The sequence below is a fragment of the Tenacibaculum sp. MAR_2010_89 genome, from assembly GCF_900105985.1.
GTDB lineage: Bacteria > Bacteroidota > Bacteroidia > Flavobacteriales > Flavobacteriaceae > Polaribacter > Polaribacter halocynthiae.
On the sequence record NZ_FNUB01000005.1, the window covers coordinates 115,343 to 173,013 of the forward strand.

Here is a 57,671-nt window from a genome sequence, read left to right on the forward strand (position 1 = left end):
AACTATTACAATCGATGGGGGCAAAGAGTCAATAAAGATGGGAAAATAATTAATGGTGAGAGAACAAAATCTAATAACGTCATAAAAGGACAAAATATTAGCAAGGTTTATAAAGATGATAAAGTTGTTGTTGAATTTCAAAACACTAATTTATCAAACATTCCACCACCTCCACCACCAATGTCTCCTTTAGAATTTATAAAAAAACATAAAGGAAAAAATGTAAGTTACTTTTATAATAATAAAAAAATTAACTATAGAAAGGCTATTAAATTACTGAAGAAAAATCAATCATTAAACATTGATGCTAGAAAGATTGATGGAAAACACGTGATTAAAATTTCACAAGAGCCAATTACAATTGATAAAATCAGTTCATTAACTAATGAGCAAATAATTAAGCTATCTAAAAACAAAGATGTAAAGGCCACCTATTATTTGGATGGTAAAGTCATAACCAAAAATAAATTTGATAAAATTAACCAAGAAAATGTCAAAACAATATATATAAAGAAAAATAAAGATGGTTCAAACTCAATATACATTACCAGTAAATAAAAAATAATTTATTTTTTCTGTTAAAAGCCTCATAAATGAGGCTTTTTTTGTAACATTTTATAAAAAAAATCGTTTTACTAATATGTTAAAGCAATTTTTCCTCATTTGCTCTGGTGTAGACTTACATTTAATAAATAATTGTTCTAATGGAGAACAAAATAAATATGTAGGCATTGGTGCAACAGTTTTTTTTACAGCACTTATGGCAACCATAGCTTCTAGCTATGCACTTTTCACTGTTTTTGATAATATATTTACCGCTATCTTTTTTGGTTGTGTATGGGGATTGTTAATTTTTAACCTAGACAGGTTTATTGTTTCCACCATCAGAAAAAAAGAAAAGTTTAGTTCTGAATTTTTACAAGCCTTACCTCGCTTAATTTTAGCTATGATTATTGCTATTGTTATCTCAAAACCCTTAGAATTAAAAATTTTTGAAAAGGAAATCAACCAAGTGCTATTAGAAGAAAAAAATCAAATGACACTTAACAATAAACAACAAATAGCTCAACAATTTACTCCTGAAATAGAAAAAACTCAATCAGAAATTAATAAATTAAAAGAAGAAATTAATACTAAAGAGAATGAAGTAAACAACCTATATAACACTTATATAGCTGAAGCAGAAGGACGAAAAGGTACTAAACGTGTAGGTAAAGGCCCTGTATATAAAGAAAAAAGAAAGAAACACGATAAAGCACTTGCTGATTTAAATTCACTTAAAGAAGAAAATTCAAAAAAAATAACTCAAAAAGAAGAAGCAATAAACACTCTTTTAAACCAACAAAAGAACATTGAAACATCAACTCAACCCATAATTAGTAATGTTGACGGTTTAATGGCAAGAATTAATGCATTGAATAAATTACCTTGGCTTCCTTCATTTTTTATTTTTCTATTATTTTTAGCTATAGAAACCTCTCCAATTTTCTCAAAGTTAATTAGTTCTAAAGGAGAATATGATTACAAGTTTGAAAACCAAGAATCTATTGTTAAAACATGGATACAACAACAAACACATCAAAGAAATATTCTTCTAAAAACTGACACAGATTTAAACGACAAGGTGTATTCAGATATAAAAGACGAAGAAGAATTATATAAATACAAACAAAAAATAGCTCGTGACTTATTAAAGCTTCAAGCAGACACTTTTTATAAAAATCAACAAAAAATATTATAAATTTACTCACTAATATCTAATACTTATATTTTTATAAGCCATTTTTTTATAGATTTGCAGTCTATTTAAATTTAAAAATTGCATGAAAAATTTAAGTCGCACATTTGCTATAGTTGCACTTTTTTTTTCACTAAGTACTTTTTCACAAGAATTAACAGATTTCTCTTCTCTTCTAATTTCTAAAGAGTTGAAGGAGAATGCTAATGCTATTGTGAGGCTAAGTGAAAAAACAATTGAAATTAAAAACGTTGATAAACTCATTGTAAAAGAAAAAAGAATAGTTACTGTTTTTAATGAGTTAGGAAAAAAACACATTAAAGCATATCAACACTACAACAACGACACTCGAATCACCAAATTAACTGCTACTATTTTTGATGTTTTTGGTAAAAAAACAAAGAAATATACTAAAAGTGATTTTGAAGATGTAAGTGCTGTTAGCAGCGGAACATTGTATTCTGATGCTAGGTTAGTATACCTTGAACACACCCCATCTTCATACCCATATACAGTTGTTTTTGAGTCAGAATACAAGAATAATACTACAGCTTTTATTCCACAATGGTTCCCTATGGAAGGTTATAATGTATCTGTTGAAAAAAGCACCTATACCTTAATTAATCCTTTAAACATTGAGTATAGAAAAAGGGAACAAAATTTTGAAGGGTATTTAATTGAACAATCTATAATTAACTCAGGTTTGATTTATCAGTTAACAAATCAACCAGCAATTAAATACGAAAGTAATACCATACGTTTTAATCAATTTACTCCTAACCTATCAATTGCTTTAAATTTATTTGCGTACAAAGGTATTAAAGGAGCTGCAAAAGACTGGAAAGAACTAGGCATATGGGAGTATAATACATTTTATAAAAATACTGATCAAATATCAGAATCCACTAAATCTAAAATACTAACATTAACAAAAGGAATTAATGACCCAAAAGAAAAAATAAAAGTTATTTATGAATTTGTTCAAAATAAAACTAGGTATATAAATGTAAGTATAGGTATAGGTGGTTTACGACCTATGAAAGCTAGTTATGTTGACAAGGTTGGCTATGGAGATTGTAAAGGTCTAACTAATTATACAAGATCCTTATTAAAAGTAGTAGGAATTGATTCATACTTTACTGAATTATTTGCAGGAAAACAAAAAGAAAACATGGGTTATAGTTTTCCTAAAATAGAAGGTAATCATGTTATTTTAAATATTCCTAATAATGGGAAAGATATTTGGTTAGAATGTACAAGCCAAGCAAGTCCTACTGGTTTTTTAGGAAATTTTACAGATGACAGAGATGTATTAGTTATTACTCCAAAAGGAGGTATCCTTAAAAGAACTCCTAGCTATAAAGCTACAAGTTTACAAATAATAAAGGCTAATATTGACCTAAAAGTAGATGGATCACTGAATGCTTCTTTATCAAGAAAATCATACGGTATTCAGTATGACAATAAATTCCATATTGAAAATTACACTCCTAAAGAACTAGAAAAATATTACAAATCTTATGTATGGGATTATAACAATAACTTAGAACTTAATAAAACATCAATAATCAATAATAAAGATGACGTAGAGTTTACTGAAAAAATAGAGTTATCTGTAAATGAGTTTGCTACTGTTAATAATACTAATTATTTATTTAGAGTAAATTTATTAAACAGAACAACACATATTCCTAAGCGTTATAGAAAAAGGAAAAGACCTTTAAAAATTCATCGTAGTTTTATAGATAAAGATGAATACACCATAAAATTACCAACTGGTTATAACATAAGTACCCTACCTAATAAAAAAGAAATCAAAACTAAATTTGGAATCTATAAAGTAACTATTCAAAAAATAAATGATAGGTCTATTATTTACAAAAGAGAGTTTTCTTTACAAGAAGGTGTTTACCCAAAAGAAGACTATAAACCTTATAGAAAATTTATAAAATCAATTGCTAAATACGACAACCTAAGAATAGAACTAATCAAACAGTAAAAACTAATTATGAAAAAGTTAATCATCATCCCTTTTTTATTTCTAAGTATCGTTTTAAACTCTCAAGAAATAAAGTTTGGTAAAGTATTAAAAGAAGAATTAACAGAGAAAACACACCCTATTGATTCAACAGCTGAAGCTGCATATTTATATAAAAAAAGAAGAACCTTTTTTGAATACGATTCTAATAATGGATTTATTATTGTCACTGAAATTCATGATAGAATTAAAGTTTACACTAAAGAAGGTTTTAAATATGCTGTTAAAAAAATAAATTATTACAAACCTGATTCTGGAGATCAAGAAAAAGTAACCAATCTAAAAGCATACACATTTAATATTGAAGATGGTAAAATAGTAAAACAAAAAGTCTCGAGAAAAAACATCTTTGATGAAAAGTTAAGTAAATATAGAAGTCAAAAAAAAATAACATTCCCAAAGATAAAGGAAGGATCTATTATTGATCTTAAGTACAAAATAATTTCACCTTCACGTTCTATTAAAACATTAAACTTCCAATATAACATACCTGTTAAACAATTATATTGTAAGGTAGAAATTCCTGAGTACTATATTTACAATAAAAGAAACAAAGGATATTATGCTATTCCTTTTAAAGAAACATTTGCTTCTAAATCTATTAGACTTACAAACAAAAGAGAGGTTAGAAGTACAGGTACCACTAGTTCAAATTTTTCAACGAATAGAGTAGATTATAGATCTAGCATTTACACATTTACTAAAACTGACATTCCTGCAATAAAAGATAATGAACCCTATGTAAATAATATTGAAAATTACCGTGGAGGTATGGAATTTGAATTGTCTGGAACAAGGTTTCCAAACTCTCGTTATAAAAATTTCTCTACAAGTTGGGAAGATGTATCAAAAAGAATTTACAAATCAACAAGTTTTGGTGATCAAATAGAAAAAGATCGATATTTCAAAGATGACTTAACTATGATTTTAAAAGATGCTAAAAACGACACTGATAAAATAACTTTAATTTTCAACCACGTTAAAAACAAGGTAAAATGGAATGATTATTACGGAAAGTATACAGAAAAAGGCGTTAAAAAAGCATATAAAGACGGTACAGGAAATGTTGCTGAAATTAATTTAATGCTAACTGGAATGCTACGATCAATTGGTTTTGATGCAAACCCAGTTTTAGTAAGTACTAGGTTTAACGGAACTCCTTTATTTCCTACTTTTAAGGGCTTTAACTATGTAATTAGCAAAATAAATTTCCCTGATCAATCATATATACTACTAGACGCTTCTGAAAAATACTCAACCCCAAACACATTACCTATAAGATGCCTAAATTGGAATGGAAGGGAAATACATAAAAACGGAACCTCAAACTGGGTTAGTTTAATTCCAAAAAAGCATGCAAAAGAAACAAATACGTTGCATATAAAAATAAATGACGATTTCTCTATTAATGGAATGTTAAGAACTGTTTACACAGATCATGTTGCGATGTTGTATCGAGATAAAAACAACATTAAGAAAGAAGAAGATGTAATTACAGCCCTTGAAGACAAACACACTATTGAAATTGAAGATTTTAAGAGTCTTAATAAAACTGCTCTTTCAAAAAATATTGTTCAATCTTTTAAATTTGAAGGAGATGATTTTGTAGAAGGTATAAATGAAAAAATATACATTACTCCATTATTTTTCTTAACCCAAAAAGAAAACCCATTTAAATCAAATGAACGTAATTTCCCAGTTGATTTTGGATTGCCTTGGCAAGACAAACATACAGTATCTATAAATATTCCTGAAGGATATATTATGCAATCTATTCCAGAACCTTTAGCTATAGGTTTGCCTGAAAACTTAGGTGTTTTCAAATTTCAAGTAATGCATAAAGGCAACAAGATTAAAGTAATGTCAGTTTCGCAGATTAATTCAAATATAATCTCTCCACAATACTATTCAATTTTAAAAGATTTTTATAAGCAACTTGTTTCGAAACAAAACGAAAAAATTGTTCTCATAAAAAAATAAAACATAGTAAAAACAATGTTTGCATTAATCTTCGAAAGCTATAGCTTTCGAAGATTTTTTGTGTAATTTCATTTGATTTAAAGCTTCTTATAGAACACAAATAGAATATTTTAACATTTCATATTATAAAAATTCTATATTTACATTTCTTATGAAATCTATAACTAACAAATATTCAATACTTTACTTCATAGCTTCGCTATTATCCCTATTTTTTATTGATAATGATGCTATGATAGAATTAGTTTTAAAACTACTTTCTTTGATTTTCTTATCTTTTTTATACTTAAGCACTTCTAGAGAAATAAACTATTGGTATGTATTAGTGCTTCTTTGTTCAATAGCTTCAGATGCTTCTTTAATATTTGACAGTGATTTATTAATGCTTGGCACTGGACTTTTAATAGCAAATAGAGTTTTATATATCATTATATCAAGAAGGGCTCTATTTAGAACTAACCTAAAAACACTTGTTTTTTACTTTACGGTTTGCTTACTTGTTTTTGTAGTTATTTATGTTGTTTTAAAACCTTATTTACAAGAAATTTCATACATATTTATATCACTAGGAATAACATCAGCTATTATGATATTATTCGCTTTTCTTAACTACTTAAATAAAATGAATACCCAAAACAAACTCTTTCTTTTTGGGTTGTTCTTAATAATTACAGGAGATATATTAATGGCTTTTAATAAGTTTTTAGATTATAACATGGCTTATGTACTAATTTATACGATAATTTATTACATAGCTCGTTACCTTATTTGTGAATCTATGATTGTTAATAAATTAAAAAAATAGCCAATATTAATAAACAATCCTTTATTTTCTCATAGGCCTCATTAACCCTTCTTGAGCCACAGAAGCAACCAAAACACCATCTCTTGTGTAAATATTACCACAGGCAAAACCACGAGCTCCAAAAGAATTTGGGCTTTCAACAGAAAACAGCATCCAATCGCTAAAATCAAAATCACGATAAAACCACATTGAATGATCTAAACTAGCCATTTGTGTATTTCCAAAATGAGCTTTACTCGCATTTGGATACAAACAAGCTGTTAAAATATTATAATCAGAAATATAGGTTAAAATTTGTTGCTTTACTGCTAATTCTAAATCTTCGACCTCTCCTTTTAGCTTAAACCAAACATCAACAATAGGAGGTAAATCTTTTTGATCTAACGGATTTACAATTTGTACAGGTTTAAAGTCTATAGGACGTTCAATACTTAAAAAAGATTTCATTTTCTTTGGTAAGAATGCTCCAAACTGATCTAACATATCATTCCAACTTAACAATTCTTCAGGTTGTTTTATATCTTTTTTAATTGGCATTTGATGCTCATGACCTTCTTCTACCTTATGAAAAGAGCAGGCCAATATAAAAATAGTTTTATCATTTTGATGAGCAGTCACACGCCTAGTAGAAAAACTTCCTCCATCACGAATTGTTTGTACATTATAGGTAATTGGAACTTCTAAATTTCCCGCTTCCAAAAAATAAGAATGTAACGAATGTAAAATACGTTCTTTAGGAGTAGTTCTATAAGCTGCATTTAATGCCTGAGCTAATACTTGCCCTCCAAAAACATTAGGACTTCCAATATCTTTACTTATTCCATTAAAGTTTCCTTCTCCTACATCTTCTAATATTAATATATTTAATAACTCCTGAGTATCTTTCATCTTTTTATTCTACTTTTCTATCAACGTTTTATCTTTGAACGGGTGTTTTTGCTTAAACTCTGTTGGTTTTATTTTATTTAAAAACAAACTTAATATTTTATTAGGTATTGTTTTTTTATGACGTAAATAAATTGTCATTTCTTGAGGAACGGCACCTACTGAACTTTTAATTTCACTTGCAGTTCTACCAAAGTTTAAAGTAGTTAGTTTTTTAGTAATTGCCATAGAAACATAATCATACAACATTCTTTGATAAACAGCATATTGTCTATTCAAACTATAATCTATACCCACAAAATGAGCATCTAATGAATTTTGATTAACAATTCCTGATAAAAATCCAACTAATTTATTTTCTAACCAATATCCTTTTAAAATGTAATTATCTCCTAAATTTTCTTTGAGAACTTTATATGTATTTAAATTAAAATCTCCCAAATTAAAACTAGCACTACTTGACACTTTTTTATATAATTTCGTCATCTCAGGTAGTAAGCTATCTATATTACTTTCAGAAATATCTTTCACTTTTAAAGCATTACTTTGCTTTAATGCTTTCTTCGCCTTAACCCTAAACTTTGTTCTCATTGAAGCTAAATAGTCTTCAAAAAGCACCCAATCTTTATCTAGTTCCAATACCATATTGGGTTCTACTTTAAAAGAATAATAGCCTTCATTATGTAAATCATCAGTAATAACAAGTGACTCTTTAATGAAATCTTTTATCATAAAAGCGTCAATATCATTTTTTAATGATGTGTTTTGGTTTACAAAATGTAATAATGCTTTCACAAACTGTTGTAAAACATCCTTTTTATTTTGATTTGGGTGAATAAAAATACCATGCTCTCCAGTTACAAATGTATTTCCACAAGTAAGTATTTTAAATAGTTTTTCAGAAGATAAAACTTTTAATTTTCTACCCATACATTTTACCCACTCAACAATTGACTGCATTTCATTTTGAACACTATCTAAATAAAAATCTATAATTTGTATGGTAGAAAACCCTATTGCTTTTTTATCATCATCCAATAAAACAATATAAAAAAACTGAATTTGTGTATTGCTTTTCTCTAAAGCTTCTAAATATTTGGGATTAAAATATAGGTTATCTAAGCACTGTAGCTCTTTATAAATTTCATCAGGAATTTTATTTATTGATGAAAAATAACGAGCATTAGGGGCATTATTATTACAAGATAAAATGTTCACTAATATTTTATAATTTGAGTGTAAAATACTAAAAGTTTAGCATATATACCATCTTTAATGTATTATACAACTCCTGCATTCCAAACAGGAACATTTAACAATTTACTTATTTTAATCATATCACTCAATAAGTATTGTTTATCCCCATGATTTAACAAATTAAACCTATCTCCTTTATTCGTTACTAAATTTAACTCATAAGAAAAGTAACTTCCTGAAGAACTGCTGCCTTCTGTGAATTTCTGCAGCACTTGCAAGGCATACACTTGCTGGAAAGGCAGAATTTCGCCACCTACAATAATTTTTCTTTTACGCGTATGAATATGCACTTTAGGTGAAAAAAGTAATGCTAAAAAACAGCCTATCAATAAAAATGGCCCTCCAGAAGTAAAAAAGAGCTTACCTCCCTTCATAAAGGTAAGTGGACTAGTATTAAACTGATAATATTCATAAAAAGAAAAAACTACATAATTTAAACCTATTAATAAAAAACTCCATGCAAATATCTTTGTAAATGAACTAGACGTTATTTTATACCCTTTTGGAGTTTTCTTAAATGTTTCACTTGCAAAATTACTACCAGAACTTTCTACAGCTTCCCATGAAATTTGCTCGCCTATAACATCATTTGTATAATCATCAAAAGTAAAGTTTACTTGCTTGTTTTTAGAGGAAGTTTTATTTCTATTAGAAATATAACTTGTTGTAACCATCCCAATACCCATAAATGCTAAAACAAGTAACATTCCACCAGTTTTAAAATAGAGAAACTTTTCTTTCCCATATACTTTTGTGTGTATTGGAACCGTAATTTCTAGCTTTTTTAGCAGATGTTTATCTTTAGAAGTAGGATGTTGCAACTGCCTTAAAGAGTCTAACTTATAAATATCTTTTTGAAGTGTTAATTGTTTTTCTGCATACTTTTTATATTTACCTTCAAACTCAGGTACAAGTACAAAAAAAACAATACCTAAAGGTATTAATAAAAACAGCCAAGAGCTTTTATAGGACAACTTTTTCATAGAATATTTTTTGTGCAAATTTGAGAATATTTTTAGTTTTAATCACAAAAAAACACCTTAGTTTAATTAAATAAACCAAGGTGTTTTACTACTTTGTAGTTCAGTGTTTTACTATCCTACTATATTAATAATTTTTCCAGGCACAATAATTACTTTCTTAGGAGTGCGTCCTTGTAATTGAGCTTGCGTTTTTTCATACGCCATTACAGTTTTCTCTATCTCTTCTTTAGACATATCTAAAGGTAACTCTAACGTAAAACGCATTTTTCCATTAAATGAAACTGGGTAATTTTTAGAACTCTCAACTAAATGAGAAGCTTCAAATTTTGGAAAGTTAACTGTTGAAATAGATTCAGCATGTCCTAATTTACTCCATAATTCTTCTGAAATATGAGGTGCATACGGAGAAATTAATGTTAGCAACGGCTCTAAAATAGCACGTTTATTACATTTTAATGCAGTTAATTCATTCACAGCAATCATAAAGGTAGAAACTGAAGTATTAAATGAGAAATTCTCAATATCTTCTTCTACTTTTTTAATTGTTTTATGTAACGTTTTTAACTCATCTTTTGTTGGTTCATCATCAGAAATAGTGATTCCATTTTCACCAACATATAATTTCCATAATTTTTTTAAGAAAGAATATACCCCTGAAATACCCGAAGTTTTCCAAGGTTTTGTTTGCTCTAAAGGACCTAAAAACATTTCAAATAAACGTAGTGCATCTGCTCCGTATTCTTCGCAAATGTCATCCGGGTTTACAACATTAAACCAACGTTTAGACATTTTTTCAACTTCCCTTCCAACTACATATTTATCCCCTTCTAAAATAAACTCAGCATTTTCAAATTGAGGTTGCCATTTCTTAAGAGCATCTAAATTTAATTCATCAGAAGTGTTTATTAACTTAACATCAACTCTTATTTCATCAGTATCATATTCTTCTTTTAATCCTTTTGAAACGTATTTATCGGAACCTTTTACTCTATAAACTATAGCACTCGTTCCCAAGATCATTCCTTGGTTAATTAGTTTTTTTGCAAACTCATCAACAGGTAGAAGTCCTTTATCAAACAAGAATTTTTGCCAAAAACGTGCATATAATAAATGCCCTGTAGCATGTTCAGAACCACCAATATATAAATCAACCTCTTTCCAGTAATCAACCGCTTCTTTGCTTACAAATTCTCCATCATTCGTAGAATCCATATAACGGTTAAAATACCAAGAACTTCCTGCCCAACCTGGCATTGTATTTAACTCAAGTGGAAACACAGTTTCGTTATTAATTAAATCATTACTAACAACCTTTGCGTTTTCGCAGTCCCATGCCCAAACCTCAGCATTTCCTAGAGGTGGTTTTCCATCTTCTGTAGGTAAATATTTTTCAACTTCTGGTAAAACGATTGGCAAATGTTTTGTGTCAATCATTTGAGGCATTTCATTTTTATAATATACTGGAAATGGTTCACCCCAATAACGTTGACGGCTAAATACAGCATCACGTAAACGGTAATTTATTTTTCCATACCCAAAACCGCGTTTCTCTAATTCATAGATTACGGTTTTCATTCCTTTTTTATAATTTAAGCCATCTAAGAAATCAGAATTCGCTAATTTAATTCCGTCTTTAGCATCATTTGCTTTTTCAGAAATATCAACATTTGCAAAAATATTTGGAATTTGTAATCCAAAATGATTTGCAAAATCATAATCACGCTGATCACCACATGGAACAGCCATAACAGCACCAGTTCCATAACTTGCCAATACATAATCACCAATCCAAATAGGCACTTGTTTACCAGTAAATGGATGCAAAGCATATGCACCAGTAAATACCCCAGATATTGTTTTAACATCTGCCATACGATCACGTTCAGAACGTTTAGCTGTTGCTTCTATATAAGTATCAACTGCCTTTTTTTGTTCAGCTGTTGTAATTTTTGCTACTAAATCATGTTCAGGAGCCAATGTCATAAAAGACACTCCAAAGATTGTATCAGGTCGTGTTGTGAATACATCAATTTTAGCATCGTACCCATCTACATCAAAAGAAACCATTGCACCTTGACTTCTACCAATCCAATTTGTTTGGCTATCTTTTAAAGGTTGTGGCCAATCTATATTTTGAAGTCCATCTAATAAACGTTGCGCATATGCAGAAATTCGCATAGACCATTGCGTCATTTTTTTACGAATCACCTCATGTCCTCCACGTTCTGAAACTCCATTTACAATTTCATCATTTGCCAAAACAGTTCCTAAAGCAGGACACCAGTTTACCTCGGTATCAGATAAAAAGGTTAAACGATATTGTAATAGTATTTCTTGTTGTTTTTCTGATGAGAAACTTTTCCATTCATCCGCAGAAAAAACATCAATATCTTCATCTGAAACTGCATTAATATTTGCATTTCCTTCTGCTTCAAATTTTAAAATTAAGGTTGAAACATCTTCTGCTTTATCGGTATCTTTATTATACCAAGAATTAAATAATTGAGTAAAAATCCACTGAGTCCATTTATAATACTCTGGACTAGAGGTACGCACTTCACGAGACCAATCAAAAGAAAAACCGATATTATCTAATTGACGACGGTATGTTTTTATGTTTGTTTCTGTAGTAATTGCAGGGTGTTGTCCTGTTTGAATTGCATACTGCTCAGCTGGTAACCCAAATGAATCATATCCTTGTGGATGCAATACATTAAATCCTTTATGACGTTTATAACGTGCATAAATATCACTTGCAATATACCCTAAAGGATGTCCAACATGAAGTCCTGCTCCTGAAGGATAAGGAAACATATCGAGTACGTAATATTTTGGTTTATCAGAAGTGTTACTGGCTTTAAAAGTTTGGTTGTTTGCCCAAAATTGTTGCCATTTTTTTTCTATTTCTTGATGATTGTATTGCATTCTTCTTATTTATTCCTATCGTTATAATTAACAAAAGAATGCAGTAATCTATTAATTAGATTTTAACAACAAACTCGTTACTATTACTACGATATTTATTTAAAGGTGCAAATTTACGTTTATTTGAGGATTATAAAAGTTTTATGATATTCAATTCTAAGTAAGTACTGAATTTTATAACAGTATTAAATTTATATTTTCTTTTTTATCCTAAAAAGGTTGACAAAAGTAGACGTCTCTACTATTGTCAACCTTACTCATGAAAGACAATCACATTGAATTAAAAATATTTCCCCTTAAAATTATTTTTACTCTATACATGTTTTATAATTAGACCCTTCCTTATATAATACTTGTAAAACCTCTTTATTAATAAAAAAAGATACAATCGTATTTTCACAACTAAACTCAACCTCATAACTCTTAATATTACTACCTCCATAATTGATTGTTAATTTTTCATTTGTTTTATAGTAATCGAATGTCCTTGGAATCGGAGTTGTAAACACTCCATCAATTCCATAAAATGTTGATCGTTTACCACTTTTAAAAGTATGCTTAACATTTTTCTCAAGCCCTTTCAACAACCAATCACCTTTTTCTAACAATTCAATTTTATCTTCTATTGTTAGTTCTTTAGGTAATTCATCTTCATTAGAGCTACAGCTTGAAAACCCAAGGAGTATTATAATTCCTATAAAAACAATTAGATTACATAAACTTTTCATAATTTCTGTATTTTGGATTAGTGATTTAAGACACTTCGAAATACGTATTATTTATTAAGTTTTACAGCCTAAAACTTAGCTAAGAGGGTTAAAAAAGAATTAAAGAGGAAAAAAAAGAGTTAAACTTTTAAGTAATTACTAATAAAGTAATACTATTATATGTTAAGCCATTGTTTAAATTCAGCTGCTTTATTTTTACTAATAATAATTGCTTCAGGAGTTTCTGATTGTAAAACAATTTTTAATTGACTCTTTCCATATTTAATTATTTTATCAATAGAAGCAATATTTATAATAAACTGCCTATTCGCTCTAAAAAACAAGGATTCATCAAAATTAGTATACATATCATCTAAACTTGCATTAGATGTAGATTTTTTTCCATCAAAACAAACTACATAAGTAATTGTGTTTTCTGTATAAACATAAGCAATGTCTTTAATTAGCACAGGTACTAACTCATTTCTCATGTACGTTAAAATTCTATTTTTATTTTTTTCTGAATTTCCTTCTGTTTTATCTTGCTTAGTTACTTTTATTACTTTTTCCTTATAAGATACAAGGTCAGTATTTAGCTTTGATAAATTCATTACTTCAGAAGTCAAATTAGAGTTTTTTAGTTCTAACTGTTTTTCATAACGACTACCAATTATCCTTACTGCAAATGAAGATAAAACAATAACTAAAATACCCATAATTAAAAAAATTAGGTAAAAATTTCGTCTTAGCTTTTTCATTTGAATTTTAATGCTATTCACATTAACATTTGCCGCTACAATAAGATCGGACGTTTTAGTTGGTGCAATATGAATTACTTCCGAAGTTAATTGAGCTATATTTGATGAATTTGTAACAAGCAGTTCATACAAATCATCAGAATTATTCTTTCCTTTTAAAGATGATAACAAGTTTGAATTAGAGTTAATACTTTGTCCGATTTTAGTTATATCTGGATGACATACCTTTTGTCCAGACCAATTAAACACACTAATAAACCAACTATCTGAGCTAGTTTCAGTAATTGTTTCTTGAAGATTGTTAATAGCTTTATTCTTATCTAAGTTGTTAGATAATTGAAAATCTAACATCCTAGCTATTTCATTTGCTTCTCTTTTACTAGATTCAACTTGAACCTCTATAAGTTGATTAGCACTAGCTTTTATAAAATAATTAGAGGCAACAGTTGCCACTATTAAAAAGACAAATGCTATTGACAAAATCGTTAAAAAATACAATCTATCTTTTCTCATGTTTTACTTTTCAAAAAACGAAATATACTACTATTATTGGTTTTTTAGTGTTTATTTTTTCTTCTTCAACTTTTAATATTACCTTTTCACGTAGATTTGTTCTGTAATTTTGAAATAATTCTTTTTCTTTGAAAAAGAATTAACTTTTGAAAATGTGATTACCAAAAAGACTTTCTTTTTCGCTATTATTTTCTTATTCCTATTATTGATTGGAATAATTACATATCAGTTTTTGATTGTTAATAAAAAGCATTCAAGTACTTCAAAAGTTGAAATCAGTATTCAGTCAACTAAATTAGTAGAGGCTTTTATAGATAATGAAACTAAAGCTGATGATTTATACATCAATAAACTAATACAAGTTACTGGAATTATTAAAGAAATAAATTTTTTAAACGATAAAACTACCCTCATTTTAGAAGGTAACAACTCTAATAATTCTGGAATTATTTGTGACATTCATAAAAGTCAAACAAAAAAACTAACCAACATAAAAAAACATCAAAAAGTAACTTTAAAAGGAATTTGCAAAGGTTTTTTAAAAGATGTAATACTTTTAGATTGTTATATAGATTTTAAAATTAATGAATAAATTACTTGTATTCTTCTTATTCAGTGCTCTTTTTTTTACTCAAATAAGTGCACAAAATCAATTTATTGCTCGGCAGGGGCAAGTTTCATTTTTCTCATATGCTTCTGTTGAAAATATAGAAGCTAAAAACAATCAAGCTTTAAGTATTTTAGATATTGAAAAAAAAGAAATAGCTGTAAGTATGTTAATGCGTGCTTTTGTTTTTAAGAAAAACTTGATGCATGAACATTTTAATGAAAGTTATATTGAATCGGATGTTTTCCCAAAAGCAACTTTTGAAGGAAAGATCATTGATTTTGATCCATTAGCTTCTGGAGTTCAAACTAAATTAATAAAAGGTACCATTACCATTCGTGGTATCTCTAAAGAGATTTCTATAAAAACATCAATTAGTAAAACTCCAAAAGGATTTTATCTAGATGGTGAATTTAGTTTAGTTGTTAAAGATTTCGAAATTAAAATACCTCCAATTTTATCTAATAATATTGCCAAAATTGTTTCAGTTAAAATCAAAATCCAATACCTTCCTTATGAAGAAATCAATCGTTAAATATTTATTCTCTTTTTCTTTTATAGCAGGTTTGTTTTCCATGAATGCTCAAAGTTTATTAACTAAACTAGAAAAAGAATACCAAACAAAGCCAGTAAACGAAATAGCCACTTTTAAAACTACAAGAATTGGTTTAGGTCATTCTATTGAAACTAGAAAAAAGGGAGCTTTAGAAATCTCTCTTTATAGTAGATATTGGAATCATAAAGAGGGGAACACGCAACGTTTTTTAGCAGATGAAGTTAGTGTACGCTTTGGTTTAGACTATGCTATTACTGATAATTTTACAATTGGTGCTGGCTATACAAATTTTAATAAGGTTACGGATGGTTTTCTAAAGTATAAAATTATTAAACAAAAAAGAAACACTAACAAATCCCCATTTAGCATTGTTCTATTTCAAGGAGCTTCTATTAGAAAGAATAAAAATTCTACATCTGGATTATACGGAAGTAGTACTTTAGATTCAAACATCTATAGTTTTACAAGTCAAGTTTTAATTGCCAGAAAATTTAACAGAAAGTTTTCTATGCAGTTAACGCCAACTTTAATTAATCGTACTAATAGTGTTTTTGAAGGTCAACCCAAAAGCCAATTTGCTTTAGGGCTTGGAGCAAGGTATAAAGCAGGAGGACATGTTTCTATTGTTTCTGAATACTATCATGTAACCAACCCTGTAAAATCACCTATAAAAATTTACAACCCTTTTATGGTTGGAGTTAACTGGGAGCTAAGTCATTTACTTTTACAATTTCAAATTACAAATGCTCGAAGTTTTTCTGAGGATGCTTTTATTACACAAACTCAAAATAATTTCAACTTTCATGATGGTAATTTCCATTTTGGTTTTAATGCAACATTTGTATTACATTTAAGTAAAAACAAACTTTAAATTAAGTTTTCAATACTATAAAAAATCGTCTAAAAGTAAATTCTAGACGATTTTAAATAAAAGTAGTTAGTTGATTTTGATAAATCATAAAAGGTAGTACTATGTTTAAATTTAATATTACCTATAAAATATTTCCCCTTCCAGTTATACTGGCTCATCAAATATCTATTTAATTATTAATTGTTTTTCACAAAATTCCTTAAGCGTATTATTTTTAGTCATAAACGAAAGTAATAGAATAGAAATATTTTATCTATTCTTTCTTACATTATAGTAACAGGGAGTAAACTAAAAGGTTTAATGCTCAATGGCGATTCCCATTGAGCATCAAGGGGTAAAATTGTAAGTTAAGTAGTTCTTATAAATGTTTCTTTTTAGTGACCTCTTTCTTATATGGTGAGATTTACTTTATGTTTCATTTATCTAGTAAATGTATTTGTTACTACTTACACTATTATGACACGTTTTAAAACAATAAGTCACTGATTATCAAAATATTTTAACAATTTTTATTTTTATAATCCATAAGCTTTATATTAGCTAAAAAAACTGTTATGAAATACTTTTATCTATCATTTTTACTTTTTATTCTATTAAGTTGTTTTTCAACTCATAAAGTAGCGTTTGAAAAATTTAATTTTATCCATAAAAGTGATACAACTTCTTATAACGAAATACGCTTTACAGGAGGTTCACCACTTGATACTCATAAAGTAATGTATGACAAGTTTGGGAAATGGAGTAAAAAAACATATTCAAATAATATAAAGCACCCCATTTTAATATGGGAAAATATAGACTTATTTTCAAATGGAAAAAAGTATACAATTATAACTAATGGTTATGAAGCCTTTAAATACACTTACTCCTCAATTATAATATTAGATAAAGACGAAACAGATTTACTATCTGAATCATCATCTGAAAAAAAAGTCTTAGCTAATTTATTTTCACGTCTTATAAATAAAAACAATCTGAAAAAAAGAGATTTTTATGAACCCTACTGGAAAGAAGTAGATCCTGAAAAATATAAACGCATAAAAAAAAGGGGTTAAAATAAATTTTAACCCCTTTTTATTTTTCTATAAAAATTATCCTTTAACAGGAACTGAAACTATCGTTTTTCCCCAACCTAAATTCATGGTAAAATTATCGCCTTCACCACTAAAAGCTATTGAAAAAACTTCTAATTTTTCTTTTGCTGTTGAAACCTTTCCGGTTACACGAACTACATCTTCACTTTCTTTATAAAAATATGATCCCCAAACATTTTTAGCTGTACTTAAAATCACAGTCCATTTGGTAGCTCCTGGAATTGTAAATAAAGTGTATGTACCTGCCTTTACTTCTTTACCACCAAAATTCACATTTTTATAAAAAGTAATTTCCGCTGCTTCATTAGCTCCCGTTCTCCATACTTTACCTGCTGGCGCTAATTTATCTAAACCTCTTCCTTTTAACTGAGGGCGACTATATATTACTTTTACCTTCTTATTAGAAACTCTATAGCTTGAAGGGTATGACGCTGCATCCATAGGACTTTTATCTAATCCTGGAAATTCTTGCGCATTTATTTCATTTGAAAACACTAGCGCTATTGTAAATACAATAATTGATAAAATTGATTTTTTCATTATTCTGTGTATATGTGATTATTTCGTATTCGTCTACAAATCTAAATATCCTTACGTTAAACTTTTATTAATTTTAAAAAAATATTTTTACTTTTTAGCTACTAAAAATCTTCTTTGCTTCATTAACTCATATATAAACAATAACAATACACTTAGTCCAAAAAGAGGTAATAAAATTGCTAAGAACACTATAAATAATATAACTACTGCCCCCACTTTAAAATCTTTTTTTACTTTAGGTATTCCCCAGTTTCCTTTTTGCCTTCTTAATAAATATGAAAAAACAGCTCCAATACTCATTAATGTGAGTGCAATGGCTACCCCAAACATTAGCCACCAATTCCATACTCCAAACTGTCCTTGATGAAATACCATAACCCACATTCTTCCTCTCATTAAAATACCTACATCACTCCAGTTATGCGCCTTTAGTAATTTACCAGAATATTGATCAAAATGTAACATTTTTTGAGCTTTTAAGTTACTTGTTTTATTAGATACACTAAATGTGCTTTTGGACGATTTTGGTAGTCCTATACTTATTGTACCCTCTAAATTTTGCTGTTTTGCTATAAAAACCATTTTATCTAATGTTAATGATTTATTAGCAATCGCTGAAGATAACCCTCTTCCATTCCATGTTTTTGGATATCCTGTATTGGTTACTTTCTGCACCCATTTAAAATTACCTCCAAAAACATCTGTCCATGGTAAACCACCTGCTAAGGTTAGTAATAACAAACCTGAAATCCAAAACCCTAACACTGCATGTACATCTCTAAAAAGAATTCTTTTTCCTTCTTTGTATCTAATTGTAAAAACACCTTTAATACCTCTTTTAAAAGGCCACCAAATATATAGACCTGTAATAATAAGTACAATCATCCAACTTGCAATTAGTTCAATAATTTTTGTTCCTACTTTACCTCCTAATAATTCACCATGTAGTTTTCTAACGCTATACATCCATGTGTCTTTTGATGAAAACTTTCCTGATACTTCATTAGTATATGGATTTACAAATAGTGATTTTTTATGACTAAATCTACCTGAAACAAACTCTATACTTTCTTCACTATTTACAGGTAAAACCATTGCATTTGGTTTCTTTTTCATATGCTGTATAGCAACATCCCATTGTTGTTGAAAGGAGTGTTTTACTTCACCTTTTCCTACTACATGTTGAATATTCTTTTTTACCTCCTTTTCTACTTTAGGATTAAACAAATAAATAGCCCCCGTCACCGAAAGCACTAATACGAAAGGTAATGATATTAAACCAGCAATAAAATGCCACTTCCACAACCATTGATTCAAATTTCTATTTTTCATTTCATTCTTTAAAAATTATACTTCACTCCAAAATGAAATGCTCTTGGGTTTCCAATACTGTACGTATTTTGTTTACCCCATTTACTATAAGAAGCTCTTACTGCATACAACTTATCAAAAATATTTAAGGCTTGCCCCCAAATTTCAAACTGTTTGTACGTATAATTTGCTCTAAAATTAAAAACTTGATGACCACCATAAGTAGAAGTTCCAAAAACTGAATTCCCTAATCCATCTTTGCCAACAACGGCTTGTCCTTCAAAACTAGTATTATATTTTCCTATTTGTTCATGTTCAAGTGTTACTAATAAATTATTAATAGGTTTATAATTCAAAGAAGTTATTGCTATATATTTAGGTGCAGTTTGCATATCAGTATTAGAATAATCTACATTATTATCAAAAAAAGAACGATACTTATGAGTTGCATAACTACCACTATAATTCACCCATAAATTATGAATAAAATTATATTTAACTCCTAATTCAATTCCTTTTGAACGTGTTTTTCCAGCATTCTTTTGAACAAAATCTCCGTTATCATTTCTAATAGAAATCAACCTATCAATTCCATCTAATTGATAAATAGCCACATCTACTTTTAATTTTGAAGGAATCATAAAGTACCCTCCAATTTCATAATTATGAAATTTAGCAGGTTGTAAAGAAAATGCATTTCCAGTTGTATTTTTTCCATTTCTAAACAAAGTTCCAACTTGTGGTGGCGTAAATCCTTTAGAGTAATTAGAATATATTCCCGCATTTTTACTTAAATTCAAGTTAACACCTAACTTCGGTGAAAAATTAGTATAGGTTACATTTGTATCTTGTACTCCTGAATTCCCTTCATCTTTGTTATCATACTTATATTTAAAACCATCATAACGAATTGCACCAGTTAACTTAACATTTTGTAAAGGTGATATTTCAAACTGTGCATACCCTGCATAATTAAAAATATCTGCTTCGTACTTTAAAATATAATCTCCTTTTTTAATAGAATAATATATATTTTTAGCAGATGCAACATCAACAGTTACATCAATATTTTCTGCTTGATAAGTTTGTGGTGAAAAATCAGTTGTAGCACCAACTATTAAACTTGAATTAGCAAAATTAAAATCTATTTTATGCTGAATTAAACCAACATAACTTTTAAATTTATTAACGTTAATTTCTCCTTTTCCTGTACCATCTAAAACTCCCCCAACTCTGTTTTGTTTAATTCTATAAGATGGTAATTGGTTCATTTCATTATTTCTGTATATAAAATTAAAAGAAGTTTTATTTCGATCATTCCAAAATTTATCTAACGTAGAACGAAACCTATAAGCTTTTGCCTTACGCTCAGTAAATGTTTGATTGCTTTTATAATTTCCATCTGTATAATTTTTCTCAGAAATTGATCCTGACATATCAGAGCGATAGTTTATATATGTTAAACTATTTGTCCATTGTAAGCTCTCAGAAAACTCATTTGCATTTTTAAATGAAACAGCCGTTTTTTCATAATCAGAATGCCCTACAATACCATTATCTCTTCGTACATGATGCCCTCCAATATAAAAACCATGCTTTTCTTTTACCGTTGTTGAAGCTTCAAGTTCATATCTTGTTAACCCTAAATCATTAATTTGAAAACCTATGGAACCACCAAACTCTTTACTAGGGTTTTTAGTAATAAAATTAAAGCTCCCTCCAATAGCTTCACTTCCATAAATACTAGAAGCTGGCCCTTTCAATACCTCAACTCTATTAAAGGTCGTATTATTCATTTCTAACAAAGCATTATGATTAAACACTGCTACTGGACGTATTGGCAAACCATCTTCAACATATAAAAACAATGATTTTGTTGATATTGGAGATCGAGTAGCCATAAAATGTTGCTCATTACTTGATGCTTTTGAAGTACTCATAAAAACTCCTGGAACTTGATTTACCAGCTGCTCTATTCCAAATGCTTTCATTTCCTTTATTTGGTTCGCTGTTAATAATCCAATAGAAGCCGAAACCTCTTGTCTTTTTTGTGTTTCTCTACTTGCCGAGATTATTACTTCCTCTAAGTTTTCAATGTCCTCGTCTAAAACAATAGTATTGTAACCCTCTTTTAAAATTACTTGTTTTGTTTTATAACCTATAGCTGATACTTGTACACTTTCATTTTTTAACTTTATAGAAAAGTTACCATCGAAATCGGTAATTGTTCCTTTCTTTCTATTCTCTTGTGATATAATTGTAGCTTGTACAATAGATTCTTTTTGCTTTGTAACTACTTTTCCTTTAAAAATAGTTTGAGCTGAAGTATTTATTACAACAAATAGCATTGTAATACATACCATTAAATATGTTTTCTTCATTCTTTTTAAAAATTATAATTTAAATAGATGCTTGATCTATATTTTATTTTAATAGTTCCTTGCGCTAATTTTTGTTGTACTGGATACATTGCTAATGCTCCTATTGTTAGCTTATTTGTATTATACTCAGCTCCAAAACTTGTAAATAAAGCATGCCCTTTTGTATTTTTAATTGGTACATCAAAAACTTTATTACTATCATAAAACTCTCCTGATACTCCCACAGATGGAACAAAATTATTTTTGCCGACATCTTTGAACATATAAAAAAAAGTACTACTAAAGTTAAACTGGTTACCAAATTGGTACTCTTTGCTATTAGCAGTTTTTAAATAATAATTAAGATAGTTTGTTACTCCCCAGTTATTATGTTTATATACATATTGTACGTTGGTAATTACATCAATACTACCAGTACCTAACTGAAAACTTGGGTTAATTGAATTATTAACTGTTTCGTCATAATTTCCAGTAGGAAGCTTTATACCTCCTCCCACTTTTAGTAAGTGATTAGATGTTGAAATCACATCTTTTTCTTCATTATAACTACTCTTTTTTTTATTTAAAACAGTGTAACTAATTAAAAAAGAGATATCTCCCAACCCTTCAATTCCTGTTGTTTTATTTACATACTCTCTTGAGTGAAAATGAAAAGGAACAAAAATTTGAGCTTCTAAATACCCTTTGATTATTGGAATTCTAGACCAAACCTGTATTGTATTAAAAAATTCATTTATTATTGGTGAATTATTAAAAATACCATCTTTAGATTGGTACTTTTGATGTAGGTATCTTACCCCTATGAAATTATTATCAATGATTCCTCCCAGTCCTAAACTTCCTCCATTGTTACTACACCCGCAGGCATCGCAGTCATCTAAAAACGAAGTGTAATATTTAGGAAAAGGATTATTTGCCTCTAATTTCACTGATAAAAAACACATTAAAAGTGCTACTATTATTTTATTCTGTAAACCTCTTATCTGTAATAAATTCTTCATCTGTTAATGTTTTTAAGAAAGTAATTATTGCTGTCTTCTCCTCTTGTTTTAATTGAATTCCAACGATGCCTTTTGTGCTTTTAAGAATAGGATCTAAATTTTGTGTTTCTTGAATTCCATTAGAATAAAAATTAAGTACTGAAACTAATGAACCAAACCTTCCATCATGCATATAAGGAGCAGTTAGCTCAATATTTCTAAGACTAGGAACTTTAAACTTGTATTTATCTTCTTCTAACAAAGTAACTGTCATTCTTCCTAAGTCATTCAAATCTGGATTAATAGGTAGTCCATTATTCCTAAAAGCATCATCTGTAAATAAATCTGAAGTATGACATGAAGCGCATTTTTCTTTAAAAAGCACTAGTCCTTTTTTTTCTTCATTTGAAAAATCTCCCCCCTTTTCCTTTCTAACATATTTATCGTATTTAGAATTCGATGAAACCATCATCAACATAAATTGTGACAATGCTTTAAATGTATTGTCTGCATTTATTTTTCCATCTTCAAACGCTTCACTAAACAACTGTTTATATGCTTTATCTTTTTGTAACTTCTCAATAACATTCGTTACAGTTTCATCCATTTCATCTGGGTTAGTAATTGGTATTATCGGAAAGAGATCTAAATGAAAAGCTGCTCCATCCCATGAAAATTGTTTTTGAAAAGCTACATTTTGAATAGGCTGAGTATTTCTTTTACCTTTTCTATCTTCAACACCATGACTAAACTGATGTCCATGATGGGTAAAAGCAAATTTTTGTTGATGACAAAAAGCACAAGAAACCACACCATCACTAGATAATTTTCCATCATGGTACAATTTCTTTCCTAACTCAAACCCTTTCTCTGTAATAGGATTTGAACTTAAATCATAATGTGGCTCAGGAAAATTACTAGGTTTTTCAAATACAAGCTCTATATTAGTATATACCTCACCTTTTTTACAACTAAGAAAAGTACATACCAATAATACTATCAATATTTTTTTCATTACGTATTATTTTTACAATTGATTAAGCTTAATCAATATCAATTAGTATAACAATTCAAAAGAATGGTGTTAAATACCATTCTTTTGAATTACGTAATGTTAATGATGAGTTGCATTATGAACATGATGCACCATGAACATATCTGTATAATTTTCAGATATATTTGAAGCTTTATCACCTCCCATAATAGTTGAGCCCTCAGATAATTTGATCTTTGTTTTTCCGTCTAGCATTTTGTTAGCATCAACTTTAATATGCAATTGAGGAGACGTTTCTTTGCTTACAATAGCAATATCCATAGGTAGGGTTACCTCCTTGTATAAGTCTACCGTAGTTCCTCTACTTGCTATATGTAGCATAAAAGGAGACGCTGTAGCTTGAGTGTTTTCTTTATAGTTCCCTTCTAAAACAACAAATTTATACCCTGCTTGCCAACTCCAAGTTAAATTATAACCTTCAGCTAAAGTCCAAAAACCTTGTTGCACAGCTTGACCTTGCTTAAAACGCTCTTGATCTACACCTATTCCAAACTTAATTTTGGTATATCTCCCGGCAGGTACATCTTTAAGTGAAATTTGAACTTTTTTAGTTTTATTAGTTCCTCCTTCACTTATTATAAAGTAGCTATTATCTTTCGGGTAAACTACTTCTTTGCCTTCTTCAGTTATAAGTACAAAATTACTAACGATATAATCAAAAGAATTAATAGTTAATATTTCACCGTTTCCATTAGTATATGTTGAAGTTCCTAATAACAATTTATCATTTGAAAATCCGTTATCAAATTCAATTGCTACTTCATTTTTTCCTTCTAATTTTTCATTTCCTATTTCGTCATCACTACACGAAACAAAAGCCATAGCTAGCGCTATGAAAGTTATTATTTTTTTCATCTTTTATATTTTTTTACAGCAAATTTTAACATACATATTGTTATACTCTTCCATAATAGCTTTGATCATAGAAGAGGCTTCTTACTGTAAGAATTGTATTAAATAAGTTTAAATTATGTGAATAACTACACTAACCTACTATTAAAAAAAGTAAGCCAGTTAGTTAAAAAAGTATGTAAAAATTAAACTGTAGGTGGATGAAAAATTTCTTTATTAAATAAGTAGTAGTACCCTTTTTTATAGGAAAATTGTTGTGTTTTTTTATAGAAACCTTCTCTTTCGCTTTTAACCTTTAAAATACTAACAAATCCTATAGGATATTCTTCCATAGATATTCGTAAAGAGTTAAAATCATCTTCTTGCTGCTGTTCAAGTTTTTTCATAAGCTGACATTTTCCTTTACAGCTCATCTCAGGTTTATCTTTATTTATACATAATATTTTTGATATGTAATCATAATTAATTACATACTCTACAAATGGAGCAATTGGTCTTAACATTGCCACCATATATAAAATAACAAAAATGTATATGTTTATTTTTTTTAACAAACCTTGATTATATTCGGTGCAAAGATAATTTTAGTTTTTTAAAAAGAATATGATATTTAACATATTTCTTTACTATTAAGAACCTGAACCTTTTAACAATTAATGATTTTTACAAGAATGAGATTCTCTAATTATTAGAAAAAGAATGCTTTGTAAGTGCTATTTTAATTTATTCTAAATAAATTACTATATTTGCACTTTATATTAAAAGAATATGATTGTTTTTTACGTTGATAATAAAAAAGTTACGCCTATAGTATCTCTAAATAATGAGAAAACTATCTGTGACTCTATTTGCTCATCAAACTGCATAAAACCAAAAGGTAAATGTTGCAATAAGTACCTAAAAAAAGGCATCAACTGTAAGCGATGCCCTTTAACTTTTGATTTAAAAGCTGTATCTTAAACTAATTATTCAACTTTTAATAAGAAATAGTTTTTCTTACCTCTTTGTAATAACACGTATTTATCAGCTATTAAATCTTTTTCTGTAATTGTAAAATCTTCTTTTACTTTTTCTTTATTTACAGAAATTGAATTTTCTTTTAAAGCTCTTCTAGCATCTCCATTTGACTTTAAAAAATTTGTTTTAGCTGCTAAAGCTCCTATCATATCTAACCCCTCATTGATATCAGAAGTACTAACTGAAGCTTGAGGAACCCCATCAAATACATCTAAGAAGGTTTGCTCATCTAAACTTTTTAAATCTTCCGCTGTTGATTTTCCAAACAATATATTTGAAGCCGCTATTGCTTTATCTAATTCTTCTTTAGAGTGTACAAAAACAGTAACCTCTTCCGCTAATTTTTTCTGTAATACTCTCTGATGTGGTGCTTCTTTATGTTCTTCTATTAAAGAGCTAATAGTTTCTTTATCTAAAAATGTAAAAATTTTGATGTACTTTTCTGCATCTTCATCAGAAGTGTTTAACCAAAATTGATAAAACTTATATACAGAAGTTTTATCAGCATCTAACCAAACATTTCCTCCTTCAGACTTTCCAAATTTAGATCCGTCAGCTTTAGTTATTAATGGACATGTAGCTGCATATGCTTTTGCCTCTTCACCAACATTCATTCTACGTACTAATTCAGTACCTGTAGTTATATTTCCCCATTGATCAGAACCTCCCATTTGTAATTTACAGTTGTAGGTTTTATATAAATGGTAAAAATCGTACCCTTGAATTAATTGGTATGTAAATTCAGTAAAACTCATCCCTCCACTACCTTCTCCAGAGATACGCTTCTTTACAGAATCTTTTGCCATCATATAGTTAACAGTAATACGCTTACCTACATCTCTAGCAAATTCAATAAAAGAAAAACTCTTCATCCAATCGTAGTTGTTTACTAAAATAGGTGAGTTTTCACTGCCATTATCAAAATTTAAAAAACGCCCTAAGGTTCTTTTAATTCCCTCTACGTTTTTAGCAAGTGCTTCTTCATTTAATAAATTACGCTCATCAGATTTCCCAGATGGATCACCAATCATTCCAGTAGCGCCTCCAACTAAAGCAACAGGTTTATGCCCTGCTTTTTCAATATGAACCAATAAAATAATTGGAACCAAACTACCAATATGTAATGAGTCTGACGTTGGATCAAAACCTATATAAGCCGTTGTCATTTCTTTTTGCAATTGCTCTTCGGTTCCAGGCATCATATCATGTATCATACCTCTCCATTGTAATTCTTCAACTAAATTCTTGGTCATTATTATAATCTTTTTTGGTTTACAAATATAGTGTTTCGAAATTTTTTAACATCATCCACATTATGTCAATTTAATTTTAACCATAGAATTAATATTTACCAAACAAGGAACATGAAATCATTTTATATAAAAAAAACTTTTGAGCTTATTTAACAAGGTTGCTTTTTTTATATTTGATAGTTTATATTTTATCATATATGATTTTAGTTACAGGAGGAACAGGCTTAGTAGGATCGCATTTACTATATCATTTAACTCTAAAAAATGATACGGTTTTAGCTATTTATAGAACTGAGGAACGAATAAAGAATGTAGAAAAAGTATTTTCTTATTATACAAATGACACTAATTCTTTATTAAAAAAGATTCATTGGATCCAGGGAGATATAACTGACATTCCTTCTTTAAAAATTGTTTTTTCTAATCTTATAACTCAAGTGTATCATTGCGCAGCATTAGTATCATTTAACCCTAAAGATTATAAAAAAATGCGTAGAGTTAATATTGACGGGACTGCAAATATTGTTAATTTTTGTATTGATAACACCATAAAAAAAATATGCTTTGTTAGTTCAATTGCCACAGTAGGTGATAGTATTAACAATAAAATTATAACTGAAGAAAATGAATGGCAAGATAGTAGTAATAACCATGGTTATGCTATCACAAAATATGGTGCTGAAATGGAAATTTGGCGCGCAAGTCAAGAAGGTGTTAATGTAGTTGTTATAAACCCAGGTGTTATTTTAGGTAGTGGTTTTTGGAAAGAAGGCTCAGGGAAATTGTTTACTCAAGTATTCAATGGTTTTAAATTTTACACTGAAGGGGTTACTGGTTTTGTTGGTGTTAAAGATGTTGTTAAAATCATGATTATGCTTGCAGAATCTAGCATTAAAAATGAACGTTTTATTCTAGTTTCTGAAAATAAATCATTTAAAGAAGTTCTCTCTATAATAGCCAAAGGATTTGATAAAAAAGGTCCTACAATAAAGGTGAATAAGCTTGCTACAAAAATATTTTGGCGTATTGATTGGCTTGTAACAAAACTTACTGGAAAAGAACCATTACTAACAAAGAACTCTGCTAAATCATCTCATAACAAATCGTACTATTCATCACAAAAAATAAAAGACGCTTTAACTTTTGATTTTGAACCTATTCCTAAAGTTATTAACGGAGTTTGTAAAGATTACCTATGATTTCCTTTATCTAATTCTTCTAATTTCTCTGGTAATTCTTTTCCTTTTAATAATAGTTTTTTATCTATTTGTTTTTCTGTTTCAGTTCCTGTTAAATTAAGAATATTTGGTCTGTCTAATGAATCTTGAATTCGTTGTTTAGTAATATAAATATCATACAAGCTATCAATATTTTTCTTTACTAAGTTTAACATTTCAGAATACTCATCTATTCTTGAAGTATAATATTTATTACTTGTATCAAACCTAACAGTATCTATTTTATATTTTTCATATACAACTACCATATAATTCGATAGCTTTTTCAAGTTTTTATTCTTAATATTCTTTGCCGACGATGCCAAATACATATCGGTCAGCAAATTAACCATAGAATCTTTAGGAATTAAGTCTTTTGGCTTCTTGTAAATAGTATTACTAGTACAAGAAACCAAAAACATTAATATAAAAAAATATAAAAATTTATTCATTATCTATTAAAAACTAGACGTTCACCTTTAACCTCTTCATTAAATTCACCTTCATTATACATCAAATTCCCATTAACAAAAGTATGCGTAATTTTGTTTGAAAATTTTTGTCCTTCAAAAGGAGACCATCCACATTTATATAAAATATTTTCTTTAGAAACTTCCCAATTTTGAGTAGGATCTACCAAAACAAGATCAGCAAAAAAACCTTCTTTTATAAATCCTCTTTTTTCAACACTAAACAATTTAGCAGGATTATGACACATTTTCTCTACTGCTTTCTCAATAGGTAATACTCCTTCTTTAACTTTTTCTAAAACAGCAGTTACAGCATGTTGTACTAAAGGGCCTCCACTTGGAGCTTTGGTGTACACATTATCTTTTTCTTCAAGAGTATGAGGAGCATGATCTGTAGCAATAACATCTATTCTATCGTCTAATAAAGCCTTCCATAACCCATCTTTATCCTTTTGAGTTTTAACCGCTGGATTCCATTTAATATGAGTTCCTTTGACATCATAATCAGCATCTGTAAACCATAAATGATGAACGCATACCTCCGCTGTAATTTGCTTTTCTTCTAATGGAATATCATTTCTAAATAAATGAGTTTCTTTTTCAGTAGACAAATGAAATATATGTAATCGAGCTCCTGTTTTCTTTGCTAACTCTATTGCTTTTGATGAAGATAAATAACATGCTTCTTCACTACGTATAATTGGATGATATTTAACTGGAATATCATCACCATACTTTGCATTATACTCTTCTGTATTTTTTCTTATAGTTGCCTCATCTTCACAATGAACAGAAATCAAAAGCTTCGTAGATGAAAATATTTTTTCTAAAACCTCTTCATTGTCAACTAACATATTTCCTGTTGAAGAGCCCAAAAACAACTTAATTCCTGCAACATTTTTAGAATCAGTTTTTAATAATTCTTCTAAATTATCATTAGTTCCACCAAACATAAAAGAATAGTTGGCATATGATGTTTTTCGTGCTACTTCAAACTTCTCTTCCAGTAATTCTTGAGTTGTTGCTTGTGGAACAGTATTAGGCATTTCAATAAATGACGTAATTCCTCCAGCAATTGCTGCTTTACTTTCAGTTGCTATGTTAGCTTTATGAGTTAATCCTGGTTCTCTAAAATGAACCTGATCATCAATCATACCTGGAATTAAATACTTTCCTTCAGCATTAATAATTGTTGCTGTGGTTGCTTCAATATTAGTTGCTATTTGTTTTATATATCTATCTTCAATTAAAACATCGCCTGTAAAAACCTTGTTTTCGTTAACGATTTTGGCATTTTTTATTAAATATGATTGCATGTTATTTTGGTAATCCGTTTAGTCTCATTTTTATAACTCCAAAAAGCGCTTCGTACACTATACCTCCACTCATTTTGGATTCTCCTCGAGTTCTATCAGTAAAAATAACTGATACTTCCTTTATTTTAAATTTATGCTTCCATGCTTTATATTTCATTTCTATTTGAAAAGCATATCCAACAAATTTAACTTTATCTAATTGTATTGTTTCTAAAACGTTGCGCTTCCAACAAACAAATCCTGCAGTAGTATCATGCACTGGTATTCCCGTTATAAAACGAACATATTTAGAAGCAAAGTATGACAATAATACCCTATTCATTGGCCAATTAACAACATTAACTCCTACAGAATATCTTGACCCTACTGAAACGTCTCCTCCCTCAATTGCACATGCATTATACAACCTTATTAAATCTTTAGGATTATGAGAAAAATCAGCGTCCATTTCTATAATATAGTCATACCCTTTATTTAAAGACCACTTAAATCCATGAATATAAGCAGTTCCTAAACCATTCTTTTCTTTTCTGTTTTCTATGTATAATCTATCAACAAATTCTTTTTGTAATTCTTCAACAATTGAAGCAGTTCCATCAGGAGAATTATCATCAACTACTAAAACATCAAAAGCCTTTTCTTGATCAAATGTAGCTCTTATAATTGCTTCAATATTTTCTTTTTCATTGTATGTAGGAATAATGACTATGGTGTCTGACCTCATAATTTTCATCTAAATAAGGGCAAATATACACTAATTTATCACTAATTTTGTGTTAATTAAGAGCTCAAAACACCAATTTTGCAAGCAATAGAACTTATTAATAACTCTGATAGTTGGTTTACCTTAGTAATTCTTTTTACTATCGTATTACTTGCTATACTTAAACTTATAAAACCAAATTATTTGTTGGGGTATACATTGGCTTTTTTTACACCTGGTTTCTTTCAGAAAAAAGCTGAAGAGAATATGTATCTTTTCTCACCTTTTAAATTTATTTTGTTTTGCTATAGTTCAATTTCTATTTCTTTAGTTTTTTACTTAATCGTACAACCATCAACAACTAACAAAAATAATTTCATAACATTTCTAATTATATTGGCTTCTGTATTTTTTTATTTACTTATTAAGTATTTTATAGAAAACATAATTGCTAGTATCTTGGCTATAAAAGGAAACATTAATTATTTTTTGCATGTTAAATATGGTTATTTATTTACCGTAGGTTTATGGATTTTACCTTTAATTATACTCTATAAATATAGTTTACACAGTAGCTATTTTTTATTTACTGGACTAATTACATTACTTATTTTCAGAGCCTTTTTAATAATAACCAACAATAAAAACATAGTTATAGGTAAGTTGTTTTATTTTATTTTGTATTTTTGCACCCTTGAAATAGCACCGCTATTGATTCTTTATAAAACAACAACTACGTAAAGAGAAAATTTATGAAAGTGAAAACTATTTTAGTATCTCAACCAGCACCAAAAACTGAAACTTCTCCATACTTTGATTTGGCAGAAAAACAAAAAGTCAAAATTGACTTTCGCTCGTTTATTCATGTTGAAGGTATTCCGGTAAAAGAGGTAAGGGCTCAAAAAATAGATTTAAATAACTATACCGCTATTATTTTAACAAGCAGAAATGCTGTTGATAATTTCTTCAGAATAGCAGAAGAGATGCGTTTTACGGTTCCTGATGATATGAAATATTTCTGTCAGTCAGAAGCTGTTGCTTATTACCTACAAAAATATGTAGTTTACAGAAAACGTAAAATTTATGTTGGTAACAGAACTTTTCCTGAGTTAACAAAATTAATTAAGAAGCATAAAGATGAAAAGTTTTTATTACCTTCTTCTGATAAATTAAAAGCATTAATTCCAGCTGAATTAGATAAGTTAGGAGTTGATTGGAAACGTGCTGATTTATACAGAACAGTAGTAAGTGATTTAACGGATTTGGAAAATGTTTTTTATGATGTATTAGTATTCTTTAGCCCTTCTGGTATTGATAGCTTATTTAAAAATTTCCCAAACTTTAAACAAAACGATACTCGAATTGCTGTGTTTGGAAATTCAACTATTAAAGCTGTCGAAAAAAGAGGTTTACGTGTAGATATTTCTGCACCAACCCCAGAAACTCCATCAATGACAATGGCTTTAGATAAATATATTAAAGAAGTAAATAAAAAGTAATTTTTTATTTTAAAATATTTAAACCCCATCAGAATTAATTTTGATGGGGTTTTTCTTGTTCGTAAGTTTCACATAAATACTTCGTCAGAATTGTAACACAAAATATTTTTATGATACTAATTCTTCTTTTTATTTCTGCTTGTTTTTTAGCATATACAAATGGTGCAAATGATAATTTTAAAGGTGTTGCCACATTATTTGGAGCTGGCATAACTGATTATAAAAAAGCTATTAATTGGGCAACTTTAACAACCTTTGCCGGTTCAGTTACTACTATTTTTCTAGCCAAAGAATTAGTTAAAAACTTTTCAGGAAAAGGGTTAGTTCCTAATGAACTAATACAATCTCCTACTTTTGCTATTTCAATTGCATTAGGAGCTGCTATTACAGTTTTTACAGCTACAAAAATAGGAATGCCAATTTCTACTACACATAGTTTAGTGGGTGCTCTTTTTGGAACCGGAGTGATGGCAGTTGGTTCACAATTTAATTTTGGGAAGCTAGGCAATACCTTTTTAATGCCACTTATAGTAAGCCCATTAGTTGCTACAACTTTAAGTTTAATCGCTTACTTAGTATTTAAGTATATAAGAAAACAAATTCCAAGTTTAAACACAAAAAAACCAACTCTAATTGGTGTATCTTCTCCTAAGATTTTAGACGGATTACATTATTTAAGTTCTGGAATTGTAAGTTTTTCTAGAGGATTAAATGACACTCCTAAAATAGTTGGTTTATTAATTATCATTAACACAATAGACATTAAATGGAGTATGATTTTTATTGCTGTAATTATGGCTTTGGGTGGTTTAATAAATGCTAAAAAAGTTGGTGAAACAATGAGTGAAAAAATTACAAAAATGAATTCTGGTCAAGGTTTTACTGCAAATATGATTACTGGTTTATTAGTTACAACTGCCAGTATACATGGATTACCCGTATCAACCACCCATGTTTCTGTTGGCTCTCTATTTGGTATCGGTATAGTAACTAAAAAAGCTAACTATAAAACAATTGGAAAAATTATATTATCTTGGGTACTTACCCTTCCTATAGCTGCAATTATGAGCGCAATTGTTTTTAAAACATTAGAATTATTAATGTAACTTCTGATACAAATTTAATTGAAACAATTAGTTATTTTTGAAATAATGTAAATACTATTTATGAATAAATACCTGGAAATTATCAAAAATTCTTATACAGGATATTGGAATTACTTAAAACAATCTGTATTCTTTGAATTAAATTGGGAGAATTATTTTTATGGGTTGATTCTAATATCATTTGTTGTTTGGGGACTGGAACTAATATTTCCTTGGAGAAAAAAACAACCCATATTCAGAAAAGATTTTTGGCTAGATATTTTTTACATGTTTTTTAATTTTTTCATATTAAACTTAATTGTTTTAATTGCTCTATCCAACACCTCTGAGCAATTACTAAATGATTTTTTAAGCATATTTAATCTATCTGTATCTAGTTTTCAATTATTTGAAATTAATAGTCTCCACTACATATTAAGGCTTTTTATATTCTTTATAATTATTGATTTCATCCAATGGTTTACGCACACCTTATTACATAAGTATGAATTTTTATGGAACTTCCATAAAGTACATCATTCTGTAAAAGAAATGGGGTTTGCGGCGCACTTACGCTATCACTGGATGGAACCTGTTGTTTATAACTCTATGAAGTACATCCCACTTGCTATAATGGGAGGGTTTACCGCTAAAGATGTAGCTATCATTCATTTTTTTAACATTACTATAGGTCATTTAAATCATGCTAACATTAATTGGGATTATGGTTTTTTAAAGTATATACTAAATAATCCTAAAATGCACATATGGCATCATGCTAAAGAACTTCCTAAAGAAAGAAAAAAAGGAGTTAATTTTGGAATTACCTTAAGCATATGGGACTACTTATTTAAAACTAACTACATACCTCATAACGGAAGAGATATTGAAATTGGCTTTGAAGGTGATGATACATTTCCTAAAGATTTTATTAGCCAAGAATTATACCCGTTAAAAAAATAAACACTTCTTTTTCCTTGTAAGTATTCAAAGAAAAAATCGATTAAAAACTGAATATGAGTAAAAATCTTTTAATAATTTTTGTAAAGAACATTAAGCTAGGAAAGGTCAAAACTAGACTAGCAAAAACTATTGGTAATGAAAATGCCTTTGAAATATATAAAGAGCTTGTAAAAATTACTGAAGATGTAACAGAAAAACTGACCATTGATAAACGTATTTACTTTTCTGATACTATTATTGATTCGAAATGGCAAAATCATACTAAAAAAATTCAAAAAGGTATTGATTTAGGCGAACGAATGAAGAATGCTTTTCTTGAAGGCTTTGAAGAAGGCTATGAAAACATCATTTTAATTGGATCAGATTTACCTGATATTTCATCAGAAGTAATTACCAAGGGATATGAAAACTTACAAAAAAATGAGATTGTTTTTGGTCCGGCCGAAGATGGCGGGTACTATTTATTAGGCTTATCAAAAATGATTAATACTATTTTTGATAATAAACCATGGAGCCAATCTAACTTATTAAAAGTAACTTTACAGGAATTAAAAACAACCCAAGAAAAAATTTCCTTTTTACAGGAATTAAACGATATTGATACTATTGAAGATTTATTAAAATCTGATTTTTACAAGAACAATATCCATATTCAAAAGCTAACTAAAAATGACGAAACAACAACAACTTAAAGAGACTAAAGAGTATCTTCAAAATAAAGGAATTACAAACCCAGAAATAGGAATTGTTTTAGGAACTGGTTTAGGTAAACTAGTAGATGAAATAGCCATTGAACAAGAAATTCCATATTCAGAAATTCCTCATTTTCCTCAGGCAACTGTTGAATTTCATTCTGGAAAACTTATTTACGGAGTACTATCTGAGAAAAAAGTAGTCGTTATGTCTGGTCGTTTTCATCTATATGAAGGTTATAATCTTTGGGAAGTTACCTACGGAATACGTACCATGCAACAATTAGGAATCAAAACCTTATTAGTTTCAAATGCTGCAGGAGCTATCAACTTAAACTTCAAAAAAGGTGATTTAATGCTTATTGATGATCATTTAAATTTACAAGGAGGTTCACCTTTAGCATTTAAAGGTGCAGGAGAATTTGGTGATTTATTTGCTGATATGCTTGAGCCATATTCAAAAAAATTAAACACCAAAATGAAAGCTATTGCCAAAACAAACGACATAGATTTGAAAGAAGGTGTGTATGCTAGTGTTGTTGGTCCGCAATTAGAAACTAGAGCAGAATATAGAATGTTACAAATTTTAGAAGTTGATGCTGTAGGTATGAGTACCGTACCCGAAGTAATAGTAGCCAAACACTTACAATTGCCTTGTATAGCTATCTCTGTTTTAACTGATGAATGCGACCCAAAAAATCTTCAACCTGTTAATATTCAAGAGATTATTGAAGTAGCAGGAAAAGCAGAGCCAAAAATGATAACATTATTTAAAGAATTGATACAACAATTATAATGATTAGAAATCAACAAATAGCGGTCTTAACAATTCGATTGTTATTAGGATTTATTCTTTTTTTTCAAGGTTTTGGAAAAGTCTTTACGTTTGGTTTAGATAACGTTTACAAAAACTTCTTTCAAGCAAGTTATTCAGAATTATTACCTGATTTTTTATTATTATTTACTTCTTATTATACATCTTTAGTAGAATTAATTGGAGGTTTTTTATTAATTATCGGTTTTAAAAGAGATTATACTTTATATGTTTTAGCATCAGTTTTAGTTATTGTTACTATTGGTCATGGTCTAAAAAATCCTATTTGGGATTTATCACATGTAATGTATAGAGCTATTTTATTAATAAGTTTATTACTATTACCCAAGAATTTAGATATATTTTCAATTGATAATTATTACATCAATTACAAATCAAAAAAACAAAGATGAGTTATTTAGAAACCACACATAATGTATATAAAGAAGCAGCGCTAACACCTGATGTTGGTTTATGTTGTACTACTAATCCTATTTGGGAATTACCTGGATTAAAAATTCCACGAATCATGCAAGAAATGAACTACGGTTGTGGTTCTACTGTTCATGCTCGTGACCTAACTAACAACCCTAAAATGCTATATGTTGGTGTTGGTGGAGGTATGGAATTATTACAATTTGCTTATTTCAATCGTTCAAAAGGTGGAGTTATAGGACTAGATGTTGTAGATGAAATGTTAGAAGCTTCTCGTAAAAATTTTGTAGAAGCTGAAGAAATGAATCCTTGGTTTAAAAGTGATTTTGTTGATTTACGAAAAGGGGATGCGATGAACCTTCCTGTTGAAGATAACTCAATAGATGTAGCTGCTCAAAACTGCTTGTTCAATATTTTTAAATCAGACGATTTGAAAAAGGCTATTGCTGAAATGCATAGAGTATTAAAGCCTCATGGACGTTTAGTAATGAGTGACCCCACTTGTGAACAGCCTATGAATGATGAATTACGAAATGACGAACGTTTACGTGCTTTATGTTTAAGCGGAAGTTTATCAATTGCTGATTATGTAAAAGCATTGACAGATGCTGGTTTTGGAACTATTGAAATAAGAGCTAGGAAACCGTATAGAATTCTAGATCCTAAAAACTATCCAACAGACGAACTAATTTACATAGAATCTATTGAAGTTGCTGCTATTAAAGATCCAATGCCTGAAGATGGGCCTTGTGTTTTTACAGGTAAAGCTGCAATTTATTTTGGTGATGAAGATTTCTTTGATGATGGCTTAGGGCACACTTTATTAAAAAATCAACCATTAGCTATTTGCGATAAAACTGCTGGAGCTTTAAAAGCTTTAGGCAGAGACGATATTTTTTTCTCAGAATCAACCTATCATTACGATGGTGGTGGATGTTGTTAATAATAAAATTTAAAAAAGTAATAAACCCTCGCATTTTGTGAGGGTTTTTCTTGAATAAATTTAACTTGATTCTTAAATTGTATTCTAATAACTTCGCTAACTCCTGATATAATGAATTAAAACTCGACATATCAATAAAATTAGGATGCCATAGAATGCTCATGATTGAAGAAATAAAAAAAATAATTATCGCCCATGCACTACACCAAATCTCTGTCGAAGAACTAGAAAAACATATTGTCCCCAAACTTGATGATTTTGAAGCCGATTTGAAGGATCATGACGAGTATAACCTAATTAAAAGACTGAAAAATCATAAACACGAAGACTCTAAAGAAGCATGCTGGAAAATACATGCTTTATTTTCTCCGTTACTTGATATGCGGGAATTAGAAGAAGAAAGATTGAAACAAATAGAAGATACCGAAGAACAGTATATTCCGATTAAGAAAATGGGTTCTCCCCAAGAATGGCTTAGCGGTACAACTACTTTTGAATACACCGGTATGGATGAAAAAAAACATCAATTTATCATTAACCACCCATATAATAGAATTATTAAACACTCTCTTAATCTTGTTGGAGCTATTTATTTGGACAATAAAATCGTCCCAGTTAGATCCAAACTTGAGTGTTTACTAATTGAAGACCTCAAAAAAGTATCCAGAGGATCTGCTACGTCAATAGTTGATTTCATCAGCTCAGAGCAATATCTTCAAGTAGCAAAAGAACTCGGTAGGATTTGAAAACGGCACCAAACACGAGGATATAGTTCATTGTGGCTTATGTACTTACTAATAAAATAAATTACTTAAACAAAGTTTATTTTTTATTTGCTAATTTAGAGCCAAAACACCACAACAAAACATACCCCAAACGTTAGCGAAAACATTTTGCAATCCTATACCAAATTTATTTTATACCCAAAGAAAACACTTAGAAAAGTATACCTTCAATTTAACTAAGAAATGAAAAATAAAAAAACTTATTGGTCTGTTTGTAAAGAATGTAAAGGAGAAGGTAGAAAAAAACTAAATATCAGTAAAAAAACTAAACTACGTTACCAAAAAGCTCTAGATAAACACGAAAAATCAAAAGAAGAAACAACAGCTCCTTCTCCTCCTAAAAATGGAATTTCTTTATGTGCCAATTGCACAGGTTCTGGATTAATTCCTACTGCTAATCGTCCTATTGCTGATACAGAAAGTTATCCACACATTGCTATTATTGGTGGTGGAATAGGTGGTGTTGCCTTAGCTGTTGCTTGTTTACATCGTAAAATACCTTTTACGCTTTATGAGAGAGATAGTAGTTTTGATACAAGGTCGCAAGGTTATGGATTAACATTGCAACAAGCCAGTAAAGCTATTCAAGGTTTTGGTATTACTTCACTAAAAAAGGGACTTGTTTCTACAAAGCATGTTGTACACAAAACTAATGGAGAAATTATTGGAGAATGGGGTGCTAAAAAATGGTTAGCAACCGACACAAAAAAGAACACTAAACGTACAAACGTACATATATCTCGACAATCTTTACGTTTAGAGTTACTTGAACAACTTAATAGCTATAATGCCGTACACTGGAACCATCAATTAATAGATTTTAAAGAATCTGAAAACAACGGCATTCAACTTAATTTTAACGTAAATGGTGAAGTAAAAAATGTAACAGCTGACCTTGTAGTAGGAGCTGATGGTATTCGCAGTACAATGCGAAAAATATTAATTGGCGAAAAGAAAACACCTTTACGTTACTTAGGCTGTATTGTAATATTAGGTATTTGTCCTTTAAAAGATTTAGAATACCTTAATAGCCCATTATTAGATTCATCTACCGTATTTCAAACAGCAAATGGTATTGAACGAATTTATATGATGCCTTATGATAAAGACACTATAATGTGGCAACTTAGTTTTCCTATGACTGAAAAAGATGCTATAAAATTAAGTAAAGAAGGTAGGCAGGCTCTTAAAGAAGAAGCATGTCGTAGAACGCAATGGCATCACCCAATTCCTCAAATTTTAGCAACAACTCACGAATCAAAAATTTCTGGTTATCCTGTTTACGATAGAGAATTACTTACTCCTGATTTATTAGAAAAAGGAAAACAAATAACACTTATTGGAGACGCAGCACATCCTATGAGCCCGTTTAAAGGTCAGGGAGCAAATCAAGCATTATTAGATGCTTTATCGTTAGCCCGAAAAATATTTAAAAATTGTGGTCCTTTATCTAAATGGAAAGAAATTGGAATACGAAAAAGTGTATTAACTGCCTTTGAACTTGAAATGTTAACACGTAGCGCTTCAAAAGTAAAAGGTTCTGCCGCCGCCGCGTCCTTCTTACATTCAGATATTGTACTTCAAAAAGGGAATAAAACAAGGGGAAGCTTTTTAAAAGAAAAAAAAGCGCAATAATGATTATTAGAAAATTTGTGTTTTTTTAGTTTAATGAATGTATTAAAAAACAACCCATCATTTTATAATTTCAATATCAAATCCAATAATATCTCTAATACCTTGTTCAGTCGTTTCTATTGGCTGAATAGGTGTTACATAATGCCATAAATCGTTACCAAAGGTTTTTTCTTCACCAGTATCTGCTTGAAAAGCAAATTCTCCTAATTCTAATTCTTTATTAAAAACTAACTCTTTATTATTCCCGATTTTCTCAAATATTTGAGTTTCTCCCCCTACAATATTTTTTCTATTTACAACCAACGCTGAAATAATATATTGCGCTCCATCTTCATGCATCCCTTCTGGAGAATTCTCGCCTTTCACTTCTCCTTTTGTTAGGGTTCTCATAAAATGACTTGTAATTTTTAGTTTATAAATTTCAGGGTGGATACTAGCTACTAATTCAAACGCCTTTTGAAGTAACTGATAAAACAATTCATTTTCAACAGCTTGTTCTGTTGCTTGTTTAAACTCTCGCTTCCAACTTCTAAAATCATTTACCTTTTGTTCAAAACTATCAGCTTCAACTCGTTGAATTTGATATTCATCTTTAACTTTTTCAATCGTAAATGTTGAAATATTTCGTTGTCTTGTTATTGTAGAAACATGTGAGAATTGTTTTTTCTGTTCAATAGTTAATCTAGAAATCCAAGGCTCTAAAACCTCTACACCGACTTGCTTTTCAAAATAAGATTTATGAATACTACTTATAGAATCAATATCATCAGAAAAATTATTTTTTAGAAACGTTATTTGATTTTCTTTCACCAAATATTCATCGCTTTCTAAGTTTTCAAACAACGGCTGAAAATAGCTTAGAAACGCTTCTCTATTAATTTGTAACTCTATTAAACTTCCTATGCGAATAGGAGATTTAATTTCTCTATTAATTACTGCCGATATGTTTTTTTCGGTAACCATCTACTTATTCCTTTTCTTGAAATTGTAAATACTCTTCTACTGTTTTATTTACTGGCGGAATATCTTCTTCTGTTATTGTTTTTAAAATCTCAACTGTTATTGGAGCAATACTCACAATTCTATTAGCTTGGTATTCTATTATTTTTTCGAATAAATTTCTTGCCACACGTGCATTTCCAAAATTTTTATCTTTCTTTTCGTAAAACTTATCAAAAATAAAATGCAATTTCTCTTTCGCATCCTCTATTAATACAAAATCATTCTTTCTACAGAACAACTCAAAAATACCAATTAACTCACTTGGCTTGTAATGATCAAACGTAAAGTATCTATTAAAACGCGATTGTAGCCCAGGATTTGATGTAATGAAATTTTTCATTTCATCTGGGTATCCTGCAACAATTACCACCAACTCTTTTCGGTGATCTTCCATCTTTTTTAATAACACCTCTATAGCTTCATTCCCAAAATCTTGTTTATTATCTTTTGATAATGCATACGCTTCATCAATAAATAACACACCGTTTAAAGAGGTATTCACAATCTCTTCAACCTTCAAAGCAGTTTGACCAACATACCCAGCAACCATACCACTTCTATCCGTTTCTATTAAATGCCCTTTTTCAAGATATTCAAGGTGTTTATATATTTTAGAAACCAAACGAGCAACCGTCGTTTTTCCTGTTCCAGGAGGTCCCATAAAAACAGAGTGCAATGAATTATTTACCGATTTTAGCCCTTCTTTTTCTCGTAGTTTTTGAACTTTTAAAAAGTTTGCTAATTCTTGAACAGCAATTTTAATAGTATCTAACCCTATCAATTCATTCAATTCATCTAATACATCTTGCAACGTTTCATTTTCATCTACTTCAGTTTGTGTTACTCCTTGTAATTTTTGCTTAGGGCGTGATACACTATTATTAATTTCTTTCAATGCTTTTTCTTCTTCTTCAGAAATAGTTCCATCAGCTTTTGAAATTAATGTTGCTATACGGTATAAAAAGGCTCCTGTATTTGTAAAGTGCTTATTATCTAGTTTCTTTAATATTGAAGGTAATAGAAACTCATTTTTATATGCTTCTCCTAAATCAAACAATGAAGCTTTTTGAATAATCTCAATATTTTTATCAAAACTATTAGACGTTACAAATTTATTAATTCGTTCAATTGTTAAACTACTAATAATATCATTTCCCTGAAGTTTTTCAAACAGAAAAGCTAGTAAGAATTTCACTTTTAAGGTTGCTTCCTCATTGGTAGCATCATGTAATCCATATGTTTTATTATATACTTTTATAATGTCTTGTAAAATTACATGTTCAGCTTTAAACTCTATAGCATCATCTGTTTTATTTACAATGGTATTGATTACATTAGAAAAATGTTTATTTCTATTTAAATCTTCAGCTAATTCCTGAATTTTCTCTCCTTCTTCTTTTAAGATTTCTAAAAAATCATGCTCAATTGCATAATCTTTATCTCCATTCTCTTTTTGATTTACAAAATCTTTAAACTTATTTGTAAAATACTCTAAATTCTTTTTTTCTTCTTTTTGTTGTAAATGAAGATTTTCTATTAACTTTTTTAAATAGGCTATATGCTCTTTAGGAAAAAAACTAAATGCAGTATGATCTAAAGAGTTTACTGTTAATGGCAACACCAAGTTTTTAGTATGTATTTTTTTTGATGTTACAATAAAATCTAGCTGACTTTGATCTTTTTTTGTAGAGTATAACAACAATAAATCTTCTTCTTTTAATTTTAATGAAGAAAAAACATTCGATAAACTTACTATTTTAATTGGATTTACTGTTTTTCCTTTAAAAAAAAAGGGTTGAACAGTTTCATTTAATTGCAAAAAAAAACGATCAACAATTTTATAGTGTTTTGTACTGTACATAACTTTGTTTATAATAATTTTACAGAAATTAAATAAATCTATTTAGATTTAGCTAACATAATTTTATGTAAATAAAAATTGAAAAGTTTAAATATATAAAAAAGGTTGCATAAAAAGATGCATCTATTTTTAAAAACACATTGCTCTTTATACAACCTTTACTTATGAAGGCTACAAATAGTATATTTTAAATACTTTAAATATATTTTAACCTCAAATTTAAAAGATTACTTCGTCGTTCCTCCCTTCGTAATAACCAACAAAATTGTCACTAAGCGCGTAAAGAAGTGGAGCAAAGTAGTCTTTGTTTTCATTACTAAACTATAAATTTAAACTAGTAAACAACAGATTACTTCGTCGTTCCTCCTTGTAATGACATTTAAAATCGTCACTACGAATGAAACGCAGTGAAATAAAGTAGTCTATTTATTTTTTATTCTAAACTTAACTTTTCAACTCTCTTTAATAAGTTTACTTCGTCGTGCCTCCTCGTAATGACGTTTTATTATAGTGAATTACTTCTTTATCGCCTTCTCTAATTTAGTAACTCTTTCTAACAGTGATTTTAATATTATGTTTTCTTTTTCTAACTTTTCAATTTTAGAATTCTGTTCTTTTAATTGCTTAACTTCTTTATCTTTTTCATTTAATCTTTTCTCTTGCTGCAATGTATACAACGTTAACTCTTCAATTTTCTGTAATAACTTAGCATCCATTTCACCTAAAAAGAATCCGTTTTTTTCTACTTCCTTAGCACTAGGGATATCTTTTAAATGTCCTTTCTCTTTAATGTGTTTTTCTACTTCAGTAAGTGTTGGTAATTTATATTCTTTTTCAAATACAAAATCTGACCAATTCGCGTAGCTCGCTACTTTTACTTCTGTTGTTGCTATTTTTCCATTTACGCCTAATTTAAATCCTTTAGTATCTGTAGTACCAATTCCAACATTACCATTCGTTTTAATTGTCATTCGAGCAACATTACTTGTCATAATTCCAAAATCATGATTAGATATAGTTCCTACTTTAGAATTCCCTCCCATATGTGACCATAGAGCTGTTTGAACACCTGTCTGTCTCTCTTCTATTAAAATTCTTGAATGTACATTATCATCAATATTAATAGTTTGTCCCCAACTACCTGGATTTGAAAAAGTCTCATCCCCAACATAAAGGTGTCCATTTCTAACATCTAATTTAGCACTTGGTGTTGTAGTTCCAATCCCTACTTCGCCATCTTTGTTTAAATAAAATTTAGCAAAACTTTTTTGAGAACTAGCTGTATTTAGCTCATTATTATTACTTACACCAATCATAAAACTGTTTGCATGATCGGTATAAGGGTTTCCAATAAACCAATTATTTGTTTGTCCTAAAGTAAATATTCCTGCTCCTCTATAGTCGGAATGACTTTTTAAAAATATCTTAGAGGCAACATACCCACTTCCATTATCTGCATTAACTTGGAAATAACTACTTACTTCGTTTTGTGCAGTAACCCCAAAGCACATACCTACTATTGTTACAATAGTAATTTTCATTCTTGTTTTCATATTTTTTTTTTATTTTTCTAATAACCTTTTAACCAAAATTTTTAACTCTTTTAATTCTTTTTCTTGTTTCTCAAATTTTTTATCCTGCTCTTTTAATCTCTTCTCTTGCTCCAATGTATACAAGGTTAGTTCTTCAATTTTTTGTAATAACTTAGCATCCATTTCACCTAAAAAGAATCCATTTTTTTCTACATCCTTAGCACTAGGGATATCTTTTAAGTGTCCTTTTTCTTTAATGTGTTTTTCTACTTCAGTAAGTGTTGGTAAATTATAGTTTTTTTCAAATACAAAGTCTGGCCAATTTTCTCTTAATTGAACCTTAACTTCTTCTGTTATTGTTTTCCCTGCTACTGCAAGTTTATATTCAGAAGGAATATTTTCTGTTCCAATTCCCACTTTTCCTCCTTGAGGATTTATTAAAAATGTTCTATTTTGGGAATAATTAATTGGATTTTTAGCTTGTATGTATCCAGCATAATCTTGATTATGACTATTAATTATACCTGATAAAATTTCAGTTCCACCCCAGCTTCTATCTGTAAAACCAATTCTTAAAAAACCATTTGGTGAACTACCTGAAGTTGCTGGTAATCCAAATGAATTGGATGCCACATCCAATTTAGTACTTGGATTTATTGTTCCTATACCTACATTACCTTTTGTATCAATTCTTAATTTAATATTTTGGTTAGAATTAGCAACTTCGTCAAGAGTTACATTTCCTTCTTTTCCAAAAAAATCAATTTGCCCATTTTGTCCCATTTTTATTCCTGAAAAGCCATCAGTTTTTGTTTTACCAACTCTTGCAACAAAATTATCATCTCCTCCATTATATCTCGTATAAATATTTTTTCCTAAAACTAAACCACCATCAGAACGTGTTGAGCCAATTGATGAATATCCTTTTCCTCCTCCAAGTGTAATTAAACCATTTAAAGTTCCACTACCTATTTGTAAATTCCCTTCTGGAGATGTCGTTCCAATTCCAACCCTACCATTGGCGTTCAAATAAAATTTAGCAAAACTTTTTTGAGCAACTGGGTCAATACCGTCACTTTTGTTACTTACCCCAATCATAAAACTATTTGCATGATCAGTATAAGGGTTTCCTATAAACCAATTATTGGTTTGCCCTAAAGTAAACAGTCCAGTACCTCTGTCATTACTATGACTCTTTAAATAAATTTTTGATGCGACATATCCATTTGAATTGTCTGCATTAACTTGGAAATAAGTGCTTACTTCGTTTTGTGCAGTAACCCCCATGCACATCCCTACTATTGTTACAATAGTAATTTTCATTCTTGTTTTCATAAAAATATTTTTTATTTTTCTAATAATCTTTTAACCAAAATTTTTAACTCTTTTAGCTCTTTTTCTTGTTTAGCTATTTTAGAATTTTGCTGTTTTAACGCCTTAATTTCTTTGCTTTGTGAGTTTAATCTTTTCTCTTGCTTAAGAGTATACAACGTTAACTCTTCAATTTTTTGTAATAACTTAGCATCCATTTCCCCTAAAAAGAATCCGTTTTTTTCTACATCCTTAGCACTAGGGATATCTTTTAAATGTCCTTTTTCTTTAATGTGTTTTTCTACTTCAATAAGTGTTGGTAATTTATATTCTTTTTCAAATACAAAGTCTGACCAACCGCTTGCTTCTACTTTTATTTCTCTTGCTCCTATTGATCCTTCTACAGCTAACTTGTGATTTCCTGTATTTAAAGTTCCTATACCTACATTACCAGTATTTAAATTGATTACCATATTATGATCATAACCATTATTAATTCTGTTTTTATCAAAACCGAAAAAACCAAAAAAATCACCTACCCCTCCTAAATTCACAGTATGTCCAGAAGATGTTTTTTGTCTAATTAACGAATGATAACTACCTGTTACCAATTGTGTATTAGAAGTAATCCCACCATTACCTGTTTTACCAGTAATCCAACTACTTCCAGGCGCAGTAAATGAAAGATTTCCGTTAATTTCTAACTTTGTTTTAGCAATTAACACTCCAATTCCAATATTACCATTTTCTAAGTTCATAACCATATTATGATCATAACCATTACTAGTTCTATTTTTGTCAAATCCAAAAATACCAAAGTAATTGCCTATTCCTCCTAAATTCACAGTATGACCGGAAGATGTTTTTTGCCTAATTAATGAATGGTAAGTACCTGTCTGTAATTGAGTATTAGAAGTAATCCCACCATTACCTGTTTTACCAGTAATCCAAGTACCTCCAGGTGCAATAAATGCTAAATTCCCACTTACGTCTAATTTAGCACTTGGAGTTGTTGTTCCAATCCCTACTCTACCATTGGCATTTAAATAAAATTTAGCAAAACTTTTTTGAGCAATAGGGTCAATACCATCACTTTTATTACTAACCCCAATCATAAAACTATTTGCATGATCGGTATATGGATTTCCTATAAACCAATTATTTGTTTGTCCTAAAGTAAATAATCCAGTACCTCTGTCATTACTATGACTCTTTAAATAAATTTTTGATGCGACATATCCATTTGAATTGTCTGCATTAACTTGAAAGTAAGTACTTACTTCGTTTTGTGCTTTAATTCCTAAACACATAGTCACCATAGCAATGACTGCAATTTTTATTTTCATACTATTTTTTTAAATAATTAATTTAGTGCAAAAATATATATTACTGAAACAACCACCTAATTTCCAGCATCAATTTGCATCATGGCATCTTCAACCTGATGTACTAATTCATCAAAATGTGCTAATCTTTTCGTTTCTCTAGTTCTATTAAAAGGTAGATCGACATTAATATGTTTTACGAAATTTGAAGGCGCATGCTTCATTATATAAATATCATCTGCTAAATACACTGCTTCTTGAATATCATGTGTTACAAACAAGATGGTTGGACTAAATTTTTCCCAAATACCTATTAATAGATCTTGCATTTGTAAGCGTGTTTTCACATCTAATGCACCAAAAGGTTCATCCATTAATAAAATTTCTGGGTTCGACATTAAACTTCTAGCAATAGCAACACGTTGTAATTGTCCTCCAGATAAGTTTGGATATTGTGCATACTTTTTTTGATGCCCATCTAAACCTACCAGTTGAATCATTTCCATTGCACGTTCATCTCTTTCTTTTTTAGAGATTCCCTGAAACTGTAATCCTAAACCAACATTGTCTAGTACCGTCATCCATGGTAAAGAAGAGTATTGCTGAAACACCATGCTTACCCGGTTTTCTTTACTTACAGGTTTCCCTTTCACCAATACAGAACCAGAAGTTGGTTCTTGTAATCCGGCTATATATCTAAGCAATGTAGATTTTCCACAACCTGACATTCCTAAAATTACACCAAATTGCCCCTGCATGGGTTTGTCTTCAATTAATAAATCTAAATTTTCAATTATTTGAGTTTTTCCATTATTATACGATTGATGTATGTTGCGTAACTCAATAATATTTCCTGTAGTAGGATTATCTATAAATTCTAATGCCATAGCTAATGTTTGTTACCTTTATTTACATGTTTAAACGGAAATAATACTTTATCAATCATTACAAAAATCTTATCCTGTAATACTCCAATAATTACAATAATTATTAAAATAGCAAAAGCTTTATCTATTCTACTTTGTCTTTTCGCTGTCCATATTAACTCACCAATTCCACCACCTTTATTTAACATTTCAACAATAGTAATGTAGGTCCAAGAAATAGCCGTTAACACTCTAATATCATCAATTAATTTAGAAAGTACATAAGGAATGTAAACCGTTTTTATTGTTTGCCAAGGCGAAGCTCCTAAAGTAAATACCGTATTTAAATATACTTTTTGAACCTCATCTATTCGTTGAACAACTACCGGAATTAAATATACAACTATACCAAAGGCTAAAAACGACACTTTCATCTGACTTCCTAAACCTAACCACATAATAAAAATACCAGTTACAGCAGTTAGTGGAATAAAACGATACGAATCTATAATTTTACTAAACAAGCCTCTAAACAAAGGTACTAACCCTAATAAAAAACCAATAGGAATAGCTACAACTATTGCTAATAAATAACCAAAAATATTTAATTTTATAGAAAAGAATGTATTTCCAATTACATCATCATCTCTATTTAATTCAGGAAATGCTTTAATTACTTTTATAGGAGAAGGTAACAATGGGTATACCTTATTTTTTATCAATCCATATTGCTCTAATTCTTCTTTATTTAAAAGTTCTAATTTATCATAACTAGCAACTAATATAGAATCGTTTTCATAATAAAGTTTATTTTCTTGCTTTAACGTTGAAACGTTTATGGATCCATTTTGTGTGATAACAGAATTTGATAAAACTTCTGCCATTAAGAACCATATTAAAACAAGAATTACGCTTCCCAAAATGGTAAGCGTAATTTTTTGTTTTGAGTCTAGTTCTCCACGTAACTCAAATAATTTTTTAAAATCAGTACTCATTAGTCTACTACTAATTCAAAGTCCGTTCTTCTATTCTTTGCCTTACAGTTAGCATTTTGATTCCTTTCGCATCCAGCAATAGGCTTATCAGGCCCGTTACCAACAATAATAAATCTGTTTTTAGGCATGTTATGCTCACTTATTAAATACTGAGCAACAGAATTAGCTCTTCTTTTAGAAAGCGCAATATTAGAAGACCTTCCTCCTACATTATCAGTATTCCCTTCAATTCTAATACGAGCATTGGCAAACGCTCTTGCTATTGGGGTAAATTGAACATCTATTAATTGCTTTGCATTATCACTTAACTGATATTCTCCAGTTCTAAAAGTGATACTTACTTTTTTAGAAGAAAGTGATTCTTTTTTAGCTACGGTTTCACTTGCCGCAGTAAACTCTTTTTGTTTTTCAGAAGTATGATTGGCTCCTATTAATGATTTTGTTTTAGACACTAAATCTCTTGTAGATAATAATCTCCAGCTTTTTGCTCCTGAAGTATTATATCCTAAGTTATTATACTTCACTTTCATTTTGTTGTATAAATCTTCTCCAGTAACACCATTATAATTTTGATTCATACCAAAAAAGTTTTCATTATCTCCATGAGTTGCTAAACGCACATTATTAATTGCATCATAACAAAAATCTTCTGGTTGTGATAAACCTTCAGCTAAAATTTTCGCTGCTTTTCTTTTATTCGCATCTGAATTATTAAGTTCAGAAGCTCCAATCATCCAACCTTCATATAAATCACGAAGTTGTTCTTTATTTTTTTCAATAAAATTTTTCTTAGAAACAAATACATCAGCAATGATATGTGTTGCATTTTTAGTACTTTCTAACACACGTGCTCCAGCAACTTTACTAACACAATCAGCATCATCTGGACTCCAAACTACTGCTGCATCAACTGTTCCACTTTTAAAAGCGTCTGCAGCATCAATAGCACTTGGTACCTCTACAATTTTCACCTGACTTGTTTTAATATCTCCAGCTTCTAATAACCAAATTAAAAACGAATGAGAAGGCGTCATAGGCGCTACTGCAATTTTCTTACCTTTTAAATCACTAACCTTTCTAATTCCTCTTCTTGCAACAATTGCATCACCACCACGACTCCAATCTGCTTGAAAAACTACTTGTGGTTGGTATTGTGATAATCCTTCAACTTCAGTAGGAAAAGCATCAATTGTTGCCCACATTAAATCAATATCTCCATTTTTAAATGCATCTCTTGAAGCATCAAAATCATCAATTACCTTAAAGTTTACTTTAAAGCCATAGTCCTTGTAAAATCTAGAGTTCGTATTTGCTTCAAATCCTTCATTAAAATATTGTCCACCTGCATAACCACCCCAAGTTACTACACCTACATTAATAACATCTTTGTATCCATCTTTTGATTTAGAACTAGATGTTGAAGTAACTTCATTTATTTTTTGCTTTACTTTAGGGTCACGTAATTTATTTAATAGGTAATACACCCCTCCAATTATTGCTAAAACAATAAGTATTTTTGAAAATGGAGTTAGTCTTTTTCCTGCCATAATTTATAATTTGATTTGTTGTTAAAAATTGAATAAATCTGAATATTGATTATCTTGATTTCCTCTATTATTTTTTAATATTGGTGCATCTAAATCTACACTATGACTATCATTTACCAATATATCTTTTTGGTTTCCTAATATTAAAGAAACTCCTTCTTTTTCCCATTTTTCTAGTAATTCCAGTCCTTCTTCTTCAAAAATACCATTCTGTAAATCAATAGAGTCCATAAAGTTATTTGACATTTCCATAAAACGTTCCATTTCTCCAATTTTCATACTTACATCATCTGCAATTGCTTCCAAAGCTCTATCAAACATTTCTTTTTTATCTGAATTCCCAGCAATAATATCCATAGCTGATTTCATAGCAGAATGGCTTGCTCGTATTGCTTTTCTTTCCTGTTCCTTAACAGTTACCTGATCTTCAATATCTTCTACTAAAATTTCAGAATTCTCATACATCTTGGTTAATACTCTGTATAAAATTTCTAATTTCCTATACAGCTCATCCAATCGTAAATTAGATTCTTTTAAACGTCCAGCCTTTCTAGACTTCAAAATCATTATTCCTTTCTTGTCTTTCTGCTTAGCTGCGTTTGCAAGTTTTAAATTACTATTTATGCTTTTCTTATTTTCGTTAATAATTTGTTGTAAACGTCTCATCTGTCCTTTTAAAACAGCGATTTGTTTATTCATTTTTTTCAAATTGCTTTTTAAATCGTCTACATAACTTTTTAAAATACCAATTGGATCAATCTGAATAAATATACCTGTTATCCAACGCATAAATGATTTATACATGTAGAAAATCAAGTTTCTCATTTTAGGATCTAAGATCATATAAATAACAGCTCCCAAAACAGCTAATAAAACTCCTAAATACAAAGTATTTTCAACAATAGTAATTAGATATGGAAGTACTTTATACAACCCGTATAAAGCTCCTGCTCCTAATAAACCTGTAAATAACATTCCTGTTTTTCCTTCAGGTCTTTCCCAAAAAGATTTTGGTTTTAAATTTTCCATATTACTTTAAATATTGTTTCATTTTTTCTACATCTTGCTCTAATTGTGTTCTTAGATGGTGATAAGAAAGCTTAAAATCATTTTTAGTCTTATCTATTTTCGCTTTACTCTCATCAACAACCTTTCTTAATTCAGAAATTTGTGCCTGATGTTTTGTTATTTCTTCAGTAAGTTGTTTTATTTTTTGTGATTTTTCTTTAATTATTGCATCAAATTGAACAATCTCTTTTTCTTTGTCTCCAACCTTAGTGGTTAACTGTCCTTCAAAAGCTTTTGTAAAAGAGTTGTTTTCATTATCTAAAACACTAATATAATGTTTTGTTGAATCGATTAACTTACTTAATGTAACTCCCATTGTTGATGCAGTTGCATAAGTTGATCTGTATTTTGTTGCTTCATCCATTGGGATTTTTTCTAAAGCCTTTAATGCTTTTTTAAACTCCAAATAGTCAAATCCTTCTAAATTATTTTTCTCTATAGCTTGTAGTAACTTATCAATAATAGCATTATCAACGGCTCCCTTACTTGTAGGAGGTACATTTACAGTAGTTTTATTTTTTGCAGGTTGTTCCGTCTTTTTTACAACAGTCTCTTTTCCTTCTTTATTTTCAGGCTCTTTCTTTTCATCTGATGAATCATCTACTATAAATAGTGATTTTAAATTTTTTAGCATAAATAATCAAATTTTAACAAATTTAAAAAAAATAACGAATTATAAGGTATACAAAGGCATTGTTATTACTTAACAAACCTACTCCAACCTATTTTTAACACAATAAGAAGCACTATAAAAACACCTATCAAGTGTATAAAGCTCCCAATAAAAAAGATACCTATAAAAATTCGTTGAATAAAATAGGTAACAATAAATGCTATGAAAATCATAATAAATAACCCTGACAATCTACTAAAACCAGGTATTCGTTGTAACGGGATTGTTTTTTTTATGATTAATAACAATACAATCATAGCTATAATTGGCAAATAATAAGTTACCACTTGAAGAGTTATCAAGTTTTGGCCTAAGAAGAAAAAATTATAAACCACTAAAATTATCGATAACAATCCTGGTATTACAGCTGCATATATTAAAATTGTGTATAAATAATTGATCGGAGCTTTAAAATCCTGTGCCTTAACAAACAGCAATCCACATAAAGAAATAATAAGTAATGTAACGTAGTAATTAATAATTATATTAGATTTATCACTAAGTAAGTTTATAATATCTTGTACAGTCATTTGAAGTAATTTACTTGTGTTTTATAGCTCTATTAAGGTTAAAAAAAATGATTCAGCAATATACTTATAAAAAAATTAGGGAATATTTGTTACTTTTAATCTATGAAAAACGCAATCACACTTCTTGCTTTACTTTTATCAATTTTATCTTTCTCCCAAGAATTAACTGGACTCGAATTACTAGAGAAATCTATTCAATATCATGATCCAAATAATAAATGGAAAACATTTAAGGGCACATTATGGGTGAATATGGTTACTCCTAATTCTCCAATTCGAAATAGTGAAATTACAATTGACCTACCGTCTGATTATTTTTATTTAAAAGCTTTTAAAAATAAAAATACTACAGAGTATTCTATCAACAAAGGTATTTGTAAAATCGAATTTAATAAGAAAATCAACCTCTCAGAAAAAACAAAAAAAGAACACAATCTAAGCTGTAAACGAGCTAATCTTTATAAAAATTATTACACCTACTTATATGGTCTTCCAATGAAACTAAAAGATAAAGGAACTATAATTCACAATAAAACAACGCGAAAAAATTTTAAAGGACAAGACTATATCGTTTTAAAGGTTACTTATGAAAAAGACGTTGGCAAAGATACTTGGTATTTCTATTTTAATCCTACAACGTATTCCATGGAAGTTTATCAGTTTTTTAAAAACACTAAAGATAGTGGTGAGTATATATTATTGTCAGAAGAAGAGATTATTAATGATATTAAAATGCCTAAAAATAGAGCTTGGTATTACAATAAAAACAACAAGTATTTAGGAAGTGATATTTTAGAAAAAAGCAACTCGATTTAAATTAACTATGCCTAATACTAAAACGTTATTTAAAAAAATACTTATTTGGAGGTACAAAAACATTTCTGAACGTCAGTTTATTTATGTTTTAAGTATTTTAGTTGGTTTTTTGGCTGGAATTGGCACACTAATTCTAAAAAACTTAACCTACTTTTTTCAATATATTTTAGAAGGAAAGTTTATAAAAGATATTCATTATTCTTTGTATTTTATCTTTCCAATTATAGGATTATTCTTAGTTTACTATATTAAAAATAAAATTATTAAAAAGGAAATTGGTCATGGTATCTCAACAACTTTGCATGCTATTTCCAAACGTAGCGGAATTATTGAACAATATAAAATATACGCTTCACTTATTACAGCACCAATAACTGTTGGCTTCGGTGGATCTGTTGGTTTGCAAGGCCCTTCTGTAAGCACTGGAGCAGCGCTAGGATCTGGAATAGCACAGCTGTTTCATATGAACACCAAAACTAGAATGTTACTAATTGGATGTGCAACAGCTGGAGCAGTATCATCTATGTTTAAAGCCCCAGTTGCTGCTATTATTTTTGCTGTTGAAATTTTTAGTTTAGATTTAGCTTTTGCATCTCTCATCCCTCTTTTATTAGCTTCAGTTTCTGGAGTTATTGTTTCTTATTTTTTCTTAGGAAAAGATGTTTTATTAGGATTTAAACTCCAAGACGACTTTTTAATTAACGATCTATTTTTCTACATTTTATTAGGCTTAGGAACTGGTATCGCATCTGTATATTTTTCTAAAATTTATTTTAAAATCACTCGTTTTTTTAACCACTTCAAAAGTGATTTTCACAAATTGATTATTGGTGCTTTTGCTATTGGTTTTATGTTATATTTAATACCACCTTTGTACGGTGAAGGTTATAATATAATTAATAGCTTATTAGAACACAATGCTCAAGAAGCACTTAACGACCTTCCTTATGAAATTGATTTTAACAACGTTTGGATAGTTGTTCTTTTTTTACTTTTAATAACAGTCTTTAAAGCTATTGCAATGACCACTACTTTTGCTGCTGGTGGAGTAGGAGGAATTTTTATACCTACCTTAGTAATGGGGAGTGCACTAGGTAATGTATTTGCTAAAATTATAAATGAGTTAGGTGGTCAAGTTTCTGAAAGTAACTTTACATTAATTGGAATGAGCGGCCTAATGGCAGGCGTACTACATGCTCCTTTAACTGCTATTTTTTTAATTGCAGAAATTACTGGTGGTTACGATCTTTTTGTCCCTTTAATGCTTGTAGTTGCTATATCTTTCGCCTTAACAAAATACTTCGTTTCAAACTCAATATACACAATAGAACTAGCAAAAAGAGGGGAACTTATTACGCATAATAAAGATAAGAATGTGATGATGATGATGCGTATCGATAAATTAATTGAAAAAAACTTTAAAATAATTCACCCAGAAATGACACTAGGAAAAATGCTAAAAGAAGCCGTTGCAAAATCATCAAGAAATATTTTTCCTGTTTTAGACAATGAACATCGTTTTTTAGGTATTGTTTTATTAGACGATATTCGTCCGTTAATGTTTGAACAAGAAATGTATGACACGCTAACAATTCAAGTACTTATGAAAAGTGCTCCAGCTATTATTTTTCATGATGATAGTATTGAAAAAGTAATGCAGAAATTTAAAGAAAGCGGCGCATGGAATTTACCCGTTATCAAAAACAAAAAATATATTGGTTTTATTTCTAAATCTAAACTACTATCTGCCTACAGAACTAAATTAATTGAACTTACTGTTTAATAGAAAATAACTAAGCAAACAATGTTGCAAAAGCCTCTTCAATCTTCCCTACTAAAACAAGCTTAATATTATGGTTTTTTAAAGTGATTTTATTATATTTTGAAGCAACAAAAGTTTTATATCCTAATTTTTCTGCCTCTATAATACGTTGATCAATTTTAGATACTGGTCTAATTTCTCCAGCCAAACCAACTTCAGCCGCAAAACAAACATTCGGATTAATAGCTAAATCTTGATTTGATGATAAAATTGCCGCAACTACTGCCAAATCAATTGCCGGATCATCTACTTGAATTCCACCAGTTATATTTAAAAACACATCTTTAGCTCCCAATTTAAAGCCAGCTCGTTTTTCTAATACTGCCAAAATCATATTTAAGCGCTTTAAATTATATCCTGTTGTAGAACGTTGTGGCGTTCCATAAACAGCCGTACTCACCAATGCTTGAATTTCTATCATAAGTGGACGAACACCTTCTAATGTAGAAGCTATTGCTGTTCCACTTAAATCAGCATCTTTTTTTGAAATTAATATTTCTGAAGGATTTGAAACTTCTCTCAACCCAGTAGATAACATTTCATAAATTCCTAATTCAGCTGTAGACCCGAAACGGTTTTTTTGCGAACGTAAAATCCTATAAGTATGATTCCTATCACCTTCAAATTGCAATACCACATCTACCATATGTTCAAGAATCTTTGGCCCAGCAATATGCCCTTCTTTATTTATATGACCAATCAATAAAACTGGAGTAGCAGTTTCTTTAGCAAATTTAATTAACTCTGCTGATGTTTCTCGTATTTGTGAAATACTTCCTGGAGAAGCTTCAATAGAATTTGTATGTAATGTTTGAATAGAATCTATTACCAAAACATCGGGTTGTACTTCTTCGATATTTTTAAAAATCTGTTGAGTTTTGGTTTCTGTAAGAATTAAACAGTTAGAGTTTTTCATATCTAATCGTTCTGCTCGCATTTTTATTTGCGATTGACTTTCTTCACCAGATACATACAAAACTTTCTGTGGGATTTGTAACGCAATTTGTAATAACAAAGTAGATTTACCAATTCCTGGTTCACCTCCTAATAACACAACTGCACCTTTTACCAATCCACCACCTAAAACTGTATCTAGCTCTTTATTTTTAGTACCAAAGCGCTCTTCAGGATTCAACTGTATTTCTTCAACTCGTAATGGCTTTGACACCCTTCTTTGAGTGTTATCAGTTGTCTTCCAACTTCTTTTCTCTTCTTTTTGCAGTACTTCTTCTACAATTGTATTCCATTGTTTACAAGTATTACATTGCCCCACCCATTGAGCATGTTGGGTTCCACAATTTTGACAGAAAAAAGTAGTTTTGGTTTTGGCCATTCTAGTTGTAAGATTTACCTACAAAGAAAAGAAAACTATTTGTTTTTATTATAAATCGGCAATAGTAAAAATGCCAATCCACCAAAAACAATAATCATAGCAGTTTGAGCAGTCCACATAATCCAACCAAAAGCATTTGCTGGCTCTTCAGGAATACCAAATAAAGCAAAAGCACCTGCTACAGCTATAGGATATAAACCTACACCTCCATTGGTAGCAGCAATACTAAATCCTCCTGCTATAAAACCAATCAGTATAGCTCCAAACGGAACATTTAAACTTTCTATTGCAGGAATCGTAGCCCAAAACATAGCCACATACATTGCCCAAATAAAAACAGTATGAAAAATAAATGCCCACTTATTTTTCATTTTAAAAATACTAGTAGCTCCTTCAACCAAACCAGTAACAAAATTCTTGATTTTTAAACCAATTCCTGAATTTGCTTTTTTAACAAACTGTGAAAAAATTAGAAAACCTATTATTAAAACACTAAGTAGTATTACAATTTTTACTGGTGAAAAATTCTTTGTGAGTAATTCATAAATAAAATCAAACTGAACAAACAAAGTAATGCAAATAATTAATAACATCATTATTAGATCAGCTATTCTCTCAGCCACAATAGTTCCAAAACCTTTCTCAAATGGTATTTTTTCATAGTTCGCCATCACTGCAGCCCTAGAAACCTCGCCTGCTCTTGGCACTGCGTAATTCACTAAATAAGCAACCAAAACCGCCATGGTACTATTACCAAAATCAGGTTTATAACCCATTGGCTCTAGTAAAAACTTCCACCTATACGCTCTAGATAAATGGCTTAATATTCCAAAAAACAACCCTAAAGCAATCCACCAATAATTTGCACTTTTAAAATACTCAAATAAAGTATCTATAGACACTTTAGATAATGAATACCAAACTAAAAAACCTCCCAAAACGAGAGGTATTATAACTTTTAATATCTTTTTTAAACCCACTTCTAATTAAGTAAATTAGTTTCTTCATTTGGAAAAACTAATTGCGGTTTGAATTTTTTAGCTTCTTCTAACTCTAAAAAACCATACACAATTAAAATTAACACATCTCCTTTAGCAACTTTTCTTGCAGCTGCACCATTTAGAGTAATCTCTCCACTTTTTCTTGGCCCTGGTATTGCATAAGTTTCCAAACGTTCACCATTATTATTATTAACAATCTGAACACGTTCTCCTTCTATAATACCTGCAGCATCCATTAAATCTTCATCAATGGTTATGCTTCCTATATAATTTAAATCAGCACCTGTAACTTTTACACGGTGGATTTTAGATTTTACTACTTGTACT

General features: G+C 29.4%; 53 protein-coding genes (2 of these 53 running past the window's edge). 22 read left to right on the plus strand and 31 right to left on the minus strand.

All coding sequences use genetic code 11. The annotated features are described in order from the left end of the window. From BLV71_RS04195 to BLV71_RS04215, 5 genes are all read left to right on the plus strand, one after another. Window positions 1–558: the 3' portion of a M56 family metallopeptidase gene (locus BLV71_RS04195; RefSeq protein ID WP_093869334.1), read on the plus strand. Its footprint begins 1,680 nt before the window's first position; only the last 558 of its 2,238 coding nucleotides appear in the window; its start codon lies beyond the left edge, outside the window; its stop codon occupies window positions 556–558. A gap of 82 nt (window positions 559–640) precedes the next feature. Then, the gene (locus BLV71_RS04200; RefSeq protein ID WP_093869335.1) at window positions 641–1,741 is read left to right on the plus strand and encodes a DUF4407 domain-containing protein; all 1,101 of its coding nucleotides are present in this window, start codon (window positions 641–643) and stop codon (window positions 1,739–1,741) included. Between the two features lie 82 nt (window positions 1,742–1,823). After that, window positions 1,824–3,737 carry a DUF3857 domain-containing protein gene (locus BLV71_RS04205; protein ID WP_093869336.1) on the plus strand — a complete coding sequence of 638 codons (1,914 nt, stop codon included), beginning with the start codon at window positions 1,824–1,826 and terminating at the stop codon, window positions 3,735–3,737. Between the two features lie 9 nt (window positions 3,738–3,746). Then, the gene (locus BLV71_RS04210) at window positions 3,747–5,756 is read left to right on the plus strand and encodes a DUF3857 domain-containing protein (RefSeq protein WP_093869337.1); all 2,010 of its coding nucleotides are present in this window, start codon (window positions 3,747–3,749) and stop codon (window positions 5,754–5,756) included. 151 nt (window positions 5,757–5,907) lie between these two features. Continuing rightward, window positions 5,908–6,561, plus strand: a complete 654-nt coding sequence (locus BLV71_RS04215) for a lysoplasmalogenase family protein (RefSeq protein ID WP_093869338.1) — start codon at window positions 5,908–5,910, stop codon at window positions 6,559–6,561. 21 nt (window positions 6,562–6,582) lie between these two features. Here the strand turns inward: BLV71_RS04215 and BLV71_RS04220 are convergent, their stop codons facing one another. The 6 genes from BLV71_RS04220 to BLV71_RS04245 form a co-directional block, all read right to left on the minus strand. Then, a complete protein-coding gene (locus tag BLV71_RS04220; RefSeq protein ID WP_093869339.1) occupies window positions 6,583–7,449 on the minus strand; it encodes an acyl-CoA thioesterase in 867 nt (288 codons plus the stop codon). A gap of 9 nt (window positions 7,450–7,458) precedes the next feature. Next, entirely contained in the window at window positions 7,459–8,664 is a 1,206-nt protein-coding gene (locus BLV71_RS04225) for a GNAT family N-acetyltransferase (RefSeq protein ID WP_255405115.1), read from the minus strand. A 62-nt stretch (window positions 8,665–8,726) separates the two neighbouring features. Then, window positions 8,727–9,686: a hypothetical protein gene (locus tag BLV71_RS04230; RefSeq protein ID WP_093869340.1), complete on the minus strand. Its 960-nt coding sequence runs from the start codon at window positions 9,684–9,686 to the stop codon at window positions 8,727–8,729. A gap of 111 nt (window positions 9,687–9,797) precedes the next feature. Then, window positions 9,798–12,611, minus strand: coding sequence for a leucine--tRNA ligase (leuS, locus tag BLV71_RS04235; protein ID WP_093869341.1), 2,814 nt, complete (start codon window positions 12,609–12,611; stop codon window positions 9,798–9,800). A gap of 308 nt (window positions 12,612–12,919) precedes the next feature. Then, window positions 12,920–13,339 carry a hypothetical protein gene (locus tag BLV71_RS04240; protein ID WP_093869342.1) on the minus strand — a complete coding sequence of 140 codons (420 nt, stop codon included), beginning with the start codon at window positions 13,337–13,339 and terminating at the stop codon, window positions 12,920–12,922. A 155-nt stretch (window positions 13,340–13,494) separates the two neighbouring features. After that, window positions 13,495–14,589, minus strand: coding sequence for a LytR/AlgR family response regulator transcription factor (locus BLV71_RS04245; protein ID WP_093869343.1), 1,095 nt, complete (start codon window positions 14,587–14,589; stop codon window positions 13,495–13,497). A 154-nt stretch (window positions 14,590–14,743) separates the two neighbouring features. On the opposite strand from BLV71_RS04245, the gene BLV71_RS04250 reads away from it, so the two are divergent. The 4 genes from BLV71_RS04250 to BLV71_RS04265 all read left to right on the plus strand — a co-directional run bounded on the left by BLV71_RS04250 (window position 14,744) and on the right by BLV71_RS04265 (window position 17,678). Then, on the plus strand, window positions 14,744–15,181 hold the full coding sequence (locus BLV71_RS04250; protein WP_093869344.1) for an OB-fold protein: 438 nt from the start codon (window positions 14,744–14,746) through the stop codon (window positions 15,179–15,181). Continuing rightward, window positions 15,174–15,731: a YceI family protein gene (locus BLV71_RS04255; RefSeq protein WP_093869345.1), complete on the plus strand. Its 558-nt coding sequence runs from the start codon at window positions 15,174–15,176 to the stop codon at window positions 15,729–15,731. Before BLV71_RS04250 ends, BLV71_RS04255 begins: the two co-directional genes overlap by 8 nt. Then, on the plus strand, window positions 15,712–16,623 hold the full coding sequence (locus BLV71_RS04260) for a DUF5777 family beta-barrel protein (protein WP_093869346.1): 912 nt from the start codon (window positions 15,712–15,714) through the stop codon (window positions 16,621–16,623). The genes BLV71_RS04255 and BLV71_RS04260 overlap by 20 nt, the downstream gene beginning before the upstream one ends. Window positions 16,624–17,177: 554 nt before the next feature. Next, a complete protein-coding gene (locus BLV71_RS04265; RefSeq protein ID WP_093869347.1) occupies window positions 17,178–17,678 on the plus strand; it encodes a hypothetical protein in 501 nt (166 codons plus the stop codon). Between the two features lie 36 nt (window positions 17,679–17,714). On the opposite strand, the gene BLV71_RS04270 is transcribed toward BLV71_RS04265, so the two are convergent. The 8 genes from BLV71_RS04270 to tyrS all read right to left on the minus strand — a co-directional run bounded on the left by BLV71_RS04270 (window position 17,715) and on the right by tyrS (window position 27,105). After that, entirely contained in the window at window positions 17,715–18,257 is a 543-nt protein-coding gene (locus BLV71_RS04270) for a DUF2911 domain-containing protein (protein WP_093869348.1), read from the minus strand. A gap of 87 nt (window positions 18,258–18,344) precedes the next feature. Further along, window positions 18,345–19,589 carry a PepSY-associated TM helix domain-containing protein gene (locus BLV71_RS04275; protein WP_093869349.1) on the minus strand — a complete coding sequence of 415 codons (1,245 nt, stop codon included), beginning with the start codon at window positions 19,587–19,589 and terminating at the stop codon, window positions 18,345–18,347. An 8-nt stretch (window positions 19,590–19,597) separates the two neighbouring features. Next, a complete protein-coding gene (locus tag BLV71_RS04280; RefSeq protein WP_093869350.1) occupies window positions 19,598–21,949 on the minus strand; it encodes a TonB-dependent receptor in 2,352 nt (783 codons plus the stop codon). Between the two features lie 5 nt (window positions 21,950–21,954). Then, on the minus strand, window positions 21,955–22,950 hold the full coding sequence (locus BLV71_RS04285) for a transporter family protein (RefSeq protein ID WP_093869351.1): 996 nt from the start codon (window positions 22,948–22,950) through the stop codon (window positions 21,955–21,957). Then, window positions 22,913–23,944, minus strand: coding sequence for a cytochrome-c peroxidase (locus BLV71_RS04290; RefSeq protein ID WP_093869352.1), 1,032 nt, complete (start codon window positions 23,942–23,944; stop codon window positions 22,913–22,915). Before BLV71_RS04290 ends, BLV71_RS04285 begins: the two co-directional genes overlap by 38 nt. Window positions 23,945–24,043: 99 nt before the next feature. After that, on the minus strand, window positions 24,044–24,838 hold the full coding sequence (locus tag BLV71_RS04295) for an MbnP family protein (RefSeq protein WP_093869353.1): 795 nt from the start codon (window positions 24,836–24,838) through the stop codon (window positions 24,044–24,046). A 182-nt stretch (window positions 24,839–25,020) separates the two neighbouring features. After that, window positions 25,021–25,338 (minus strand): hypothetical protein, encoded by a 318-nt coding sequence (locus BLV71_RS04300; RefSeq protein WP_143032754.1) that lies wholly within the window; start codon window positions 25,336–25,338, stop codon window positions 25,021–25,023. A gap of 462 nt (window positions 25,339–25,800) precedes the next feature. After that, window positions 25,801–27,105: a tyrosine--tRNA ligase gene (tyrS, locus tag BLV71_RS04305; RefSeq protein ID WP_093869355.1), complete on the minus strand. Its 1,305-nt coding sequence runs from the start codon at window positions 27,103–27,105 to the stop codon at window positions 25,801–25,803. A 197-nt stretch (window positions 27,106–27,302) separates the two neighbouring features. Here tyrS and BLV71_RS04310 point away from each other — a divergent pair, with 197 nt between their 5' ends. Further along, window positions 27,303–28,304, plus strand: a complete 1,002-nt coding sequence (locus tag BLV71_RS04310; RefSeq protein WP_093869356.1) for an SDR family oxidoreductase — start codon at window positions 27,303–27,305, stop codon at window positions 28,302–28,304. On the opposite strand, the gene BLV71_RS04315 is transcribed toward BLV71_RS04310, so the two are convergent. The 3 genes from BLV71_RS04315 to BLV71_RS04325 are packed head-to-tail and all read right to left on the minus strand — an operon-like array spanning window position 28,295 to window position 30,832. Further along, window positions 28,295–28,774 carry a DUF4296 domain-containing protein gene (locus BLV71_RS04315; protein WP_093869357.1) on the minus strand — a complete coding sequence of 160 codons (480 nt, stop codon included), beginning with the start codon at window positions 28,772–28,774 and terminating at the stop codon, window positions 28,295–28,297. The two genes, BLV71_RS04310 and BLV71_RS04315, sit on opposite strands and share 10 nt — an antisense overlap. Beyond that, window positions 28,774–30,108 (minus strand): dihydroorotase, encoded by a 1,335-nt coding sequence (locus tag BLV71_RS04320; protein WP_093869358.1) that lies wholly within the window; start codon window positions 30,106–30,108, stop codon window positions 28,774–28,776. Before BLV71_RS04320 ends, BLV71_RS04315 begins: the two co-directional genes overlap by 1 nt. A 1-nt stretch (window position 30,109) precedes the next feature. Continuing rightward, a complete protein-coding gene (locus BLV71_RS04325; RefSeq protein ID WP_093869359.1) occupies window positions 30,110–30,832 on the minus strand; it encodes a polyprenol monophosphomannose synthase in 723 nt (240 codons plus the stop codon). A gap of 78 nt (window positions 30,833–30,910) precedes the next feature. Between BLV71_RS04325 and BLV71_RS18990 the strand changes: the two genes are divergently transcribed. From BLV71_RS18990 to BLV71_RS04375, 10 genes are all read left to right on the plus strand, one after another. Beyond that, on the plus strand, window positions 30,911–31,552 hold the full coding sequence (locus tag BLV71_RS18990) for a DUF4271 domain-containing protein (protein ID WP_176974351.1): 642 nt from the start codon (window positions 30,911–30,913) through the stop codon (window positions 31,550–31,552). Between the two features lie 11 nt (window positions 31,553–31,563). Next, on the plus strand, window positions 31,564–32,310 hold the full coding sequence (locus BLV71_RS04335; RefSeq protein WP_093869361.1) for a uroporphyrinogen-III synthase: 747 nt from the start codon (window positions 31,564–31,566) through the stop codon (window positions 32,308–32,310). A gap of 110 nt (window positions 32,311–32,420) precedes the next feature. Beyond that, complete coding sequence (locus BLV71_RS04340) at window positions 32,421–33,416, plus strand: inorganic phosphate transporter (RefSeq protein ID WP_093869362.1); 996 nt, start codon at window positions 32,421–32,423, stop codon at window positions 33,414–33,416. A gap of 60 nt (window positions 33,417–33,476) precedes the next feature. Further along, a complete protein-coding gene (locus BLV71_RS04345) occupies window positions 33,477–34,358 on the plus strand; it encodes a sterol desaturase family protein (RefSeq protein WP_093869363.1) in 882 nt (293 codons plus the stop codon). Window positions 34,359–34,411: 53 nt separating this feature from the next. Continuing rightward, window positions 34,412–35,050 (plus strand): TIGR04282 family arsenosugar biosynthesis glycosyltransferase, encoded by a 639-nt coding sequence (locus BLV71_RS04350; RefSeq protein WP_093869364.1) that lies wholly within the window; start codon window positions 34,412–34,414, stop codon window positions 35,048–35,050. After that, window positions 35,028–35,846, plus strand: coding sequence for a purine-nucleoside phosphorylase (locus tag BLV71_RS04355; RefSeq protein ID WP_093869365.1), 819 nt, complete (start codon window positions 35,028–35,030; stop codon window positions 35,844–35,846). The genes BLV71_RS04350 and BLV71_RS04355 overlap by 23 nt, the downstream gene beginning before the upstream one ends. Then, window positions 35,846–36,277, plus strand: coding sequence for a DoxX family protein (locus tag BLV71_RS04360; protein WP_093869366.1), 432 nt, complete (start codon window positions 35,846–35,848; stop codon window positions 36,275–36,277). The genes BLV71_RS04355 and BLV71_RS04360 overlap by 1 nt, the downstream gene beginning before the upstream one ends. Next, window positions 36,274–37,242 (plus strand): arsenosugar biosynthesis arsenite methyltransferase ArsM, encoded by a 969-nt coding sequence (gene arsM, locus BLV71_RS04365; protein WP_093869367.1) that lies wholly within the window; start codon window positions 36,274–36,276, stop codon window positions 37,240–37,242. Before BLV71_RS04360 ends, arsM begins: the two co-directional genes overlap by 4 nt. Before the next feature lie 161 nt (window positions 37,243–37,403). Next, window positions 37,404–37,988 (plus strand): serpin family protein, encoded by a 585-nt coding sequence (locus BLV71_RS04370; protein WP_143032755.1) that lies wholly within the window; start codon window positions 37,404–37,406, stop codon window positions 37,986–37,988. Window positions 37,989–38,210: 222 nt separating this feature from the next. Beyond that, on the plus strand, window positions 38,211–39,662 hold the full coding sequence (locus BLV71_RS04375) for an FAD-dependent oxidoreductase (RefSeq protein WP_093869369.1): 1,452 nt from the start codon (window positions 38,211–38,213) through the stop codon (window positions 39,660–39,662). Between the two features lie 57 nt (window positions 39,663–39,719). On the opposite strand, the gene BLV71_RS04380 is transcribed toward BLV71_RS04375, so the two are convergent. The 11 genes from BLV71_RS04380 to BLV71_RS04430 all read right to left on the minus strand — a co-directional run bounded on the left by BLV71_RS04380 (window position 39,720) and on the right by BLV71_RS04430 (window position 52,372). Beyond that, window positions 39,720–40,625, minus strand: coding sequence for a 2OG-Fe dioxygenase family protein (locus tag BLV71_RS04380; RefSeq protein ID WP_093869370.1), 906 nt, complete (start codon window positions 40,623–40,625; stop codon window positions 39,720–39,722). A 4-nt stretch (window positions 40,626–40,629) separates the two neighbouring features. Further along, window positions 40,630–42,525 (minus strand): AAA family ATPase, encoded by a 1,896-nt coding sequence (locus BLV71_RS04385; RefSeq protein ID WP_093869371.1) that lies wholly within the window; start codon window positions 42,523–42,525, stop codon window positions 40,630–40,632. A 515-nt stretch (window positions 42,526–43,040) separates the two neighbouring features. Beyond that, entirely contained in the window at window positions 43,041–44,078 is a 1,038-nt protein-coding gene (locus BLV71_RS04390) for a hypothetical protein (protein WP_093869372.1), read from the minus strand. 9 nt (window positions 44,079–44,087) lie between these two features. Further along, entirely contained in the window at window positions 44,088–45,392 is a 1,305-nt protein-coding gene (locus tag BLV71_RS04395) for a hypothetical protein (RefSeq protein WP_093869373.1), read from the minus strand. 11 nt (window positions 45,393–45,403) lie between these two features. Then, window positions 45,404–46,714 carry a hypothetical protein gene (locus tag BLV71_RS04400; protein WP_093869374.1) on the minus strand — a complete coding sequence of 437 codons (1,311 nt, stop codon included), beginning with the start codon at window positions 46,712–46,714 and terminating at the stop codon, window positions 45,404–45,406. 56 nt (window positions 46,715–46,770) lie between these two features. Next, the gene (locus tag BLV71_RS04405; RefSeq protein ID WP_093869375.1) at window positions 46,771–47,580 is read right to left on the minus strand and encodes an ABC transporter ATP-binding protein; all 810 of its coding nucleotides are present in this window, start codon (window positions 47,578–47,580) and stop codon (window positions 46,771–46,773) included. 2 nt (window positions 47,581–47,582) lie between these two features. After that, complete coding sequence (locus BLV71_RS04410) at window positions 47,583–48,554, minus strand: ABC transporter permease (RefSeq protein ID WP_093869376.1); 972 nt, start codon at window positions 48,552–48,554, stop codon at window positions 47,583–47,585. Next, a complete protein-coding gene (locus BLV71_RS04415; RefSeq protein ID WP_093869377.1) occupies window positions 48,554–50,101 on the minus strand; it encodes a phosphate ABC transporter substrate-binding/OmpA family protein in 1,548 nt (515 codons plus the stop codon). The genes BLV71_RS04410 and BLV71_RS04415 overlap by 1 nt, the downstream gene beginning before the upstream one ends. Window positions 50,102–50,122: 21 nt before the next feature. Continuing rightward, a complete protein-coding gene (locus tag BLV71_RS04420; protein WP_093869378.1) occupies window positions 50,123–51,130 on the minus strand; it encodes a PspA/IM30 family protein in 1,008 nt (335 codons plus the stop codon). Window position 51,131: 1 nt separating this feature from the next. Beyond that, window positions 51,132–51,803 carry a hypothetical protein gene (locus BLV71_RS04425; RefSeq protein WP_093869379.1) on the minus strand — a complete coding sequence of 224 codons (672 nt, stop codon included), beginning with the start codon at window positions 51,801–51,803 and terminating at the stop codon, window positions 51,132–51,134. Between the two features lie 65 nt (window positions 51,804–51,868). Further along, on the minus strand, window positions 51,869–52,372 hold the full coding sequence (locus tag BLV71_RS04430; RefSeq protein WP_093869380.1) for a hypothetical protein: 504 nt from the start codon (window positions 52,370–52,372) through the stop codon (window positions 51,869–51,871). Window positions 52,373–52,474: 102 nt separating this feature from the next. On the opposite strand from BLV71_RS04430, the gene BLV71_RS04435 reads away from it, so the two are divergent. Both BLV71_RS04435 and BLV71_RS04440 read left to right on the plus strand, forming a co-directional pair. Then, complete coding sequence (locus BLV71_RS04435) at window positions 52,475–53,188, plus strand: DUF6503 family protein (protein ID WP_093869381.1); 714 nt, start codon at window positions 52,475–52,477, stop codon at window positions 53,186–53,188. Between the two features lie 7 nt (window positions 53,189–53,195). Continuing rightward, window positions 53,196–54,971: a chloride channel protein gene (locus BLV71_RS04440; RefSeq protein WP_093869382.1), complete on the plus strand. Its 1,776-nt coding sequence runs from the start codon at window positions 53,196–53,198 to the stop codon at window positions 54,969–54,971. 10 nt (window positions 54,972–54,981) lie between these two features. Here the strand turns inward: BLV71_RS04440 and radA are convergent, their stop codons facing one another. The 3 genes in view from radA to panD are tightly spaced (at most 44 nt apart) and all read right to left on the minus strand, a layout consistent with a single transcriptional unit that may run on beyond the window. Continuing rightward, window positions 54,982–56,343 carry a DNA repair protein RadA gene (radA, locus tag BLV71_RS04445; RefSeq protein ID WP_093869383.1) on the minus strand — a complete coding sequence of 454 codons (1,362 nt, stop codon included), beginning with the start codon at window positions 56,341–56,343 and terminating at the stop codon, window positions 54,982–54,984. Between the two features lie 35 nt (window positions 56,344–56,378). Continuing rightward, on the minus strand, window positions 56,379–57,281 hold the full coding sequence (locus tag BLV71_RS04450; protein ID WP_369813907.1) for a lysylphosphatidylglycerol synthase transmembrane domain-containing protein: 903 nt from the start codon (window positions 57,279–57,281) through the stop codon (window positions 56,379–56,381). A 44-nt stretch (window positions 57,282–57,325) separates the two neighbouring features. After that, window positions 57,326–57,671: the 3' portion of an aspartate 1-decarboxylase gene (gene panD, locus BLV71_RS04455; protein WP_028888691.1), read on the minus strand. 5 nt of this gene lie beyond the right edge of the window; only the last 346 of its 351 coding nucleotides appear in the window; its start codon lies off the right edge, out of view; the stop codon is at window positions 57,326–57,328.

Excerpts from the sequence above, each read along its gene's own strand:
- BLV71_RS04260 (WP_093869346.1), top strand. The coding sequence starts at position 15,712 with ATGAAGAAATCAATCGTTAAATATTTATTCTCTTTTTCTTTTATAGCA.
- BLV71_RS04230 (WP_093869340.1), bottom strand. The coding sequence starts at position 9,686 with ATGAAAAAGTTGTCCTATAAAAGCTCTTGGCTGTTTTTATTAATACCT.
- BLV71_RS04205 (WP_093869336.1), top strand. The coding sequence starts at position 1,824 with ATGAAAAATTTAAGTCGCACATTTGCTATAGTTGCACTTTTTTTTTCA.
- BLV71_RS04430 (WP_093869380.1), bottom strand. The coding sequence starts at position 52,372 with ATGACTGTACAAGATATTATAAACTTACTTAGTGATAAATCTAATATA.
- BLV71_RS04375 (WP_093869369.1), top strand. The coding sequence starts at position 38,211 with ATGAAAAATAAAAAAACTTATTGGTCTGTTTGTAAAGAATGTAAAGGA.
- BLV71_RS04380 (WP_093869370.1), bottom strand. The coding sequence starts at position 40,625 with ATGGTTACCGAAAAAAACATATCGGCAGTAATTAATAGAGAAATTAAA.
- BLV71_RS04290 (WP_093869352.1), bottom strand. The coding sequence starts at position 23,944 with ATGAAAAAAATATTGATAGTATTATTGGTATGTACTTTTCTTAGTTGT.
- BLV71_RS04385 (WP_093869371.1), bottom strand. The coding sequence starts at position 42,525 with ATGTACAGTACAAAACACTATAAAATTGTTGATCGTTTTTTTTTGCAA.
- BLV71_RS04340 (WP_093869362.1), top strand. The coding sequence starts at position 32,421 with ATGATACTAATTCTTCTTTTTATTTCTGCTTGTTTTTTAGCATATACA.
- tyrS (WP_093869355.1), bottom strand. The coding sequence starts at position 27,105 with ATGACCAAGAATTTAGTTGAAGAATTACAATGGAGAGGTATGATACAT.
- BLV71_RS04440 (WP_093869382.1), top strand. The coding sequence starts at position 53,196 with ATGCCTAATACTAAAACGTTATTTAAAAAAATACTTATTTGGAGGTAC.
- BLV71_RS04390 (WP_093869372.1), bottom strand. The coding sequence starts at position 44,078 with ATGAAAACAAGAATGAAAATTACTATTGTAACAATAGTAGGTATGTGC.
- radA (WP_093869383.1), bottom strand. The coding sequence starts at position 56,343 with ATGGCCAAAACCAAAACTACTTTTTTCTGTCAAAATTGTGGAACCCAA.
- BLV71_RS04320 (WP_093869358.1), bottom strand. The coding sequence starts at position 30,108 with ATGCAATCATATTTAATAAAAAATGCCAAAATCGTTAACGAAAACAAG.
- BLV71_RS04255 (WP_093869345.1), top strand. The coding sequence starts at position 15,174 with ATGAATAAATTACTTGTATTCTTCTTATTCAGTGCTCTTTTTTTTACT.
- BLV71_RS04220 (WP_093869339.1), bottom strand. The coding sequence starts at position 7,449 with ATGAAAGATACTCAGGAGTTATTAAATATATTAATATTAGAAGATGTA.
- BLV71_RS04370 (WP_143032755.1), top strand. The coding sequence starts at position 37,404 with ATGATTGAAGAAATAAAAAAAATAATTATCGCCCATGCACTACACCAA.
- BLV71_RS04395 (WP_093869373.1), bottom strand. The coding sequence starts at position 45,392 with ATGAAAACAAGAATGAAAATTACTATTGTAACAATAGTAGGGATGTGC.
- BLV71_RS04315 (WP_093869357.1), bottom strand. The coding sequence starts at position 28,774 with ATGAATAAATTTTTATATTTTTTTATATTAATGTTTTTGGTTTCTTGT.
- BLV71_RS04415 (WP_093869377.1), bottom strand. The coding sequence starts at position 50,101 with ATGGCAGGAAAAAGACTAACTCCATTTTCAAAAATACTTATTGTTTTA.
- BLV71_RS04325 (WP_093869359.1), bottom strand. The coding sequence starts at position 30,832 with ATGAGGTCAGACACCATAGTCATTATTCCTACATACAATGAAAAAGAA.
- BLV71_RS04335 (WP_093869361.1), top strand. The coding sequence starts at position 31,564 with ATGAAAGTGAAAACTATTTTAGTATCTCAACCAGCACCAAAAACTGAA.
- BLV71_RS04435 (WP_093869381.1), top strand. The coding sequence starts at position 52,475 with ATGAAAAACGCAATCACACTTCTTGCTTTACTTTTATCAATTTTATCT.
- BLV71_RS04275 (WP_093869349.1), bottom strand. The coding sequence starts at position 19,589 with ATGAAAAATAGAAATTTGAATCAATGGTTGTGGAAGTGGCATTTTATT.
- BLV71_RS04310 (WP_093869356.1), top strand. The coding sequence starts at position 27,303 with ATGATTTTAGTTACAGGAGGAACAGGCTTAGTAGGATCGCATTTACTA.
- BLV71_RS04410 (WP_093869376.1), bottom strand. The coding sequence starts at position 48,554 with ATGAGTACTGATTTTAAAAAATTATTTGAGTTACGTGGAGAACTAGAC.
- BLV71_RS04245 (WP_093869343.1), bottom strand. The coding sequence starts at position 14,589 with ATGAGAAAAGATAGATTGTATTTTTTAACGATTTTGTCAATAGCATTT.
- BLV71_RS04355 (WP_093869365.1), top strand. The coding sequence starts at position 35,028 with ATGACGAAACAACAACAACTTAAAGAGACTAAAGAGTATCTTCAAAAT.
- leuS (WP_093869341.1), bottom strand. The coding sequence starts at position 12,611 with ATGCAATACAATCATCAAGAAATAGAAAAAAAATGGCAACAATTTTGG.
- BLV71_RS04400 (WP_093869374.1), bottom strand. The coding sequence starts at position 46,714 with ATGAAAATAAAAATTGCAGTCATTGCTATGGTGACTATGTGTTTAGGA.
- BLV71_RS04300 (WP_143032754.1), bottom strand. The coding sequence starts at position 25,338 with ATGTTAAGACCAATTGCTCCATTTGTAGAGTATGTAATTAATTATGAT.
- BLV71_RS04425 (WP_093869379.1), bottom strand. The coding sequence starts at position 51,803 with ATGCTAAAAAATTTAAAATCACTATTTATAGTAGATGATTCATCAGAT.
- BLV71_RS04215 (WP_093869338.1), top strand. The coding sequence starts at position 5,908 with ATGAAATCTATAACTAACAAATATTCAATACTTTACTTCATAGCTTCG.
- BLV71_RS04295 (WP_093869353.1), bottom strand. The coding sequence starts at position 24,838 with ATGAAAAAAATAATAACTTTCATAGCGCTAGCTATGGCTTTTGTTTCG.
- BLV71_RS04200 (WP_093869335.1), top strand. The coding sequence starts at position 641 with ATGTTAAAGCAATTTTTCCTCATTTGCTCTGGTGTAGACTTACATTTA.
- BLV71_RS04420 (WP_093869378.1), bottom strand. The coding sequence starts at position 51,130 with ATGGAAAATTTAAAACCAAAATCTTTTTGGGAAAGACCTGAAGGAAAA.
- BLV71_RS04240 (WP_093869342.1), bottom strand. The coding sequence starts at position 13,339 with ATGAAAAGTTTATGTAATCTAATTGTTTTTATAGGAATTATAATACTC.
- BLV71_RS04405 (WP_093869375.1), bottom strand. The coding sequence starts at position 47,580 with ATGGCATTAGAATTTATAGATAATCCTACTACAGGAAATATTATTGAG.
- BLV71_RS04280 (WP_093869350.1), bottom strand. The coding sequence starts at position 21,949 with ATGAAGAAAACATATTTAATGGTATGTATTACAATGCTATTTGTTGTA.
- BLV71_RS04265 (WP_093869347.1), top strand. The coding sequence starts at position 17,178 with ATGAAATACTTTTATCTATCATTTTTACTTTTTATTCTATTAAGTTGT.
- BLV71_RS04285 (WP_093869351.1), bottom strand. The coding sequence starts at position 22,950 with ATGAAGAATTTATTACAGATAAGAGGTTTACAGAATAAAATAATAGTA.
- BLV71_RS04270 (WP_093869348.1), bottom strand. The coding sequence starts at position 18,257 with ATGAAAAAATCAATTTTATCAATTATTGTATTTACAATAGCGCTAGTG.
- BLV71_RS04345 (WP_093869363.1), top strand. The coding sequence starts at position 33,477 with ATGAATAAATACCTGGAAATTATCAAAAATTCTTATACAGGATATTGG.
- BLV71_RS04210 (WP_093869337.1), top strand. The coding sequence starts at position 3,747 with ATGAAAAAGTTAATCATCATCCCTTTTTTATTTCTAAGTATCGTTTTA.
- BLV71_RS04360 (WP_093869366.1), top strand. The coding sequence starts at position 35,846 with ATGATTAGAAATCAACAAATAGCGGTCTTAACAATTCGATTGTTATTA.
- BLV71_RS04350 (WP_093869364.1), top strand. The coding sequence starts at position 34,412 with ATGAGTAAAAATCTTTTAATAATTTTTGTAAAGAACATTAAGCTAGGA.
- arsM (WP_093869367.1), top strand. The coding sequence starts at position 36,274 with ATGAGTTATTTAGAAACCACACATAATGTATATAAAGAAGCAGCGCTA.